General features: G+C 64.7%; 43 protein-coding genes, 1 other RNA gene, 3 pseudogenes and 1 riboswitch (2 of these 48 cut by a window edge). Of the genes and pseudogenes, 25 read left to right on the top strand and 22 right to left on the bottom strand.

Annotation, left to right across the window (positions count from 1 at the left end):
- Positions 1-479 carry the start of an OprO/OprP family phosphate-selective porin gene (locus tag XBLMG947_RS02915; protein WP_065466301.1) on the bottom strand. It extends 715 nt beyond the left edge of the window, so only the first 479 of its 1,194 coding nucleotides appear in the window; it begins with the start codon at positions 477-479; its stop codon lies beyond the left edge, outside the window.
- 260 nt (positions 480-739) lie between these two features.
- Between XBLMG947_RS02915 and XBLMG947_RS02920 the strand changes: the two genes are divergently transcribed.
- From XBLMG947_RS02920 to XBLMG947_RS02935, 4 genes are read left to right on the top strand one after another with little or no spacing between them, the layout of a single operon-like run.
- Positions 740-1,441, top strand: a complete 702-nt coding sequence (locus XBLMG947_RS02920; RefSeq protein WP_065466302.1) for a response regulator transcription factor — start codon at positions 740-742, stop codon at positions 1,439-1,441.
- On the top strand, positions 1,434-2,819 hold the full coding sequence (locus tag XBLMG947_RS02925) for a sensor histidine kinase (RefSeq protein ID WP_065466303.1): 1,386 nt from the start codon (positions 1,434-1,436) through the stop codon (positions 2,817-2,819). The genes XBLMG947_RS02920 and XBLMG947_RS02925 overlap by 8 nt, the downstream gene beginning before the upstream one ends.
- Positions 2,819-3,868 (top strand): ABC transporter substrate-binding protein, encoded by a 1,050-nt coding sequence (locus tag XBLMG947_RS02930; protein WP_065466304.1) that lies wholly within the window; start codon positions 2,819-2,821, stop codon positions 3,866-3,868. Before XBLMG947_RS02925 ends, XBLMG947_RS02930 begins: the two co-directional genes overlap by 1 nt.
- Positions 3,869-3,907: 39 nt before the next feature.
- The gene (locus tag XBLMG947_RS02935) at positions 3,908-4,546 is read left to right on the top strand and encodes a response regulator (RefSeq protein ID WP_003483405.1); all 639 of its coding nucleotides are present in this window, start codon (positions 3,908-3,910) and stop codon (positions 4,544-4,546) included.
- Between the two features lie 127 nt (positions 4,547-4,673).
- On the opposite strand, the gene XBLMG947_RS02940 is transcribed toward XBLMG947_RS02935, so the two are convergent.
- The 3 genes and pseudogenes from XBLMG947_RS02940 to XBLMG947_RS02950 all read right to left on the bottom strand — a co-directional run bounded on the left by XBLMG947_RS02940 (position 4,674) and on the right by XBLMG947_RS02950 (position 6,688).
- On the bottom strand, positions 4,674-5,042 hold the full coding sequence (locus XBLMG947_RS02940; RefSeq protein ID WP_065466305.1) for an Atu4866 domain-containing protein: 369 nt from the start codon (positions 5,040-5,042) through the stop codon (positions 4,674-4,676).
- Between the two features lie 37 nt (positions 5,043-5,079).
- Positions 5,080-5,601 (bottom strand): annotated as a pseudogene (locus XBLMG947_RS02945) (nuclear transport factor 2 family protein); the annotation flags it as partial.
- A 16-nt stretch (positions 5,602-5,617) separates the two neighbouring features.
- Positions 5,618-6,688, bottom strand: coding sequence for an aldo/keto reductase (locus XBLMG947_RS02950; protein ID WP_065466306.1), 1,071 nt, complete (start codon positions 6,686-6,688; stop codon positions 5,618-5,620).
- 294 nt (positions 6,689-6,982) lie between these two features.
- Here XBLMG947_RS02950 and XBLMG947_RS02955 point away from each other — a divergent pair, with 294 nt between their 5' ends.
- On the top strand, positions 6,983-7,885 hold the full coding sequence (locus XBLMG947_RS02955; RefSeq protein ID WP_065466307.1) for a LysR family transcriptional regulator: 903 nt from the start codon (positions 6,983-6,985) through the stop codon (positions 7,883-7,885).
- Here the strand turns inward: XBLMG947_RS02955 and XBLMG947_RS02960 are convergent.
- From XBLMG947_RS02960 to XBLMG947_RS02970, 3 genes are all read right to left on the bottom strand, one after another.
- On the bottom strand, positions 7,877-8,644 hold the full coding sequence (locus tag XBLMG947_RS02960; protein WP_181093063.1) for a substrate-binding domain-containing protein: 768 nt from the start codon (positions 8,642-8,644) through the stop codon (positions 7,877-7,879). The two genes, XBLMG947_RS02955 and XBLMG947_RS02960, sit on opposite strands and share 9 nt — an antisense overlap.
- A gap of 8 nt (positions 8,645-8,652) precedes the next feature.
- Positions 8,653-10,002 (bottom strand): MFS transporter, encoded by a 1,350-nt coding sequence (gene tcuC / locus XBLMG947_RS02965; RefSeq protein WP_065466309.1) that lies wholly within the window; start codon positions 10,000-10,002, stop codon positions 8,653-8,655.
- 280 nt (positions 10,003-10,282) lie between these two features.
- On the bottom strand, positions 10,283-12,928 hold the full coding sequence (locus tag XBLMG947_RS02970) for a hybrid sensor histidine kinase/response regulator (protein ID WP_065466310.1): 2,646 nt from the start codon (positions 12,926-12,928) through the stop codon (positions 10,283-10,285).
- Between the two features lie 107 nt (positions 12,929-13,035).
- Here XBLMG947_RS02970 and XBLMG947_RS02975 point away from each other — a divergent pair.
- Positions 13,036-13,110, top strand: a non-coding RNA gene (locus XBLMG947_RS02975) — sX9 sRNA.
- 184 nt (positions 13,111-13,294) lie between these two features.
- Here XBLMG947_RS02975 and XBLMG947_RS02980 read toward each other — a convergent pair.
- Entirely contained in the window at positions 13,295-14,467 is a 1,173-nt protein-coding gene (locus XBLMG947_RS02980; protein ID WP_065466311.1) for an OprO/OprP family phosphate-selective porin, read from the bottom strand.
- Between the two features lie 284 nt (positions 14,468-14,751).
- On the opposite strand from XBLMG947_RS02980, the gene XBLMG947_RS02985 reads away from it, so the two are divergent.
- Complete coding sequence (locus XBLMG947_RS02985) at positions 14,752-16,125, top strand: dicarboxylate/amino acid:cation symporter (protein WP_065466312.1); 1,374 nt, start codon at positions 14,752-14,754, stop codon at positions 16,123-16,125.
- 199 nt (positions 16,126-16,324) lie between these two features.
- On the top strand, positions 16,325-18,634 hold the full coding sequence (locus tag XBLMG947_RS02990) for an NADP-dependent malic enzyme (RefSeq protein WP_065466313.1): 2,310 nt from the start codon (positions 16,325-16,327) through the stop codon (positions 18,632-18,634).
- A gap of 456 nt (positions 18,635-19,090) precedes the next feature.
- Here XBLMG947_RS02990 and XBLMG947_RS02995 read toward each other — a convergent pair whose 3' ends face one another.
- Both XBLMG947_RS02995 and XBLMG947_RS03000 read right to left on the bottom strand, forming a co-directional pair.
- Positions 19,091-19,375 (bottom strand): hypothetical protein, encoded by a 285-nt coding sequence (locus XBLMG947_RS02995; protein ID WP_065466314.1) that lies wholly within the window; start codon positions 19,373-19,375, stop codon positions 19,091-19,093.
- Between the two features lie 4 nt (positions 19,376-19,379).
- Positions 19,380-19,839 (bottom strand): annotated as a pseudogene (locus XBLMG947_RS03000) (glycoside hydrolase family 92 protein); the annotation flags it as partial.
- A gap of 314 nt (positions 19,840-20,153) precedes the next feature.
- On the opposite strand from XBLMG947_RS03000, the gene XBLMG947_RS03005 reads away from it, so the two are divergent.
- The 6 genes from XBLMG947_RS03005 to XBLMG947_RS03025 all read left to right on the top strand — a co-directional run bounded on the left by XBLMG947_RS03005 (position 20,154) and on the right by XBLMG947_RS03025 (position 27,844).
- A complete protein-coding gene (locus tag XBLMG947_RS03005) occupies positions 20,154-20,351 on the top strand; it encodes a zinc-finger domain-containing protein (RefSeq protein ID WP_011038440.1) in 198 nt (65 codons plus the stop codon).
- 10 nt (positions 20,352-20,361) lie between these two features.
- The gene (locus XBLMG947_RS03010) at positions 20,362-21,474 is read left to right on the top strand and encodes a glycosyltransferase (protein ID WP_065466316.1); all 1,113 of its coding nucleotides are present in this window, start codon (positions 20,362-20,364) and stop codon (positions 21,472-21,474) included.
- Positions 21,455-22,819 carry an O-antigen ligase family protein gene (locus XBLMG947_RS03015; RefSeq protein WP_065466317.1) on the top strand — a complete coding sequence of 455 codons (1,365 nt, stop codon included), beginning with the start codon at positions 21,455-21,457 and terminating at the stop codon, positions 22,817-22,819. Before XBLMG947_RS03010 ends, XBLMG947_RS03015 begins: the two co-directional genes overlap by 20 nt.
- A 513-nt stretch (positions 22,820-23,332) precedes the next feature.
- Positions 23,333-23,977 carry a hypothetical protein gene (locus tag XBLMG947_RS21030; protein ID WP_083992813.1) on the top strand — a complete coding sequence of 215 codons (645 nt, stop codon included), beginning with the start codon at positions 23,333-23,335 and terminating at the stop codon, positions 23,975-23,977.
- Positions 23,974-27,171 (top strand): zeta toxin family protein, encoded by a 3,198-nt coding sequence (locus XBLMG947_RS03020; RefSeq protein WP_167351996.1) that lies wholly within the window; start codon positions 23,974-23,976, stop codon positions 27,169-27,171. Before XBLMG947_RS21030 ends, XBLMG947_RS03020 begins: the two co-directional genes overlap by 4 nt.
- A gap of 436 nt (positions 27,172-27,607) precedes the next feature.
- On the top strand, positions 27,608-27,844 hold the full coding sequence (locus XBLMG947_RS03025; protein WP_065466318.1) for a GIY-YIG nuclease family protein: 237 nt from the start codon (positions 27,608-27,610) through the stop codon (positions 27,842-27,844).
- Positions 27,845-27,956: 112 nt separating this feature from the next.
- Here XBLMG947_RS03025 and XBLMG947_RS03030 read toward each other — a convergent pair whose 3' ends face one another.
- Positions 27,957-28,877: an LpxL/LpxP family Kdo(2)-lipid IV(A) lauroyl/palmitoleoyl acyltransferase gene (locus XBLMG947_RS03030; protein ID WP_065466319.1), complete on the bottom strand. Its 921-nt coding sequence runs from the start codon at positions 28,875-28,877 to the stop codon at positions 27,957-27,959.
- Positions 28,878-28,953: 76 nt separating this feature from the next.
- On the opposite strand from XBLMG947_RS03030, the gene waaA reads away from it, so the two are divergent.
- Entirely contained in the window at positions 28,954-30,270 is a 1,317-nt protein-coding gene (waaA, locus tag XBLMG947_RS03035) for a lipid IV(A) 3-deoxy-D-manno-octulosonic acid transferase (protein WP_065466320.1), read from the top strand.
- A 151-nt stretch (positions 30,271-30,421) separates the two neighbouring features.
- Here the strand turns inward: waaA and XBLMG947_RS03040 are convergent, their stop codons facing one another.
- From XBLMG947_RS03040 to XBLMG947_RS03050, 3 genes are all read right to left on the bottom strand, one after another.
- Positions 30,422-31,804 carry a TolC family outer membrane protein gene (locus XBLMG947_RS03040; RefSeq protein ID WP_065466321.1) on the bottom strand — a complete coding sequence of 461 codons (1,383 nt, stop codon included), beginning with the start codon at positions 31,802-31,804 and terminating at the stop codon, positions 30,422-30,424.
- Positions 31,805-31,824: 20 nt separating this feature from the next.
- Positions 31,825-32,481 carry a protein-L-isoaspartate O-methyltransferase family protein gene (locus XBLMG947_RS03045; RefSeq protein WP_065466322.1) on the bottom strand — a complete coding sequence of 219 codons (657 nt, stop codon included), beginning with the start codon at positions 32,479-32,481 and terminating at the stop codon, positions 31,825-31,827.
- Positions 32,482-32,609: 128 nt separating this feature from the next.
- Positions 32,610-33,263, bottom strand: a complete 654-nt coding sequence (locus XBLMG947_RS03050) for a TetR/AcrR family transcriptional regulator (protein WP_065466323.1) — start codon at positions 33,261-33,263, stop codon at positions 32,610-32,612.
- A gap of 74 nt (positions 33,264-33,337) precedes the next feature.
- Between XBLMG947_RS03050 and XBLMG947_RS03055 the strand changes: the two are divergent.
- Positions 33,338-33,977: pseudogene (locus XBLMG947_RS03055) on the top strand (GGDEF domain-containing protein); the annotation flags it as partial.
- 72 nt (positions 33,978-34,049) lie between these two features.
- Here the strand turns inward: XBLMG947_RS03055 and XBLMG947_RS03065 are convergent.
- A complete protein-coding gene (locus tag XBLMG947_RS03065; RefSeq protein WP_065466326.1) occupies positions 34,050-34,934 on the bottom strand; it encodes a LysR family transcriptional regulator in 885 nt (294 codons plus the stop codon).
- A gap of 120 nt (positions 34,935-35,054) precedes the next feature.
- Between XBLMG947_RS03065 and leuC the strand changes: the two genes are divergently transcribed.
- The 3 genes from leuC (at position 35,055) to leuB (ending at position 38,351) form a co-directional block, all read left to right on the top strand.
- Positions 35,055-36,494, top strand: coding sequence for a 3-isopropylmalate dehydratase large subunit (gene leuC / locus XBLMG947_RS03070; RefSeq protein ID WP_065466327.1), 1,440 nt, complete (start codon positions 35,055-35,057; stop codon positions 36,492-36,494).
- A gap of 70 nt (positions 36,495-36,564) precedes the next feature.
- Complete coding sequence (leuD, locus tag XBLMG947_RS03075; RefSeq protein ID WP_065466328.1) at positions 36,565-37,212, top strand: 3-isopropylmalate dehydratase small subunit; 648 nt, start codon at positions 36,565-36,567, stop codon at positions 37,210-37,212.
- 65 nt (positions 37,213-37,277) lie between these two features.
- Positions 37,278-38,351: a 3-isopropylmalate dehydrogenase gene (gene leuB / locus XBLMG947_RS03080; protein ID WP_065466329.1), complete on the top strand. Its 1,074-nt coding sequence runs from the start codon at positions 37,278-37,280 to the stop codon at positions 38,349-38,351.
- Positions 38,352-38,513: 162 nt separating this feature from the next.
- Here leuB and XBLMG947_RS23100 read toward each other — a convergent pair whose 3' ends face one another.
- The 6 genes from XBLMG947_RS23100 to ilvC form a co-directional block, all read right to left on the bottom strand.
- Complete coding sequence (locus tag XBLMG947_RS23100; RefSeq protein WP_167351997.1) at positions 38,514-38,720, bottom strand: hypothetical protein; 207 nt, start codon at positions 38,718-38,720, stop codon at positions 38,514-38,516.
- Positions 38,721-38,746: 26 nt separating this feature from the next.
- A complete protein-coding gene (locus XBLMG947_RS03085) occupies positions 38,747-40,309 on the bottom strand; it encodes a 2-isopropylmalate synthase (protein WP_065466420.1) in 1,563 nt (520 codons plus the stop codon).
- Positions 40,306-41,424 carry a threonine dehydratase gene (locus XBLMG947_RS03090; RefSeq protein ID WP_065466330.1) on the bottom strand — a complete coding sequence of 373 codons (1,119 nt, stop codon included), beginning with the start codon at positions 41,422-41,424 and terminating at the stop codon, positions 40,306-40,308. Before XBLMG947_RS03090 ends, XBLMG947_RS03085 begins: the two co-directional genes overlap by 4 nt.
- 75 nt (positions 41,425-41,499) lie before the next feature.
- Complete coding sequence (locus XBLMG947_RS03095; RefSeq protein ID WP_065466331.1) at positions 41,500-41,757, bottom strand: ACT domain-containing protein; 258 nt, start codon at positions 41,755-41,757, stop codon at positions 41,500-41,502.
- A complete protein-coding gene (gene ilvG / locus XBLMG947_RS03100) occupies positions 41,741-43,462 on the bottom strand; it encodes an acetolactate synthase 2 catalytic subunit (RefSeq protein ID WP_065466332.1) in 1,722 nt (573 codons plus the stop codon). Before ilvG ends, XBLMG947_RS03095 begins: the two co-directional genes overlap by 17 nt.
- Positions 43,463-43,505: 43 nt before the next feature.
- Positions 43,506-44,507, bottom strand: a complete 1,002-nt coding sequence (ilvC, locus tag XBLMG947_RS03105) for a ketol-acid reductoisomerase (RefSeq protein WP_065466333.1) — start codon at positions 44,505-44,507, stop codon at positions 43,506-43,508.
- A gap of 658 nt (positions 44,508-45,165) precedes the next feature.
- On the opposite strand from ilvC, the gene ggt reads away from it, so the two are divergent.
- Both ggt and XBLMG947_RS03115 read left to right on the top strand, forming a co-directional pair.
- Complete coding sequence (ggt, locus tag XBLMG947_RS03110) at positions 45,166-46,875, top strand: gamma-glutamyltransferase (RefSeq protein ID WP_065466334.1); 1,710 nt, start codon at positions 45,166-45,168, stop codon at positions 46,873-46,875.
- Positions 46,876-46,952: 77 nt separating this feature from the next.
- Positions 46,953-48,782 carry a methyl-accepting chemotaxis protein gene (locus XBLMG947_RS03115; protein WP_065466335.1) on the top strand — a complete coding sequence of 610 codons (1,830 nt, stop codon included), beginning with the start codon at positions 46,953-46,955 and terminating at the stop codon, positions 48,780-48,782.
- Positions 48,783-48,794: 12 nt separating this feature from the next.
- Here XBLMG947_RS03115 and XBLMG947_RS03120 read toward each other — a convergent pair whose 3' ends face one another.
- Complete coding sequence (locus tag XBLMG947_RS03120) at positions 48,795-49,283, bottom strand: hypothetical protein (protein WP_065466336.1); 489 nt, start codon at positions 49,281-49,283, stop codon at positions 48,795-48,797.
- A 212-nt stretch (positions 49,284-49,495) separates the two neighbouring features.
- A riboswitch (TPP riboswitch) is annotated at positions 49,496-49,593 on the top strand.
- A gap of 114 nt (positions 49,594-49,707) precedes the next feature.
- Here XBLMG947_RS03120 and thiC point away from each other — a divergent pair.
- The 4 genes from thiC to XBLMG947_RS03140 form a co-directional block, all read left to right on the top strand.
- Positions 49,708-51,585: a phosphomethylpyrimidine synthase ThiC gene (gene thiC, locus XBLMG947_RS03125; RefSeq protein ID WP_065466337.1), complete on the top strand. Its 1,878-nt coding sequence runs from the start codon at positions 49,708-49,710 to the stop codon at positions 51,583-51,585.
- Positions 51,586-52,003: 418 nt separating this feature from the next.
- A complete protein-coding gene (locus tag XBLMG947_RS03130; protein ID WP_083992814.1) occupies positions 52,004-54,319 on the top strand; it encodes a winged helix-turn-helix transcriptional regulator in 2,316 nt (771 codons plus the stop codon).
- Positions 54,320-54,429: 110 nt separating this feature from the next.
- Positions 54,430-55,323, top strand: a complete 894-nt coding sequence (locus XBLMG947_RS03135; protein WP_065466421.1) for a helix-turn-helix domain-containing protein — start codon at positions 54,430-54,432, stop codon at positions 55,321-55,323.
- A 48-nt stretch (positions 55,324-55,371) separates the two neighbouring features.
- On the top strand, positions 55,372-57,671 hold the 5' portion of the coding sequence (locus XBLMG947_RS03140) for a TonB-dependent receptor plug domain-containing protein (RefSeq protein WP_065466339.1). The gene runs 670 nt beyond the window's last position; only the first 2,300 of its 2,970 coding nucleotides appear in the window; its start codon is at positions 55,372-55,374; its stop codon lies beyond the right edge, outside the window.

Below are 57,671 nucleotides of genomic sequence, written 5' to 3' on the forward strand. Positions count from 1 at the left end.
TCCGGGCGATTGGCCTGCCACGAAATGGCCTTGCGGTAGATCGGCGCCAGCGTGGTCGAGGCGTAGCCGCGTTCCAGAAACGGGCCGTAGTTCGAACCGGTACGATCGTCGAGCGAGAAGTACTGCTTGAACTGGCCAACGGTCAAGGTGCCGGCGGAAAATTTCTTGGCGATGTAGACATCGCGCGCCAGGATGCCGCGGCTGCCGGCTTCGTACTGCAGGCCGGCAAACTCGGCCTCGGCCTTGTAGTTGAACCCGTAGAACTTGCCGGCAACATCCAGCCAGATGCGGCGGAACTGGGTGTCGTTGCGCTCGGGCGCACCACGGTCGTCGTTGTTGAATACGGTGAAGTCCCAATGCACACGCCCGCCCAATTCGGCAGTGACCGGACCGGCTTCGTCGGCTGCATGCGCGGCCGGTGCCAGGCAAATCGCCGCACAGGCGCTCAATGCACGCAGACGCAAAGTGTTGTTGCTCACAGACCCTCCCAGGTACATGCGTGAATCACGTTCAGCGATGCACCGCAAAAACCGCCGCGGCGCGTTGGCAGCAGCCTAGTCCCGGGAAGCTGTCATGGACCTGTCGTTGGGGCGGGAATGGGGAATCGGGAATCGGGAATCGCAAGAGCGGGATTGCGGCAGCGGAATTGTCGAGGCGTAGAAGCTTTTGTTCGCCTGGCCTGTTACCTTCCGGCCGCGGCCCATCGCCGTTCCGATTCCCCATTCTCGATTCCCCATTCATGCGCCTGCTCCTAGTCGAAGACAACGCCGATCTCGCCGATGCCATCGTGCGGCGCATGCGCCGTAGCGGGCATGCGGTGGATTGGCAGGCCGATGGATTGGCGGCGGCCAGCGTGTTGCGGTATCAGAGTTTCGATCTGGTGGTGCTGGATATCGGGCTGCCCAAGCTCGACGGATTGCGGGTGTTGGCCGGGATGCGCGAACGTGGCGATACCACGCCGGTGTTGATGCTGACCGCACGCGATGGCATCGAAGACCGTGTGCAGGCGCTGGATGTCGGTGCGGACGATTATCTGGGCAAGCCATTCGACTTTCGCGAGTTCGAGGCGCGTTGTCGCGTACTGCTGCGGCGGAATCGCGGCCAAGCGTGCGAGGTGGTACAGATCGGTGGCTTCGTGTTCGACAACGCCGCGCATACGCTGGTGCTGGACGGCGTGCCGATCGAGTTACCCAATCGCGAATATCGCCTGTTCGAAATCCTGATCGGCCGGCTCGGGCAGGTGGTCGGCAAGGACGAGATCGGCAACGGCTTGTTCGGGTTCGACGATGACGCCGGCCCCAATGCGATCGAGCTGTACGTCGGGCGGCTGCGGCGCAAACTGGCCGCAGCGCCATTGCGCATCGTGACCGTGCGCGGCGCCGGCTACAAACTGGAGGAAGCCGACCCGCATGCGCCGGTGGAGCCGGGCGTCGATGGCTGAACCGTTGACGGTAGCGCCGTCGATCCGGCGCACCTTGCTGCTGTATCTGGGCAGCCTGTCGCTGTTGGGCGCCGTGGTGCTGTTCTTTGCCGCGCGCGATTATGGCGCGCGCGCGGCCAATCGGTCTTACGATCATCTGCTGGTGTCATCGGCCTTGTCGATCATCGACAGCGTGGCGCTGGTCGGTGGCGATTGGCAGGTGGATCTGCCGTATGCCTCGCTGGATCTGCTCGGCATGGCACCGGAAGACCGCGTGTTCTATCGCGTCTTCGATGCACAGGGGCGCACCATTACCGGTGAAGACACGCTGCCGCTGCCGCCGCGCTCGCCCCGCGACGAGCAGCCACTGTTGTTCGATGCGCAGTACAGCGGCGAGCCGGTACGCTTTGTGGTGGTGATGCACCGGGTGGCCTCGGCCTCCGAACAGGGCGAGGTGCGCGTGCAGGTCGGCCAGACCCGGCGCGCGCGCGATGCGGTGGCGCGCGACGTGATACTCAACGCGTTGGTCGCGATCGGGGTGCTGTCGCTGCTGGCGCTGGGCTTGGTGTGGCTGGGTGTGTACCGCGCGTTGCGGCCATTGCAGCGGATCGAACGCGATCTGTCGCGGCGCGAGCCATCCGACCTCAAGCCCTTGAGTGTGCCAGCGCCGCAGGAAATGCAGCTGATGGTGGCTGCGCTCAACCGCTTCATGGCGCGGCTGTCGTCCAGCAATGAAACCCTGCGCGCGTTCATGGCCGAAGCCGCGCACCAGATGCGCACGCCGCTGGCCGCGTTGCGTGCGCAGGCGCAGCTGTCCATGGACGACGACGACCCGCGCGAGATGCAACGCAGCCTGGTGGCGATCGAGCGCAACGCCAGCCATATGAGCCGGCTGCTCAACCAGTTGCTCAGCGATGCCAGCGTGATCCATCGCTCGAACCTGCAGCGGTTTGCCACGGTGAATCTGGCCGAGCTACTGCACCAGGCGCTGCACGAAGCCTTGCCGCGCAGCGAGGGCGCACCGCGCGTGCAACTGGCTATCGACCCGCAACCTGCACTGCTGCAAGGCGATGCCTTGCTGCTGCGCGAAGCGCTCAAGAACCTGATCGACAATGCCTGCAAATACGGCGGTGGCGCGCCGCTACAGGTGGCCCTGACCAGCGACGGCCACCATCACGTGGTGACCATTGCCGATCACGGCCCCGGCATTCCGGCTGCCGAAGCCGAGCGCGTGTTCGAGCGTTTCGTGCGCGGGCCGGACGCGCCGGCCGGCGGCGCCGGGCTGGGGTTGGCCATCGTCAAGCGTGTGGTGGAAGCGCACGGCGGGAGTGTCGACCTGACCAATCGCATCGGCGGCGGCTTGATTGCCTCGCTGCATTTTCCCGGAGGAACCGCGTGATGCGGCGGATGTGGATGCTGGTGTTCCTGCTGGCTTATGGCCTCGCCTGTGCCGCCCCCGGCGATGTGCGCCGATTTCCTGCGCAGGGCCCGGTACGTGTGCAGTTGCGCGTGCAGGGCTCCACCGATCTGGAAGTGTTCGGCGCAGTCATCCAGGATTACCAACGCCTGCATCCGGGCACCGAGGTGATCTATGAGGACGTCATTGCCTGGGACATCTACGACCGGTATCTGCACCCAGGCCATGGCGCATCCGCTGCAGACATGCTGATCAGCGCCAGTATGGATCTGCAGACCAAGCTGGTGAACGATGGTCACGCGCTGGCGCATCGCTCCGCACAAACCGAAGCATTGCCTGCGTGGGCGCAATGGCGTCATGAAGTCTTCGGCATCAGTTACGAGCCGGTGGCCATCGTCTACAACACGCGCAAGCTGGATGCCGCGCGCGTACCGCGCACACGTCGGCAACTGCTGGCCCTGTTGCGCGAGCCGGATGCGCCATTGCGCGGCAAGGTAGGAACCTACGATGTCGAACGCAGCGGTGTGGGCTATTTGTTCGCCACCCAGGACGGCCAGGTGGGCAGCATCGCCGGTGCGCTGCTGGCGGCGCTGGGGGCCAACCGGGTGGCGCTGGAAGAGCGCACCGGTACCTTGCTCGACCGCGTCAGCCGTGGCGAGTTGTTGCTGGCCTACAACGTACTCGGCTCCTATGCGCAGGCCCGCATCGACGCGGGCGCGCCGCTGGGCATCGTGCAGCCCCAGGACTACACGCTGGTGGCGTTGCGCACTGCGGTGATTCCCAAAACGGCGCCGCACGCAGCGGAGGCGCGCAGATTTCTCGACTATCTGCTCTCGCCGCGCGGCCAGCAGGTCCTCTCGCGCGAAGCGCGGCTGATGCCCATCCTGCCGGCCGCCGGCGGCCGCGGCGGTCCGGCGCAGCCGCCGTTCCGCCCGATCCCACTCGGCCCCGGCCTGCTGGTGTATCTGGACAAGCTCAAACGCCGCCAGTTTCTGGACGCCTGGCGTGCGAGCACGCAGCCGCCGCGCTAGGGCAGGCCATCGGCGGCGGCCCTGTGCCAGACTTGGCGGATGGCCGATCTCACCATTCTCGTCGCCGACGACCACCCGCTCTTCCGCGCCGCCGTGATCCACGTGCTGCAGCAGACCCTGCCGCAGGCCAACGTGGTGGAAGCCTCCAGCGCCGCCACCTTGAGCGCGATGCTGCGTTCGCACCCGCAGGCCGAGCTGGTGCTGCTGGATCTGGCCATGCCCGGCGCACGGGGTTTTTCGGCGCTGTTGCATGTGCGTGGCGAGCATCCGGACATCCCGGTGGTGGTGATCTCCTCCAACGATCATCCGCGGGTGATCCGGCGTGCGCAACAGTTCGGCGCGGCCGGTTTCATTCCCAAATCCACGCCGGCCGAATCGATCGGCACCGCGGTGGCGAGTGTTCTGGAGGGCGGTACCTGGTTCCCGCCGATGACCGCCGAGCGCTCGGAGGCCGATGCGCAACTGGCCTCCAAACTGGCCCAACTCACGCCGCAACAGTTTCGCGTATTGCTGAGCCTGGCCGACGGTCTGCTCAACAAGCAGATCGCGCACGAACTGGGCCTGGCCGAGAACACCGTCAAGGTGCACGTCACCGCGATCCTGAAAAAGCTCGACTGTTACAGCCGCACCCAGGCCGCGGTATTGGTCAAGGCGCTGGAGCCGGAAGGCGAGGGTTGATCCAGCGTTGAGCGATTGGCTGCTGCGCATTGGGGGCTGCAGCCCGCGCAATTCACAACGGATGCAAGGAGTGCGGCAGCGCCTGAAGCGCGGCGATCAACCCTGGCGAGCAGTCCTCTTCGTCGCTCTAAGCCGGCGGCTGTCGATAGAACGCCATGCCACCATGATGCAGCTCGTCGTCGGTGACGAAGCGACCATCGGCGGTAAATGCGGTGTCGTCCCAGTAATCGATGTGATTGCCGGTGATCTCGTAACGGCCCTGGTAGGCGCTTTGGCGTGCACCGCGGGCTTCGTCGTAGCGGCCGTTCGGCAGTAATTCCTGCCGGAGGCGTCCGTCGTCGGTGACCCACATGCCGAGATAGGAGTGTGCGTGCATGGGATGTCCTGGTTGCTGTGCCGACACTGTGGTGGCGGTCCTGGGTGACTGCGCGTTAGCGACCAACGGACAGGCGAGCGCCGAGCCGGCGCCCAGCGCCACCGCGATGGCGGCTTTCATCTGCCTGTCGCTCATTGGCTGGCCCTGCGTTGTCGCTCTGGCTGCGACCGCGCTGCAGCACGGCGTCGTAGGCGGGCAGGTCCAGAAACGCGTTGACCTCGACTGCCTTGCCATCGCGCATCCGCATGATCCATGCATAGCGATTGCGATAGCTGCTGCCATCCCGCAGCGTGGCCGCGTCCTCCCACTGCACGATGACGTGCTCGCCATCGGCCCAAATGCGTTGTTGTACCGGTCGCAATGGTGAGGCCAGGCGCTCGGTCAGCGGCCGTACCGCGGCGTCGACCAACACGTCGCGACCACGCAAGGTGCCTGCGCTCGGGCCGGAACCTCCGATGGTCCATACCACTTCGGGCGACAGCAGCGTCTCGAAGATGCCGCTGCCGCCGGCCTGCCACTGCGCAAAGGCCGCTTCGACGATACGCTTGTTGCAGACCTGCACCGGTTGTCCTGCACAGGTGTCTGCGGATGCAGCGTCATTCGATGCGGCGTCGGCGTTGCTAGCGCACGATGCGGCGACAAGCAGCGCTGCTGCCGCGATGGTCGATGGTCCTGTCATGTGTGCTTCGTGATGGTCAGGTGCGCAGCTGCACCTGATGGCTGCCGTAGATCAGCTGCTGCGCCATCGGCCTGCCGATGAAGCGTTCGGGGAAAATTGGCGGCACTGCGCTGACGGCATCCAGGCGTGCGATCTGGTCGTCGCTGAGCACGATGTCCAGCGCACCGAAATTGTCTTCGGCCTGCTGCAACGTGCGTGCGCCCATCACCGGCGACACCACGGCCGGGTTGCGCAAGGTCCAGGCCAGCGCCACTTGCGCGCGCGACGCGCCCAGTTCGTCGGCGACCGCACCGACCACCTCGGCGATCTCCAGCGCGCGCGCGTTGAGATGCCCGGTCGACGCGATCACGCCCTTGCGGCTGCTCGACACGTGTGCCGCATTGTCGTCGGAGAGATCGGCATGGCTGTAGTTGCCGGTCAGAATGCCGCCGCCCAGCGGCGACCACGGCAACACGCCCAGGCCGAGTTCGTGCGCCATCGGCAGCAGCTCATGTTCGACGCTGCGTTCGACCAGGCTGTACTCGATCTGCAGCGCCACCAACGGCGACCAGCCGCGCAGATCGGCCAGGGTCTGCAATTGCGCCACGCGCCAGGCCGGCGTATTGCAGATGCCCAGGTAGAGCGCCTTGCCCGATTGCACCAGGTGCTCCAGGCCGCGCATCACCTCGTCCGGAGCGGTGGTGAAATCCCAGGCGTGCAGGTACAGCAGATCGATCCGGTCGGTGGCCAGTTGCCGCAGGCTGGCTTCGACGGAGCGGACCAGGTTCAGGCGATGATTCCCGCCGGAATTGATGTTGCCCGCATCGCGCGCCATGGTGAATTTGGTGGCCAGCACGACGCATTCGCGACGGTGCTTGAGCAACTCGCCGAGGATGCGTTCGGAGCCGCCGTTGGTGTAGTTCACCGCTGTGTCGATGCAGTTGCCGCCGCGATCGGCATAGGCATCGAAGATGCGTTTGGCTTCGCCTGCGTCTGCGCCCCCGCCCCATGCGTCGCCCAAGGTCATGGTGCCCAGCGCCAGCGGCGAGACGCGCAGGCCGGAGCGGCCGAGCAGGCGATAGTGGTCCAGTGAGCGTGACTGATGCATGCGTGATGTCTCCCGGTGGTGGCGCGTTGCGCGTTGCCATGCACTGTGCCGCGGCGCGGGGAGCGAGCGTGAGCCTGGTGATCCGGCATCCTTGCCTGATCGTCCGAATGCACCAGGCGGCGCCAGTGCGCAAGGCAGTGCCTTGCATGTCGTGGTGCAGCGTCCGGCTGGAGCTGAGTGACGGCTCTTGCCAACGTGCACTGTGCGAGGCACTGGAATGCAGCGACTCACTCAGCGCAGCAGGCAAGCGTCTATGCTATGGCGACCGCCATCGCACACTGAAGCCGCGGCATCGTGACCATCAAATTCGACCTCAACGATCTGCAGGCATTCCGTGCCGTTGCCGAGAACGGTAGTTTTCGCCGGGCTGCCGAACGTATCCGCATCACGCAGCCGGCGCTCAGTCGCAGGATCGACAAGCTCGAGTCTGCGTTGAACGTCAAGCTTTTCGAGCGCACCACGCGCAAGGTCGCGCTTACCACCGTTGGCCAGGCGTTCATGCCGCAGGTCGAGCGCATGCTCGACGATCTGGATATGGCGCTGATGAGCATCGGCGATGCGGGATCCAGCAGGATGGGCACGGTGACCGTGGCGTGCGTGCCATCGGCGGCGTACTACTTCATGCCGCAGGCGATCCACGGGCTGCACCAGCTGTTTCCGAAGATCCGCATCAGGTTGTTCGACGGCAGCGCCAGCCACGTCAGTGCGGCGGTGGCCTCCGGCGAAGCGGATTTCGGTGTCAGCTTCAGTGGCAACCTGGCCCCGGAGGTCGAGTTCGAACCGTTGCTGCAGGAACGCTATGTGATTGCCTGTCGCCAGGACCATCCCCTGGCCGGGCGCACACAGGTCAGCTGGCAGGAAGCTTACGGGTACGACTACATCACGCTCGACAAGACATCGGGCAATCGGCTGGTGCTGGATCGGGCGCTGTCTGCATTCACGCCGGACAAGCCGAGCATCTGCGAGACCCGGCATGTGACCACGTTGCTGGGCTTGGTGGAGGCTGGTGTCGGCATTGCCGCCGTTCCGTCGATCGCGATGCCGTCCGGCCCGCATCCGGTGCTGGCGGCGGTATCGCTGGTCGACCCGGAGGTGGCGCGCAACGTGGGAATCCTCAAGCGTCGCGGACGCACGCTGGCACCGACCGCACTCGAACTGGCGGAATTGGTGCGACGGATGCCCGCACGCTCACGGTGAGACCGGATCCAGGCCGGTCTGGCGCGCAACCGCCTGCGCATCACCCGATTGCAGGTACGCAAGCAGACGCTTGGCCGCCTCGGGATGCTCTGCGTTGACCGGCACACCCGCCGCATAGCGCGTGATCGACTGCAGCGTTTCGGGAATCTTGCCGACAAACTCCACGCCTGCCACCGGCAGCAGTTCGGCCACCTGCTGAAAGCCGAGCTGATAGCTGCCGTCGGCCACCACCGAGCCCACCGGGATGCGTGGGATCTTCTTGCTCTTGGCCATCATCGGGCCTTCGATGTGCAACTGCTTGAACAGCGTGGTCTCGATGTAGACGCCGCTGGCGCTGTCCGAATAGGCAACCGAATCGGCGTGCAACAGCGCCTGCTTGAAGTGGTCGACGCTGTCGATCTTCGGTTTGGGTGCCCCGCTGCGCACCACCATGCCAATCCTGGAATCGGCCAGCTCCACCCGCGATGCCGGGTCTACCAGGCCTGCGTCGATCAGCTTCTGCAGCGCGCTACCCACCATGATCACCACATCGGCATGCTCGCCGCGTGCGAGCCGGTTGGGAATGGCTTGAGGCGTTTCGCCCATCGAAGGGCCGCGCAGCGTGGTGACCTTCACCCCGGCCTGCTTGCTGTATTGCGGCGCGAGACGCTCGAAGGCGGCAGTGAAACCGCCGGAGGTCATCACGGTCAACTCCTGCGCGCTTGCCGCTGTCGACAGCAGCGCGGTTGCGACAATCGCACCCAGCAATGTGTTCCACAGGGTCCGCATCATTTCGTGGCTCCCGCAGCCGCATCCAGGCTGTTCGCCGTCGCTACGTTGCCCTGGCGGCGATACAGAAACAGCGTCGCCACCAGCGCGCACACCGACGCGAACACCAGCCAATATCCCGGAGCCGCCTTGTCGCCGGTGACATGGATCAGCCAGGTGGAAATCACCGGCGTGAAACCGCCGAATACGGCGGTCGCCAGGCTGTAGGCGAGCGAGAATCCCGCTACCCGCACATGCGCCGGCATGCGTTCGGTCAGCGCGGGAATCATGGCGCCGTTGTAGATGCCGTAGATGAAGGACAGCCACAGCAGCGCCTGCAACATATGCGCAAAGCTCGGTGCGGCGGCCAGAAACGCGAGCACCGGATAGGCGGTCAGGATGCACACCACCGACATGGCCACCAGCAGCGGCTTGCGGCCGAACCGGTCGCTGAGCGCGCCGCCGATCGGGAGCCAAATGAAATTGGACACGCCTACCAGCAACGTCACAATCAATGCATCACCGGTACTGAGTTTGAGCACGCTCTTGCCGAAGGTCGGTGCGTAGACGGTGATCAGATAGAACGCGGTCGTCGTCAGCGCGACCATCAAGCCGCCGGCAATCACGATGCTGGCATTGTCCGCCAGCCCGCGCATCACCTGCTTCATCGTGACCCGCTGCCTGCGCTGCGCGAACTCCGCGGTCTCTTCCAGGCTTCGCCGCAGCAAGAAGATGAAAGGGATGATGACGCAACCGATGGCGAAGGGGATCCGCCAGCCCCATTGCGCCAGATCCTGCGGCGTCATGAGTTGGTTGAGCGCATACCCGATGGCGGCCGCAGCGACGATGGCGATCTGCTGGCTGGCCGATTGCCAACTGGCATAGAGGCCGCGCCGGCCCGGCGTCGCCATCTCGGCCAGATACACCGACACCCCGCCCATTTCGGCACCCGCCGAGAAGCCCTGCAGCAACCGCCCGAGCAGCACCAGCGCCGGCGCCCACAAACCGATGCTGGCATAGCCCGGCACCAGCACGATCAGCACCGTGCCGCTGGCCATGATCGCCAAGGTGACGATCAAGCCTTTGCGACGTCCGACATCGTCGATGTAGGCGCCCAGGATCACCGCACCCAGCGGCCGCATCAAAAAGCCTGCGCCAAACACGGCGAACGTCATCATCAGCGAAGCGAATTCGTTGCTCGCCGGGAAGAACGCCGCAGCGATCTGCGTTGCGTAGAAACCGAACAGGAAAAAGTCGAACTGCTCAAGGAAGTTGCCCGAGGTCACCCTCAGCACCATCCCGAGTTTCGACTGCCGCTTTGCCTCACTGCTGGAAGCCTGCATAGATCGCCCTCCACGATAGGTATGCATATACGTATACATCTGAGGCACCCGATTCTGGTGGAGATGGTCGATGTTGATAATTGCTGCTTTCTCATCGACTGATGCGTGTTGGGCATTAGTCGCGCTGCGATAGAGCTTGACGCTCAGTCGCTTTGCGACGACAGGCACGACGCAGACGCCGGCTGCGGCCGGCTGGCATGGGGGCGGTCTACGCGATGGCGGCAAGCGCCCGTGCTTGCTTGCGCTGGTCAACCGCTGCCGGTCTCGATCACCTGCGATACGTCACGCAACGCTGACAGCCGAGGGCCTATCCGCGCCGCATCAACATCTGCGTCACCAGCGCACGCAGGGCAGGCGGGCGGAGCGGTTTGGACAGCAATCCCCAGCCCAGTTCCAGCGCCTGCTCGCGCAGGGCGGGGTCGGGTTCTGCGGTGACCAGGATCACGCGCGGTTCGCGTTGCCAACGTTCCACCAGCTGCGGCAACAGCATGGGGCCGTAGTGCGCGCCCATGCGTACATCCAGCAGCAGCAATTCCGGGACCTCGTCGGCATTGGCAGCGCTCAATGCCTCATCCGGGCCGCCGGCAAAATCCACACGGCATTCCCAGCGTTCCAGCAGCGTGCGGGTGGCCTCGCACACCAGGGGTTCATCGTCCACGCACCACACCCGGCAGCCGTACAGGATGGGGTCGTTGCCGGTTTCGGCGGTACGGGCAGGCGCTGGCAGTTGCCGAGCGATGGCGGCACGTTCGCCCAGCGGCACAGTCACCGAAAAAACGCTGCCAGCGCCCAGGGTGGAATGCAGCCCGATGCGATGGCCGAGCAGGCGGCCGATGCGCTCGACGATGGCTAGGCCCAGCCCCGCACCGCGATCGTTGGCCACGCCGTCGTCCAGGCGGCGGAATTCTTCGAAGATTTCGTGCTGCAAGGCCTCGGGAATGCCTGGGCCCTGGTCGTGCACTTCGATACGCAGCCAGCCGCCGCGGCGACGGCAGCCGATCAGCACGCGCCCCCGCGGCGTGTAGCGGATGGCGTTGGAGAGAAAGTTCTGCAGGATGCGGCGCAGCAGGTTTTCATCGCTCAACACCACCGCCGAGGTGGGCACCGATTCCAGCACCAGCCCACGGTCTTCGGCCAGGATGCCGAATTCGCGCGCCAGGGTGTCCAGCAAGGGCGCCAGCGCAAAGTCGCGCACCTGGGTCTTCAGGCTGCCGGCTTCCAGGCGCGAGATGTCGAGCAAACTGTTGAGGATGGCGTCCTGCGCAGCCAGCGCACCGTCGATGTTGTCGACCACGCGCGCGCTGCCGGACTCGCGCACCTGTCCGCGCAGGACCGAGACGAACATGCGCGCGGCATTCAGCGGTTGCAGCAGGTCGTGCACCGCCGAGGCGACGAAGCGGGTCTTGTAGCGGTTGGCGCTTTCGGCCTCGCGCTTGGCCGCCGCCAGATCGCGGGTGCGCTCGGCCACGCGGTGTTCCAGCGCGTCGGCCAGCGAGCGCAGTTCGCGCGCGGCGTTCTTGTAGCTGGTGATGTCGGCGTAACTGGTGACGAAGCCGCCATCGGGCAGCGGGTTGCCGCGAATTTCCAGCACGGTGCCATCTTCTTTTTCGCTCTCGCGCATATGCGGTTTGCCGCTGCGCAAGTGATTCAGGCGCCGCTCGATCGCCGCTTCGATCGGCCCCGGCCCCAGCAGACCGCGGCGGGCGTTGAAGCGGAACAGGTCTTTGATCGGACGGCCGATCTTGAGCAGCTCCGGCGGGAAGCGGAACAGTTCCACGTAGCGCGAATTCCAGGCCACCAGGTTGAGCGCCTCGTCGATCACCACCACGCCTTGCGACAGATGTTCCAGGCTGCGGCTCAGGCCGGCATTGGCCTGCTGCGCGGCGGTGACCACGCCGTCCTGCGCGGTGCGCAGTTCTTCGGCGTGTTGCTGCAGCAGGGTTTCCAGTTCGTGTCGGCTGCGTTGGCGCAGCGCCGACAGCCGTCGCCGTTGCTGCACGAACAACCACAGCAAGGCCAACGCCAGCCATGCGCCGGCGGCGGCAATGGCCGCGGCGCGGCCGGCAGCGGCGCTGGCGCGGGTGTCGTGCAGCAAGTGCAGGCGCCAGCCGCTTTCGGGTATTTCCAGGGTCTGCCACAGCACCTGCGCGCCGAGCGGCGGGTCGCGGATGTCGGTCAGCAGACCGCCGTAGCCGGTCTGCTCGATCAGCCGGCGCCGCAGCGGCAGCAACTCCTGATCGGCGTACTGGCGGGTGCGCTGCAGTTCGCGGCGATCGCGGTCGCTGAGCGGGGCCAGTACGCGATAGCGCCATTCCGGTCGGCTGGCCAGAAACACCACATCGTGCGCGTCCGACGCCAGCACGATATCCGGGGTCTGCAGCCACTCGCGTTCCAGCGCGGCCAGCGCGATCTTGATCACCACCACGCCCTGCACCTTGCCGGCGCCGTCGACAATGGCCTGCGACAGGAAATAGCCTGGCTCGCTGGTGGTCATGCCGATGCCGTAGAAGCTGCCGCTGCCGGTGGCCAGCGCCTGCTGGTAATACGGGCGAAAGGCGTAATCCACGCCGACGTTGCTGCGCGGCGCCTGCCAGTTGCTGGACGCCAGTGCCACGCCATCGCGGTTGATCAAGGTCAGCGTGGACGACTGGGTGACATTGTTGGCGCGTTCGAGTTTGCGATTGAGCGCATCCACCTGTGTCGGTGACAGCGGGCCGGACACGGCCGCGCGCAGCTCCGGGTCCAACGCCAGGATCTGCGGCAACGTGCGATAGCGGTCGATACGCTGCTGCAGCGCCTGCGCGTACAGACGCAGCTGTCGGCGCACGGTGGCGCTTTCATCGTGCAGCGCGTTTTGTTCGACGAAGTGCCCGGCCGCGACCATGGCCACCACCATGCCACCCAGCACCATGGACAGGGTGAGCAGCAGGCGGCGGCGTTGCGATGCGTACATGCCGCAAGTATGGCGGTCTGCTGCCGGATCGCGCAGCCATCGCTTTCAGGCAGCGCACAAACCGGCTGCGCTGCCGCCAGGCGGGCGTGGCCGGTGCTCGGTGCAGCATGTGCCACGCGCATACTGCGGTTACTCGCGCCGCCCGTACCCACCTTGCGACTGCTCGCTACGCAGCGTTGGCCGCTCTTCCCGCGCGATGGGCAAGCGCCTAAAACGACAACGGCCGCATCCGTGATGGATGCGGCCGTGTTCAATGCCTGTTGCAGGACGCGGTGCCGGCGGCGCATCGGCGACCGGTACGCGGCCGGCATCGCTGCAGTTGGCGCCTGATCGCTGTGCCGGCGCGCTGCAGAGCCTCAAGGCTGCTTAGAACTGCACCTGCGCACGCAATTCCATCACGTGCGGGGTTACATGCACGCCGTTGCGCGAGGAATCGACCCAGCTGTAGTTGGCCTGGAACTTGAAGTGGCTGGTGAGGTACCAGTTGGCGCCGATGGTGGTGTCGTGCTGACGGCCGCCGTGGACGTTGTTGTCTTCCAGGTTCAGGCGGCTGTAGCGGGCGGTCAGCTCGACCGCACCGTAGTCGTGCGCCGGCTTGATGTTGCCCGGGACGCCACCGGTATAGCTGCGCGACTCGCCGGTCAGCGACCAGGTGCCGTACACGTACTGGCCCTGGGCGATGAAGTGCGGCTGGCCGGCATTACGCGCCACTTCGGCACGCAGCGCTTCGCTCTGCAGCGAGAACGGGCCGTGGATCCACAGCGCTTCCACGCCGGTGCGGATCACGTGGTCCACATCGAGAATGGTGCCGGTGTCGATCAGGCGCACGTCGGTCAGGCCGGCTTCCGGGCGGGCACGCAGACGCACGCGCGGGCTGAAGGACACCCCGCGGCCGTCGCTGAAACCACGCGGGTTCTCCACCGAACCGGCAATGCCCAGATGCAGCACGTCGCCTTCGGCCTTGAACGGGGTCCATGCGGCATGCACGGCCTGGGTGGTGCCCGGGTTGTCGCCCTGCAGATCCTGGCCGCCGTACGCGCCGGCCTGCAGCAGGTACTGCTGACGTTCCAGGGTCCATTCCACGCCGGTCCGACGGCCCTGGAACACCGCCTGCACCGGCAGGCCCAGTTCCATGAAGCTGCCCGCACGCGAGCTCTGCACCGCTTCCAGACCCACCGGCACCTTCATGTAGCCCAGCCGCACGCGGCCGTAGTCCTGGCCCAGCAGCGCCTTGGTCTCGAAGCGGTAGAACACGTCCAGCCACAGCTTGGCTTCGAAGTCGAAATACACCATGGCGTCGTAGACGCCCTTCTTCTTGATGGTGGCGCCGAATTCCTTGCGGCGGAAATCGTTGCGGTCTTCCAGGCGATCGTCGCCGGAGAAGTTGTTGTCGTCGTAGGCGTAGTTGCCGGTCAGGCCCAACTCGGTGCCATCACCGAAGGTGTACTTGGTCGGCCAGTTTTCGATCGAGGTGGCTGCATTGGCAGCGGTGGGGACGATGGCAGCGGCCACCGCCAGGACAAGTAGATTCAGGCGCATAGGTATGGTCTTCGGCAATGAGAAGGGGCCGGGCGTCCTGCCCTGGCGGTCGCAATGACTGTCTTCAGCAAGCGCGCAGGGTCCGGACGACGGCAGCACAGAAACGGTGTCTGCGTTAAACGCAATTAACGGCCGGCAGCGGCGCCGCTGAAGTGTAAGCCGACGTTCAGCCGTTGGACATGGAGTAGTACCAATGGGCTATCGGCCACGGCTGTGACGTACGGCCAGAATGCGTGCAACGGGTACCTGCTCAGGCACCCCCTCTCGTCCCCCGGAGTGGTGTCATGCACATCAGTAAGCCTGCCGGCCCCCTGCCGGCGTCCGTTCCCTTCTACCGCCAGTTGTATTTCCAGGTGGTGGTGGCGATCGTTCTGGGTGCCCTGCTGGGCCATTTCGAACCCGCCTTCGCCGAAAGCCTCAAGCCGCTGGGCGATGCCTTCATCAAACTGGTGAAGATGATCATCGCCCCGGTGATCTTCCTGACCATCGTCACCGGCATCGCCGGCATGACCCACCTCAAGACGGTGGGTCGGGTGTTCGGCAAGGCGATGGCCTACTTCCTGTTCTTCTCCACCCTGGCCCTGGTGGTCGGTCTGGTGGTGGCGCACGTGGTGCAGCCCGGCGCCGGCATGAACATCAATCCGGCCGATCTGGATCAGAGCGCGGTCAAGAGCTATGTCGAGAAGTCGCACGACCTGACCCTGGTCGGCTTCCTGATGGACATCATTCCCAACTCGCTGATCGGCGCTTTCACCGGCGACCAGGTGGTCAACGGCAAGCTGACCGGGCCGAACATCCTGCAGGTGCTGTTCGTGGCGGTGTTGTTCGGTGTGTCGCTGGCGCTGGTGGGCGAACGCGGCAAGCCGGTGCTGAACCTGCTGGAAGCGCTGATCGCGCCAGTGTTCAAGCTGGTGCACATCTTGATGCGTGCCGCACCGATCGGTGCCTTCGGTGCGATCGCCTTCACCATCGGCAAATACGGCGTCGAGTCGCTGGTCAACCTTGCCTGGCTGGTGGGCTCGTTTTACCTGACCTCGTTGCTGTTCGTGCTGGTGATCCTGGGCGTGGTGTGTCGGCTGTGCGGGTTTTCGGTGCTCAAGCTCATTCGCTATTTGAAGGCCGAATTGCTGCTGGTGCTGGGCACGTCTTCGTCGGAGTCGGCGCTGCCGTCGCTGATGGAGAAGATGGAGAAGGCCGGCTGCGAGAAGTCGGTGGTGGGCCTGGTGGTCCCGACCGGTTATTCGTTCAACCTGGACGGCACCAACATCTACATGACCCTGGCCGCGCTGTTCATCGCCCAGGCGACCAATACCGAGCTGACCCTGGGCCACCAGATCGCACTGCTGGCGGTGGCCATGCTCAGCTCCAAGGGCGCTGCGGGCGTGACCGGTGCCGGCTTCATCACCCTGGCCGCGACGCTGGCCGTGGTGCCGGAAGTGCCGGTGGCCGGCATGGCGCTGATCCTGGGCGTGGACCGTTTCATGAGCGAATGCCGCTCGCTGACCAACTTCATCGGCAATGCGGTCGCCACCGTCGTGGTCTCGCGCTGGGAAAATGCGTTGGACCGCGACCGCCTCAAGCTGGTCCTGGACGGTGGCGAACCGCCGCTGCTGGCCCCGGTCGGCCAACCCGGCGTGGCACCTGCCAGCCTGCGTTGATGCTTCCTGCGGCCCTGTCTTCCGTCGGTGTTGCCGGCGGGATGCAGGGCCGTTCTGCATTGCGCTGCACGCCGGCTGCGCCGCCCGTCGCGCTGCAGCATGCGATCTTCCCTGCCGCGCTGACAGCTGCGCGACAGGCCCTTGTTCAGGCAGGAGGGTAGAATTCAGCCCTTCTGCGCCCTTGAGACCCACACAGCCGATGTCCACCGACGACTTCAAACAGGCCGCCCTCGACTATCACCGTCAGCAGCCGGCCGGCAAGATCAGGGTCACCGCGACCAAGCCGATGCTGACCCAGCGCGATCTGTCGCTGGCGTATTCGCCGGGCGTGGCCTTCGCCTGCGAGGCGATCGTCGAAGAACCCACCCAGGCCAGCGAGCTCACCGCGCGCGGTAATCTGGTGGCGGTCATCACCAACGGCACCGCGGTGCTGGGCCTGGGCAACATCGGTCCGCTGGCCTCCAAGCCGGTGATGGAAGGCAAGGGCGTGCTGTTCCAGAAGTTCGCCGGCATCGACGTGTTCGATATCGAAATCAACGAGAACGACCCGGACAAGCTGGTGGACATCATCGCCAGCCTGGAGCCGACCTTCGGCGGCATCAATCTGGAAGACATCAAGGCGCCTGAGTGCTTCATCGTCGAGCGCAAGCTGCGCGAGCGCATGAACATCCCGGTGTTCCATGACGACCAGCACGGCACCGCGATCATCGTCGGCGCGGCAGTGCTCAATGCGCTGGTGGTCACCGGCAAGAAGATCGAAGAGGTCAAGCTGGCCACCACCGGCATGGGCGCGGCGGGCATTTCCTGCGTCAACATGCTGGTCTCGCTTGGCCTGAAGCCGGAGAACATCCTGGCCCTGGACCGCGACGGGGTGATCCACACCGGCCGTACCGATCTGGACCCGGACAAGCAGCGCTACGCGCGCGACACAGACAAGCGCACCCTGGCCGAAATCGTCGAAGGCGCCGACATCTTCCTGGGCCTGTCGGCCGCCGGCATCCTCAAGCCGGAAATGGTCGCCACGATGGCGCGCCAGCCGGTGATCTTCGCGCTGGCCAATCCCAACCCGGAAATCACCCCGGAAACGGCCAAGGCGGTGCGTCCGGATTGCATCATCGGCACCGGCCGGTCGGACTATCCGAACCAGATCAACAACGTGCTGTGCTTTCCGTACTTGTTCCGCGGCGCGCTGGACGTGGGCGCCACCGGCATCAACGAGGAAATGAAGATCGCCTGCGTCAAGGCGATCGCGGCGATGGCGCGGCGCGAGGCCTCCGACCTGGGCGCGGCCTATGGAGGCGAAACCCCGAGTTTCGGCCCGGACTACCTGATTCCGCGTCCGCTGGACCCGCGTCTGCTGGTAGAGCTTTCTTCGGCCGTTGCGCAGGCGGCGATGGATTCGGGCGTGGCCACGCGCCCCATCACCGACATGGAGGCCTACCGCGACAAGCTCGGCCAGTTCGTCTACCGCACCAGCCTGATGATGAAGCCGGTCTACGACCGCGCCCGCGCCGACAAGCAGCGCGTGGTGTATGCCGAAGGCGAAGAAGAAGTGGTGCTGCGCGCGGTGCAGAGCGTGGTCGACGAAGGCCTGGCGTTCCCGATCCTGATCGGCCGCCCGGACGTCATCGAAACGCGTATCGAACGCATGGGCCTGCGCCTGACCGCCGGTGTGGATTTCGAGATCACCAACATTCTCGACGACCCCCGCTTCAACGATTACTGGCAGTACTACCATGCGCTCACCGAGCGCCGCGGCGTAACCGTGACCGCGGCCAAGGAGCTGATGCGCTCGCGTCCGACCCTGATCGCGGCGGTGATGGTGGCGCGCGGCGAAGCCGATGCGATGCTGTCCGGCGTGGTGGGGCGCTTCCACAAGAAGCTGGGCTACGCCCGCAGCGTGATTCCGCTGGAACCGCGCGTGAGTTCCACCTCGGCAATGACGGGCGTGATCAACCAGCTGGGCGTGTTCTTCTTCCTGGATACCCACGTGCAGGAAGACCCCACCGTCGAACAGGTGGTCGAAGCCACGTTGCAGGCCGCCTATCGCCTCAAGCTGTTCGGCATCGAGCCCAATATCGCGCTGTTGTCGCACTCCAACTTCGGCAGCCACGACTCGCGCGACGCGCTGAAGATGCGCCAGGTGCGCGAGGCGCTGCTCAAGCGCAAGCCCGAGCTCAACATCGACGGCGAAATGCAGGGCGACACCGCCTGGGACGAAGCGCTGCGCAAGCAGATCATGCCCAACAGCACGCTCAAGGGCCGCGCCAACCTGTTCGTGCTGCCGAACCTGGAAGCGGCCAACATCGCCTACAACTTGGTACGCGTGTTCACCGACGGCGTGGCGATCGGCCCGATCCTGATGGGCATCTCCAAGCCGGTGCACATCCTCACCACCAGCGCCACCTCGCGCCGGGTGATGAACATGACCGCCATCGCTGCGGTGGATGCGCAGATCCGCAGGCAGCGCGATGCGGAGAAAGCGGCAGCTGAAAAGGGTAACGAGTGAGTTGATGCGGTAACGATTGGATTGTGCTGGCGAGCATTCGATCAACAGCGTGGTGGTTGATCGAAGTGCCGGCAGTCGGCCGACAACGCGCCGGTTGCTCGACGTGTTGGTAGTCGGTTGACACGGGGCAGTTGATGCGAAGTAGCACGCACTCGATCGACAAGGAGCAGTTTGATCCGGAGTAGCACCCACTCGATCAACAGGGCACTGCGGGCGCTTCGAGAACCGTGCTGCAACGTAAGAACCGCGTTGCCACCAGCCATCGAGCAGCGCAGCCCCCAGTGCGTAGTCACGGCCTGAAAGCCCCTCTCCCCCGGGAGAGGGGTGAGGGGTGAGGGTACGGTGCACACTCAGCAGCGAATCAGCGTAGCGACCCCGAAGCGACGATCAACAACGCAAGCGACAACGCTCGCGCTCCGTCATCAATCAACGCGATCGCACCAACAAGCGTCCCGCTCACCGTGCATCCGGCGCAGCCACTAACAGCTCGATTTCCGCCAATTGCATGCGCGCAGGCAGCGTCAGCCGCAGCCGATACTCCGCATACGCGCCAGGCGTCGCAATCCGAAACGGGCGCGTCTGCAACGGCCACTGAAAACGTTCGTCGCTGCGCCGATCGACAACACGCCACGCGCCGCCTGTGCTGCGTGCTTCCAGCGTCCAGCCAGTGGCAGCAATCGCCGCACTGCCATTGGTCAACGTATACAGCGTCGCCGTGCCAGGTTCCAGTTCACTCAGCATCAATGTCGCCCCGGCTGACACCGTGCAATGCAACGCCATGCCGGTCGCGCGCCGCGCTGGCATAAACGCGTGTGCCGTCGTCCAGCAGCAGGTCCAGCGAGACATACGTGGATGCCACAGCGTCGTTGCCGACACTTTCCGGCAAGACCATCCACGACAGCGTTGTCTGCATATCGATCAGAAGATCGGGAGTAAACAACGTGCACCGCCCAGCCGCACCGCTGCTCGCGTAACGCAATGCATGCGCTCCGCTGTAGCCGGCGTTTGGCTTGGCCGCATACGGCGCTGCGGGGCCGGCGCCGATGGCAACCCGCACGGCAGTGTTCGTCACCCGCATCGGCACCGGCTCGCCGCCCTCGAAACCGCTCGCGAAGTGCGTGGCTGCCATGGCCAGCAACGCGCAGAGCAACGGCGATGGCGCGCGCCAGACCACGCGGGTACAGCAGGACAACAGGCAAGGTCACCGGGTGGCGTCTCCTTGGGCACACGTCGCGGCACGTGTGTTGGGCCGATGTTGCGCCCGGTGCGGTTCACTTCGCCGCCGATTGGCAAACGCTGACTCCCGATCATAGGCGGCATGCGCGGTACGGTGTCGTTGCGCCGCAGCGCCGCCGATGGGCGTGCGCTGCATATCGCTGCATCCACAGCGGCCTCGGCGATTGGATTGGCAACCGTTGCAACTATCGCCCACACGGCCCGGCGCTGTCCGGTCAATGGGCTGATCACCACGCAGGCTGTTAGAATCCGCGCTCTGCCTTTGCCTTCCGATCGCACCGCCATGAGCCAGACCGCCACCGCGCCCGCCAATGCCGAAAAGCGTTACACCGTGCACCGCGGCGACCTGCCGCTGAGCTGCCCGACGCCCGCGATGGCGCTGTGGAACTCGCATCCGCGCGTGTACCTGCCGATCGAGGACGAGCCCAACTGCGAAGCCAAGTGCCCGTATTGCGGCGCGCTATTCGTCCTCGCCGACTGATCCTGGCCGGATGCACCGCCTGACCGTGGTGCAACTGCTGCCGGCGCTGCAGTCCGGCGGCGTCGAGCGCTCCACGCTGGAAATCGCCGCCGCGCTGGTGCGCGCCGGTCATCGCGCTGTGGTCGTGTCGGCTGGTGGGCGCTTGGTCCAGCCGCTGCTGGATGCCGGCGGTGAACATCTGACCTTGGATATCGGCCGCAAATCGCTGCTGACGTTGCGGCATGTGGTCGGCCTGCGCCGCTTGTTTGCCGAACGCGGGGCCGACATCGTGCATGCGCGTTCGCGGCTGCCGGCCTGGCTGGGCTGGTACGCGCTGCGCGCGATGCCAGAGGCGACGCGGCCGCGCTTCGTCACCACCGTGCACGGGCTTAATTCGCCCAGTCGCTACAGCGCGGTGATGACCTATGGCGAGCGGGTGGTTTGCGTGTCGCAGACGGTCCGCGATTACGTGTGCACGCACTACCCGCAGACCGATCCGACCCGCCTGCGCACCATTCCGCGCGGGGTGGACATCGCGCAGTTTCCGCGCCGGCTGCAGCCCGACCGCCGCGCACGGGCGTGGGTGCAGACACTGCTGCCTGGTCTCCTCGACGACGCGCCGCTGCTGCTGCTGCCGGGCCGTGGCACGCGCCTGAAGGGGCACGTGGACGGTCTGCAACTGCTCGCCGAGGTCCGTGCGGCCGGTGTCCCGGCGTTCTTGTGGTTGCCCGGTGCGCGCGAGCCAGGGCGCGAGGCTTATGTGCGCGAGCTGGAAGCCGACGCCGCGAGGCTGGGCGTGGCCGACGCAGTCGCCTTCACCGAGCCCACTGCCCGCATTGCCGAGGCGTATGCCGCCAGCAACCTGGTGCTGCAGCTCTCGCGCAAGCCGGAGGCATTCGGACGCACGGTGGTCGAAGCCCTGGCCATTGGGCGGCCGGTGCTGGGCTGGGCGCACGGCGGCGTCGGCGAATTGCTGGCCGAGTTGCAGCCTGGCGGCGCGGTGGCACCCTTCGATGCCCAGGCGCTGCGCACGCAGGCGCTGGCCTTGCTGCAGCAGGCGCCGACACCGCTCGCGGTACTCCCCTATACGTTGCAGGCCATGCAAACGGCCACCTTGAAGGTTTATGACGAACTCCGCCGCTGAGGTCCTTCCGAAGGCACCCGTGTTGACGCCCGATGCCGGCCGCTGGGCGCCGCTGTGGGTGATTCTGTTCGTGGCGCTATGGCCCACGCCCGGCCTGGCCGAAACCGTGCTCTCGCTGGGCGCTTTGTTCGCGGCCTACAGCTTGCTGCACGCGCGCTTTCGCGGCGGTACGCGGCTGCTCAGCGGCGCCGCGTGGGCGCTGACGAGCGTATTGTTCCTGGCCTACTGGTTGCCGCAGATGCTGTCGGCCTTCGACGCGGTGGATGCCGGTCGCGCACTACGCAAATCGGCCACCGATCTGCGCTATCTGCCTTTCATGTGGTTATGCGCCATCGCCGTGGCCAATGCGCAGCGTCGTCGTCGCACCTTCACGGGGCTGGCGGTGATCGCCGGGGTCTGGGCGCTGGACGCGCTGTTGCAGGCCGCGTTCGGCACCAGTCCGTTGTTCTTCGGCATCGATCAGATCAAACAGTTGATCAGCGGCCATGGCCTGTGCACGGCCCAAGAACTGGCGCTGGTGGACCGACTGAGCGGCGTGCTGGGCCCCTGCAATCTGAAATTCGGGCAGACCCTGGCCAGCCTGTCGCCGTTCCTGTTGCTGGCGCTGGGGCGGCGCACTGCCTGGGCCTGGGCCGGCGCTGCGGCGGCGGTCGGCATCGTGCTGGTCTTGGCAGGTTCGCGCGCATCGTGGATCACTTACGCGCTGATCGTGTTGCTGTCCGGTTGGCAACGGCTGGGCGGGCGTCGCGTGCTGGCCGTGGCAGCGGTTGGCGCCTTGTTGGCCGCGGCGGTGGTGGCGGTGGCGCCACAGGCGCGCGAGCGCATCCAGCGCACGACGCTTGCATTCGGCAATGGCGAACAAGGCGTGGATCAGGCCTTGTCCGGGCGTGCCCAGATCTGGGGCGCGGCGCTGTGCATGATCCGAGAGCATCCGCTCAACGGCGTGGGCGCGCGCGGGTTCCGGCAGGCCTATCCGGCCTGCAATCCGGCACCCGATCAGGCGCCGGCGTGGGGCGACGGGCCGGCCTTCCATGCGCATCAGATCGTGCTCGAAATCCTGGCCGAAACCGGCGTGATCGGCTTGCTGCTGTGGCTGGCCGGCGCGGCGCAGGCATGGCGCGCGTGGCGCTACTCAAGCGAGGCGGCGCGCGAGCAGGCGCGTCCGGCAATGATTGCGCTGGTGGCCACGGTATTCCCCATCAACACGCATCTGGCGTTTTATTCCAGCTTCTGGGGCGGCCTGAGCCTGATGCTGGCGGGGCTGTATGCCGGCGCCTTGCTCAACGACGATGTCGGGCCGCTACTGCCAAAGCCATCGCAGACAAGACCCAGCAAGGCAGCGTAAGCAGAGAACCGAACAGGCAAAACAACAGCAGTTCGTAGGTGGATATCGCTGCGGCGTTAAAAGCGGATATTCAGTTCGCTCGGGCACCGGCGGCAGCTACCTGCGCAGCGGCTGGGTGTAATGCCGATGGCGTGTTGCGGGTCGCCGCAACCACCAGCACCTAGAAGATCCGCAGTGCGGTAGAGCAGACCCAGGCACGTTCCCTGAAGCAGGCTAACGCGCACGAAGGCGCCACTGGAACATGCCGCACCCGCGCGGGCCTCATCACCAGATACGACACTACGCTCCGGCGACCGCGGTGCCGAGGTACTGGCGCTGCAGGCCAGCCTGATCCAGTTGGGCATCAATGCGCGGATCAAGACGCCGCTCCCGATCAATGGCCTCTACGATCGATCTTCTCAACGTCATTGGTCGCCAATGAAACCACCACGACGTGTCAGCATCCCGGTCGAATCGATGCGCTAAAATCCATAGCGGCCGCTACCCGCGCGACATCTGCACAAGCAAACGCATATGAGCGATTCCCCCAAATCCCGTTACGCCGCCTTTGCGCGTCGTGTTGTCGAGGCGCACGCAGCGCAGTTGCTACGCGATCTACAGATCATCAATGAGCGCACGGTGCGCGAGCTTGGCCCGCTGCCGCATGGCGGGCTGCCCGTGCAGCCCAAGCGCAAGCCCAAGCCGGCACCGTGGGTGCAGCCGGTGCAGGAACTGGCTGCACGTGATGCCGATGCGCCTTTGGCGCCGCAATTACCTCACACAGAGACAGGTGGTTCCGAGATGGTTAAGTTAGGCGATTCAGTTAACGAACAACCATTGCCTCCAGTACCAGTCCCGCAGAAATTGCGGGAAATACTCAATGAATATCCTGAATATATTCAAAGACTTCAGTGTGCATTGGATCGCTACGCTAGAAATCCAGATTCTCTTATGCCATTTGATGCGGCGATCTGGATACTTGAGGCGCATTTGGATTCGTTTTTATCCGAAGCCCGTGAGGAACTCGAGCGGGCGCAGGCTAGCGGTGATGCTAACGCCGTAAAAATGGCTGAAGAAAAAGAACGTTCGACCCGCCATGCAAGATCGAGAAATCGCGGAATGTCGGATCTAGATCAGCTGTGGAATTACATCGAAACGCACAAGGAGTCTTTGACATGAACGAAAAGGAATCCCGTCTCGATGATGCCGAACATCGCAGATTATTTGAGCAGAAGATTCTTGATGATGCTGCACTGGAGACAAAATCATCCTTCGAACACCCCAAGGCGATCATCCTCGCTGGGCAACCCGGCTCCGGAAAAGGAAGTCTTGCAAGAGCTGCAGACGTCGAGTTGGGCAGAGATGTCGTCCTGATCGATCCTGATGAATTGCGTAACGCTCATCCCGAAGTCTCCGTCCTGCGTAACGCTCACCCCTACACCTGGTCCGGCTACACCCACCCCGATGCCAGCCAGTGGGCCGACGAACTGCTGCAAGCCACCATCGAAGGCAGGAAGAACCTGATCTTCGACACCACGCTCAGCAATGGCCAGTGGAGCGCGGAACTGATCAAGGATCTGCAATCGCGTGGCTACGATATCGAGGTGCGTACCATGGCGGCGCACAAGCTGGAAAGCGAGCTTGGGGTAGATAACAGATTTTCTCGTCAGTTAGACGAGGTCGGCCACGGCCGCTACGTCCCCGAAGGTGCGCGCGAGGCCATCTACACCAAGCTACCGATTAGCCTTGACACCGTGCACGCGCAGACCACGGCACCCATCCGTATCTTCAACCGCCAGGGTACTGAGGTTTACGATAGCCGCACTGATGCACGTCCACCCGGGCAGGCACTGGAAGAGGCGCGCAACGCGTGGTTCAAAGATCCTACCGTGACACAGGAGCTCCGCGAGAGGTGGCAACAACAGGTCGATTGGCACCGCGATCTGCCGGCGCATGTGCAGGATCTCCCCAACGCCACCCCCGCCGTTCAGGAGCAAGTGCTCGCTGAGCACGCCGAGCTGCACGTCAGTGATGGCGTGAACAGCCGGCTGGAAGGCATCGCCACCATCGACGAACTTGTGCGGCCAGGTGCGCCGCCTGCACGCGTGCCCGTGCCGGAGCCTGAAATCCCAGGCTTGCGTCGCGCCGGGATGACGGCAGGGCTTGCGGGTTTGGGCGTCGCCGCGACCGCCTACGATGCATCACAAGCCGGGGAGCGTGTTGGCACGCTGTTGGCACAAGACAACCTCACCGCTGCGCGCTCGGAGGCGCTGCACTTTGCTGCCCGAGGCGCGGGCGGCTGGGCGGGAGGCGCCGCCACCGCTGCCGTTGTTGGCACAACCGGCGCCGGTCCCGTCGCGCTGGTGGTGGCCGATGGTTATCTGTTCAGTGCCGCTGCCGACAAGGCCGCCACGCTCTGGGACAACCGCCAGATCTATGCACAGACCGACAAGCAGGGCGTGCGCTGGGAGTTCAACGGCAGCCAGTGGCTGCGCCAAGCAAAAGCCGACCTGCCAAACGATGGCGTGGATACGCCACAGAAGCAGGGCATGTTCGCACTGCCAGAAAAAGCGCGCGAGCTGAACTATCACGCAAGCAGCGAAGCGATCGAGCAGGCGCTGGGCAAGGTGCAACCCAGCAATCCCTATGTGCAGCCATCCAGTGAGGCAGATGCTGCGCATCTCTACGCACGGGACTGGCGGCATGATCCGGCAAGTGGCCAATGGTCACGGATGATCGCCGACCAAGTCGATCGGAACGATCGGCCCATCTGGACGGTGGATGCAGCAAGCCCCGAGCGCACTGCGGCATTGGACCAGCAAGCAGCACAGGTGGTGGACGCCAACATTGCCCGTGGCCCAGCTGCGATTGCAGCGACCTATGAAGCTGCCTATCAGCGCAATGGCTGGGAGGACGTCGGCCCCGTGCAAGCGGCCTTGAACCCGGACGCGTTGCAGGCCTCGGACGGCAGGCAGTATCAGCGCGATGCGCAAGGTCAGTGGCGGCACGATGGCGTTGCTGCCGAAGGCAATGTTCCGCTGGAACTCAATGCGACACGCGAGCGCCTGCAACCGGCCTTGACGCAGCATGCGCAGGCGATGGCACAGATGCCCGCGCGGCAAACGCCAACGCTGCAACAGCAGGATCAGGCCAATACCGAAGCGACCTACGCGGCCTATGGCGTTGCGCCCAATGCGCAGACCGCAGGCGCGATCCAGCGTGCGGTGCAACGCACACGTGAGGAAAACGGGATCGATGCGGCCACCAGTGCTTTGGCATTGGAGCGTGATGCGAGCGGCCACTATTCGGTGGACAGCCCCATCCAGCATCTGAGCCGCACTGCCGATGGTGTGGTCCGCGTTGCGGCAATCACCAGCACCGACGACATCCGTCAGGCACGTGGCCAGTTGCAGGCGCACCATCAGGAACACCCCCCATTGCGCGTAACGCCAACCGAGCCGACAGCGTCTGCGCAGACGCAAGCCACCGCCCTGCAACCCGGCGACCGCGGCACCGAGGTACTGGCGCTGCAGGCCAGCCTGATCCAGTTGGGCATCAATGCGCGGGTCAAGACGCCGGTGGAGATCACCGGCATCTACGACCAGCCCACCCAACGCGGGGTGCAGGCGTTTCAGCTGATGCACGGCATGAACGAGGTCAACGGCATTGCAGACCGCAGCACCCTGGCGGCGGTGCAGCAGCAGGCAGGCAGTGCCATCGCCCAGCGCGCGGTGGCGTCGCAACAGGCCGGCACCACGCTGCAGGATGTACCGAAAGGCATGATGGCCGCGCCTGCTGCGCCCACAGCCGCCTCCCCTGACCGCAGCCAACCCGACCTGCACACGCAGCAACAGCACCAAGCGCTGGACCAGCAACGTCAATGGCAGCTCCAGCAGGAGCAAACGCTGCAGCAAGAGCGCGGGCGGCTGAAAGAGCAGAAGAAAGCCGAAGAGCAACGCGACCAGGCACCGGTGGCAAGCGCCATCGACAACCCTGAGCGCGGCCAGCCTTCATCCACACTGCGCCCCATGAGCGATCCCGCGCACCCCGGCCATGCCCTGTATGCAGAGGTGAAAGATCGCCTGGAGGCCAAGGGCACGCCGCTGCCGGAAGATCGCCTGCACCAGGTCACCAGCGAGATGTACATCATCGGCTTCAAGCCCGACTGGCGCGGGCGCGTGGATGTGGTCAACGACACTTTCTATGCGCAACACGCCGCCGATCCCACCAGGCGCATGAGCCAATCCCTCGCCGAGCCCACCCCGTCGATCCAGGAATCGATGCAACAGGTAAAGACCACAGCACGGCAGCAAGAAGCGGCAGCACAAGCCAAACGGGACCAGCCGACGCCGTCAGGGCCGGTGCTTGGATAGGCGGGTGATGTTGACTCCAACAAGTGCATTGCTGCCGAGCATGGATGCTGGTTGCGCGATCGATGTGGCACAGCAAGCGCGCGGTACGCGCCTCATCGGCATACAGATGCGACCGAGCATGCGCGTTGAACGATGGGTATGGAGCAATCGGCTAGTCGCGGATTGCAATGCTGGCAAGAAAAGAGGCTGCAGCAATGGCTGACAGCACATCTTGGATGCGACCGGAATTATCGGAACTGGGTCCTGAATTTTCCGCTCTGGAATGAATCGATTGGCACAGCCTCCAAAAAGGGCCGGTGCTGGTCTATCTATTGGCTCATGCACGAAGCGAAACGTTCAACATCGATGTGGCAGACAGCATGGATGCGATCGGCGCGATCACCAAGCGTTTTGCGCGGGAACAGGATCGGGTTGTGCCGCAGGACAGCTTGAGACGGTGCTGGTGGTGTGGTCACAAGCGTGTGCCGACATGGCAACGGCACAGGCGCAGGCCAAGCAAATCCGCAGCTGGCCACACGCCTGGCAGCGACGACTCGTCGCAATGCTGAATCCTGGTTGGATCGAGCTCTATGCGGACGCCTGCGGATTTCCGATCTATATTTTGCCGGTGCTCGGCGAACACCGCGCCTCTCTGCACTACATGCACGTCTCCATGCCTACGTATCCGTTTTGAACGCCGCATCGATACGCGCCCATCTCTGGAGTTTTTCAGCGGCCCAAGTCGCATGGCCACTTGAAGCTGCGCCCTGCGGATGGGTTACTAGCATGCTTCCGACCAACCGACATCACCGATAGAAGTCGCTACGTCCGCTCGGCTGGCGCTTGAAGCGCCGGTGGATCCACAGATATTGGTCCGGCGCCTCGCGCACCATGTCTTCGATCGCGGCGTTGACCTGCGTGGTATCGGCGATCACATCATCGGATGGAATGCCGGCCAGTGGCGGTGCGATCTTGAGGATGTAGCGGCCACCTTCGCGGCGATGGAAGTACGGCACCACCGCGCAGCCGGTCAGCCGCGCCAGCTGATGGGTGGCGGTGATGGTGGAGGCCGGGTGCCCGAAAAACGGCACGAACACGGTGTCCTTGCCGCGCATGTCCTGATCCGGCGCGTACCACAGAAAGCCGCCGCGCTTGAGATGCTTGATGGTGGCGCGCAGGTCTTCGTTGGCGAACATGTGCGTGGCGTAGCGCAGCCGTCCACGCTTGACGGCCCACTCGAACACCGGGTTGCGATGCTTGCGGTACATGCCCGCCAGCGGCACGTGGTCGCACAACAGCCGGCCGCACATTTCCAGCGTCATGAAGTGGCCGGACACCAGCAATACGCCGCGCTTTTGCTCCTGCAGCTGCTGCAGATGTTCCAGACCTTCGATCTGCACGTCCGGGCGAATGGCATCGATGCTGCCCCACCATGCGCGCGCGAATTCGAACAGGCCCACGCCCAGCGCGTCGAAACTGTCGCGCAACAGCCGTGCTCTCCACGCATCGTCCTGCTCGGGGAAGCACAGTTTGAGGTTGACCTCGGCGGCGCGCCGACGCGTGCCCGCCAGGCGCATCGCAATCCAGCCCACTCCGCGGCCCACCGCACGCTGCAGCGTCCAGGGCAGGCGCCCGGCCACCACCATCACCGCAAGGCCCAGATACATCGGCCAATGCTTGGGGTTGCGCAGGGAAGGGCGGACGGCGACGTTGGCGGACTCGGACATGCGCCAATTCTAAGGGATTGCGCCCATCGGGCAGCGTACACATGCGCACGCGCGAACGCTCCCGTATCCTGCACCGATGCGGAAAGACCCGATCGAATGGCTGTTGCGCGGGCTGTACTCGGCGCTGCTCTACCTGTTGTTGCCGGTGACGGTGTACCACTTGGTGTGGCGCGGTTTCCGTGTGCGCGAATACTTCAATCGCTGGAACGAGCGCTACGCGTCCTACACGCATGCGTGCGGGCGCCCGCGCGTGTGGGTGCATGCGGTGTCGGTGGGCGAGGTCAACGCGGCCGCGCCACTGGTCAACGCCCTGCGTGCGCAGCGCCCGGATATCCGCTGGGTCATCACCACCATCACCCCGACCGGCTCGGAGCGGGTACGCGCGGTGTGGGGCGATGCGGTGGACCATGTGTATCTGCCGTACGACGTGCCGGGCAGCGTGGGGCGGTTTCTCGAACACTTCCGCCCGCGCCTGGCCTTGATTCTGGAAACCGAGCTGTGGCCGAACATGTTGTTCGGCTGTCGCAATCGCCAGATTCCGGTCTACATCCTCAATGCGCGGTTGTCGGCGCGTTCGCTGCGTGGCTATCGGCTGCTGGCGCCGTTGATCAGTCGTGCGCTGCAAACTGTCACCTGCGTGGCGGCGCAGTCGCGGGACGATGCCGAGCGGTTCATCGCGCTGGGCGCGCGCCCGGATCAGGTGGTCGCGCTGGGCAATCTCAAATTCGATATCGCCGCGCCAGCGCAGTTGCAGGCGCTGGTCGCACAGTTTCGGACGCACGTGCCGGCCACGCGTCCGGTGTGGATCGCCGCCAGTACGCACGAAGGCGAAGAGGCCGCCGTTGCCGATACCCACGCACGGTTACTGTTGCAATTCCCTGATTTGCTGCTGTTGTGGGCACCGCGTCATCCCGAGCGCTTTTCCAAGGTCGAGGCATTGGCACGCGAGCGCGGTTGGCGGGTTGCCACGCGCAAGGCGCAGCAATGGCCGCAGGCAAGCGACAAGGTGTTTGTCATCGATACCCTGGGCGAGTTGATGAGCTTTTATGCGTGCGCGCAGGTGGCCTTCGTCGGCGGCAGCCTGCAGCCGATCGGAGGACATAATCTGCTCGAGCCGGCCGCTGTCGGAACACCCGCGGTCACCGGCCCGCATCTGCATAATTTCTCGGAGATTTCGCGGCGCATGCGCGAAGCCGATGCCGTCGCCATCTGCGAGGATGCCGATGGCGTGTATCAGGCGTTGGCAAGCCTGCTCGCCGACCCTGCCCAACGCGAGGCAATGGCCACGGCAGGCCTGGCACTGGTCGCCAATGGCAAGGGTGCGGTGGCCCGCACGTTGGTACAGATCGCATCGGATCTGCCGCCACTGGCGAGCGATGGCATTGCCACGTAAGGCTTGTTGCTTGTTGCTTGCTGCGTGCATGGACACACCGCGATCTCGCTAACGGACTTGCAGTGGTCGCCACCAAAGACGCGCATGCGACTGCATTGCACACAAAAAAAGCGGGCCTAGGCCCGCTTTTTTTGTGTGCATCCAGCTGGTCTTACTGCAACGAACCGCTGCCCTGCAGCTTGGACTCGGCATCCTGCGATAGCAGGCGATTGACGTCCTGCAGATCGGTGATGTCGAGCTTGCCGATGGCCTGGCCGAGCAGCAGACGGTTCTGCAGGAAGTTGTAACGCGACTGCGCGTAGTTCAGCTGCGCCTGGAACAGCGTGCGCTGGTTCTGCACCACGTCCAGCACGGTGCGCGTGCCGACTTCCAGACCCACCTGCGAGGCGTCGTAGGCGGCCTGCGCGGAGACCACGGCCAAGCGGCGTGCTTCCACTTCGCTGATGCCGGCAACGACGGTCTGGTAGGCATTGCGCGTGTTGCGGTCCAGCGCGCGCTTCTGCTGCTCGTAGGTGTCCTGCTGGATATCGCGCTGCGACAGTGCCTGACGCACGGCCGACTGGGTCGCACCCCCGGCGAAGATCGGGATCGACAGTGTGATGCCGATCGAGTCGGTATCGATATTGCGATTGTTGGTTGTGAAGTTACCGGCAGCTGTATCGACATCGCTGCCGCCGCCCCAGCTGTTGGTGCGCCCCACGCTGCCGGAAAGATTGAGCGTCGGAAGATGGCCGGCACGCGCAGCACTGATCTGCGCCTCGGCCGCACTCACCTGCAACTGTTGCGCCTTCAGCGACGGATTATCGGCAATGGCGGCGGCGACTAACTGATCCACATTGCTGTAAGCGGCCGGTACTTCCGGGCGGAATTCTTCCGGCAGTGCGCGCAAGCCAACCACGGGCTGGCCGGTCAGCTCGGTCAGTGCCTGGTAGTAATCCTTGAGCGTGTTGCGGGCGTTGATGGTGTCGGCACGCGCCTGGTCGTACTGAGCGCGGGCTTCGTGCACGTCGGTGATCGGTGCCAGGCCTACTTCCAGACGCTTGTCGGCATAATCGAACTGTTTCTTGGCAGCCGCTTCGTTGGTCTCGGCTGCCGCCAGCGACTCGATACCCACCAGCACCTGGAAATATGCCGCCGAGGTGCGGGTGATCAGGTCGTTGTTAGCCGATGCCAGGGTGAAATCCGCAGCCTTTGCCACTTCGCGCTGCGCACGCAGATTGGAGAACTGGGCCCAGTTGAAGATGGTCTGGCTACCCTGGATCCCGTACTGACGCTGCTTGGTGGTGGAGCGACCGGGCAGACCCTCGAGTTCACGATGCGATTGGGTGAAACCGGCGCTACCGTCCAGCTGCGGCAACAACGCCGCACGCGCCTGTACCTGACCTTCCCGATTCACCAGCCGGGTGGACTCGGCCACGGCCAGCTGCGGATCGCCGTTGCGGGCCATTTCGTAGACCTGCAGCAGGTCAGTGGCGTGCGCAGCCATCGGAGACAGGGCGGCGGCCAGGGCCAGGACGAGGGATCGGCGGATCATCGGGGAAGCTTCCTTGGGAATCAGAATTGGAATCGGGGCGTCGGTGCGGCGCCCTGGAGATAGGCGAGGTCGGTTTCGAACAACGACTCGATGCGCGGGGCGTTGACGTCGCCACGCACCAGGACCGCTTCCATCACCGGTTCGTGACCGCGCACGACGAACAGCCGGCCGTTCGGGCGCAACCACTGCAGCCACTGGGTCGGCAGCGTGTCGACCGCGCCAGTCACGCAGACGGCATCGAAGCGACGCTCGCTCTGCCAGCCGAACACGTCGGCGGTTTCGAGACGGACATTGCTGCCCAGGCCGGTGCGATCCAGATTGGCGCGCGCGGCGGCGGCCAGCGCCGGGTCGATCTCCAGGCTGACGACTTCGCGCGCGAGCGCGGCCAGGCAGGCGGTGGCGAACCCGCTACCGGTGCCCACTTCCAGCACCTCTTCGCCCGGCTGCAGATCCAGCGCCTGCAGCATGCGGCCTTCGACGACCGGCTTCATCATCTTGTGACCGGCCGACAGTGGAATTTCCACGTCGACATAGGCCAGCGTCTTGTAAGCGTCCGGCACGAAGGCTTCGCGCGGCAGGCGCGCCAGCACGTCGAGCACGCGCAGGTCCAGCACGTCCCACGGCCGGATCTGCTGCTCGACCATCTTTTCGCGGGCCTGGGTGAAATCGATCGTCATGGTGCGGGTATCCAACGCGGTGGGGCATATATTTTACCGGTGCGAGAGGCACCTGGCGCATCTAGCATCGCTGCGCACTGCGATCGGGCGCAGTGCCGGAAGTCATCGCCACCACAGGCCGGGGGCGCTCAGCGCGGCGCATATGCCCTCAAGAAGAAGTCCACGCTGGTGTCGATGTGCGCATTCACCTGTGCCCGGGTCGGTTGCCCGTGCAGGCCGCACATCATCAACGCGTAGAGCTCGCCCTTGAGCAGGCAGAAGAATTGCGATGCGGCGCGCGCGACGTCCGCAATGTCCAGCTGGCCGTCAGCTACCCGCGCGGACAGGAAATCCGCCAGCGCCTGCTGGGTACGCTTGGGGCCTGCATCCCAGAACATCTCGCGGATATGCGCGTCGCCGGTACCGGGCGCCATCATCATGCGGTGGGTGGAGATGGCCGACTCGGTACTGACCATGGCGAAGAACGCATGGGCGATCTCGGTGAGCTGGTCGCGCAAGGCGCCCTTGGGGGCGTGGTCGAACAAGTCGTCCGGCATCATGCGCTGACATTGTGCGCGGATCGCCTCGGAAAACAGGCTCTCCTTGTCGCCGAAGTGGCTATACACGGTCAATTTGGAGACGCCGGCCTGCGCGGCGATCCCATCCATGCTGACCCCTGCATAGCCCTGCTCCATGAACATGGTGCGGGCGGCATCCAGGATGGCGGCACGCTTCCCAAGGTCCTTGGGACGGCCAGGGCCGTTGCTCTTGGCCTTGGAATGGAGGGGGGGCGAGCTGGACATGCCGCCAATACTAGACCATCGGGTTCTATATTTATACTCGACGCCCACTGGCGACGTTAACGATTCCGTCTGTCCTGTCGTCGGGCGTGCTGGTGGTGCACAGCGGCCCGAACCACCCCGACGAGCAGATCGCCATTTCTGGCGTCGCCAACCCTGCGCTGCTGGAAGACGCCGAAGGTCTGATCTGGGTTGGCGGCACGCACGGGCTGTTCCGGGTTGCCGAGGGCGCCGCACACGGCGTCACCCACGCCGAAAGCCTGAGTTCGGACTATGTGCGCTGCGTGCTCCAGACCGGCGACGGCCCAATCCGGGTGGGCAACGCCGCCGGCCGGGATCGCTGCCGCATGTCGCTGTCGCCCAGCGAAGCAGGGCAGGTGCTCGATCCATCGGTATTGGCGCTGGCCGATGCCATGAATCGCCGGCGTCAGCGCCAGCTCAAGACCGTCATCGACCGGCGTACGCGCGAGCTGAGGGACAAATCTGACGCTGCAGCAGGCCAGCCAGGAACGCGAAGCCTTGATGCGCCAGCTGGACTACCGCGCCGGCCACGACGTGCTGCCGGCCCTGCCGAACCGACGCGAAGCCGAGCGTGTGCTGCAGCACTGGTTCGATGACGCATATGCGGGTGGCGCTGCACTGGCGTCGGCGTTGCTGGATATCGACCACTTCAAGCGTCTCAACGACGAATACGGCCACGCAGTCGGCGATGCGGTGCGGCCGAGATCGAATGACTGGCGTCATCCTGCGCCACCACGTGCAACACGCTGCACATAGAGCGCCCACGGCTTACTGCTGCGCTCGATCCGCCTGCGCGTGCAACAACGCGACAAACGCCTTTGCCGCACGCGACAAGGTGCGCCCGCCATGCGTGACGTAACCCAGTTCGCGCGATAACGCCACATCGGCCAGTGGCAGCGCCACGATCTGATGGTCGATCATGCGCTCCGGCAACACGCTCCACGCCAGGCCCACCGACACCAGCATCTTGATCGTTTCCAGGTAATTGGTGGTCATGCGCAGGCTGGGCACCAGTCCGCGATCTGCGAACAGATTGGCGACGATGCGATGGGTGAAGGTGCCCGGATCCGGCAACACCGCCGGGTGCGCCACCACATCGTCCAGCGACACCGCGCGCAGCCCTGCCAACGGGTGATCTGGCGCAACCACGAACTGCAGACGGTCGTGCCAGATCGGCTGCGCGCGCAGCGGGGGGCGCGTGTCGGGCGCCAGGGTGGTCACCGCCAATTCCACCTCGCCGCGCAGCACCGCCGCGTACGCCAGTTCCGAATCCAGAAATTGGATGTCCAGCGCCGCCTGCGGATGTTGCGTCGCGAAACCGCGCAACAAGGCTGGCAGGCGATGCAGGCCCACATGATGGCTGGTGGCCAGACTCAAACGACCGCCAACCGCTGCACCCAGATGCTCCAGCACGCGGCGGGTGTCCTGCAGCTCGGCCAGAATGCGTTGTGCGCGCGGTAGCAGTGCATGGCCGGCTTCGGTCAGCACCACTTGCCGGCCAAGGCGGTCGAACAACCGTGCCGACAGTTGCGCTTCCAGCAGGGCGATGCGTTTGCTCACTGCCGGCTGGGTCAGGTGCAAGGCCTCGCCGGCCGCCGAGAAGCTACCGCTTTCGGCGATCGCCACAAACGCATTGAGACTCGCCAGGTCCATTGCTATTCCTAAAATTCATTTCTTGAATAAACAATATGAATTTGCGTTATCCAAGGCAAGCTTCTAGCATCGATCTCAGCCAGGTGGGCGCACCCACCATCCGCCACTCGGATTGCCGCGATGACTGCCAAGACCCTGTACGACAAGCTGTGGGACCTGCATGAAGTCACACGCCGTGACGATGGTTCGTCGCTGATCTATATCGACCGCCACATCCTGCACGAAGTGACTTCGCCGCAGGCCTTCGAAGGTCTGCGCCTGGCCGGGCGCAAGCCGTGGCGCATCGACGCCAATATCGCCACCCCCGATCACAACGTGCCGACCACGCGTGCCGAGCGTCAGGGTGGACTGGAATCGATCTCCGATGAAGTCTCCCGCCTGCAGGTGCAGACGCTGGACGAGAATTGCGACGACTTCGGCATCCTCGAGTTCAAGATGAACGATGCGCGCCAGGGCATCGTGCATGTGGTCGGCCCAGAGCAGGGCGCCACCTTGCCGGGCATGACCGTGGTCTGCGGCGATTCGCACACCTCCACGCATGGCGCATTCGGCGCGTTGGCGCATGGCATCGGCACCTCCGAGGTCGAGCATGTGCTGGCCACGCAGTGCCTGATCACCAAGAAGATGAAGAACATGCAGGTGCGCGTAGAAGGCACGCTGCCGTTCGGGGTGACCGCCAAGGACATCGTGCTGGCAGTGATCGGCAAGATCGGCACTGCCGGCGGCAATGGGCATGCGCTGGAATTTGCCGGCAGCGCCATCCGCGCGCTGTCGATGGAAGGCCGCATGACCATCTGCAACATGTCCATCGAAGCCGGTGCGCGCGTGGGTATGGTGGCGGTGGACGAGAAGACGATTGCCTACGTCAAAGGTCGCCCGTTCGCACCCAAGGGTGCCGACTGGGATGCGGCAGTGGCGCTGTGGAACACGCTGGTGTCCGATCCGGACGCGCACTTCGATACCGTGGTGGAGCTGCGCGCCGAAGACATCAAGCCGCAGGTCAGCTGGGGCACCTCGCCGGAGATGGTGCTGGCGATCGATCAGCAGGTGCCGGACCCGGCCGCCGAGCAGGACCCGACCAAGCGCGATTCGATCGAGCGCGCGCTGAAATACATGGGTTTGAAGGCCAACCAGCCGATCACCGAGATCCGCCTGGATCGCGTGTTCATCGGCTCGTGCACCAATTCGCGCATCGAAGACCTGCGTGCCGCCGCAGCGGTGGCCAAGGGGCGCAAGGTCGCTTCCACCATCAAACAGGCGCTGGTGGTGCCGGGTTCTGGCCTGGTCAAGGCGCAGGCCGAAGCCGAAGGCCTGGACAAGGTGTTTCTGGACGCCGGTTTCGAATGGCGCGAGCCCGGCTGTTCGATGTGCCTGGCCATGAACCCGGACAAGCTCGGCAGCGGCGAGCATTGCGCGTCCACCTCCAACCGCAATTTCGAGGGCCGCCAGGGCGCCGGCGGACGCACCCATCTGGTCAGCCCGGCGATGGCTGCCGCGGCGGCGGTGAGCGGGCATTTTGTCGATGTGCGTGACCTCCAGGGAATCGAGAATCGGGAATAGGGAATCGCAAAGTCCTGCTTCCCGCTCTGTCCATTCCCGACTCCCCATTCCCCATTCCCGGCCTCTCTCAATGACTCCTTTTACCCAACACACCGGACTGGTGGCGCCGCTGGATCGCGCCAATGTCGATACCGACCAGATCATTCCCAAGCAATTCCTCAAGTCGATCAAGCGCACCGGCTTCGGGCCGAACCTGTTCGACGAATGGCGCTACCTGGATATCGGCGAGCCGGGGCGCGACAACAGCACCCGCCCGCTCAATCCAGAGTTCGTGCTCAATTTCCCGCGTTACCAGGGCGCCAGCGTGCTGCTGGCACGCGAGAACTTTGGCTGCGGCTCCTCGCGTGAACATGCGCCGTGGGCGCTGGAGGAGTACGGGTTCCGCGCCGTGATCGCGCCGAGTTTTGCCGACATCTTCTACAACAACAGCTTCAAGAACGGCCTGCTGCCGATCGTGCTGGCAGAAGCGGAAGTGGATGCGCTGTTCGAGCAGTGCCTGGCCACCGACGGCTATCAGCTCACCGTGGATCTGGACGCGCAGCGCGTGCGCCGGCCCGATGGCGTGGAGTATGCCTTCGAGGTCGACGCGTTCCGTAAACACTGCCTGCTCAACGGCCTGGACGACATCGGCCTGACCTTGCAGGACGCCGACGCGATCGGCCGGTTCGAACATACCCATCGCGCACGCCAACCCTGGCTGTTCAACGCGATGCAGTAAACGCCTGCGACAAGCACGACTGCCATCGACACCCTGGCGCTGCAGCGTCAACCCACGAGGATTGCATGAGCAAGCAGATTCTGATTCTTCCCGGTGACGGCATCGGCCCGGAAATCATGGCCGAAGCAGTCAAGGTGCTGACGCGGATCGACGCGCAGCACGGTCTCGGCTACAGCCTGTCATACGACGAACTGGGTGGTGCGGCCTACGACAAGTACGGCAGCCCGCTAGCCGATGAAACGTTGGAGCGCGCGCGCGCGGCCGATGCAGTGCTGCTGGGCGCAGTCGGTGGACCGCAGTGGGACACCATCGACCCGGCACTGCGCCCGGAGCGCGGCCTGCTCAAGATCCGCTCGCAGCTGGGCCTGTTCGCCAACCTGCGCCCGGCCTTGCTGTATCCGCAATTGGCCGAGGCATCCACGCTCAAGCCGGAGGTGGTGTCGGGGTTGGATCTGCTGATCCTGCGCGAGCTCACTGGCGGCATCTACTTCGGCCAGCCGCGTGGCAACCGCACGCTGGACAACGGCGAGCGCCAGGCTTACGACACCTTGCCGTACAGCGAGAGCGAGATCCGCCGCATCGCCAAGGCGGGCTTCGAAATGGCACGCTTGCGCAGCAAGAAGTTATGTTCGGTCGACAAGGCCAACGTGCTGGCATCGAGCCAGTTGTGGCGCGCGGTGGTGGAAGAGGTGGCCAAGGACTACCCGGACATCGCGCTATCGCATATGTACGTCGACAACGCCGCGATGCAGTTGGTGCGCGCGCCCAAGCAGTTCGACGTGATCGTGACCGACAATATGTTCGGTGACATTTTGTCCGACCAAGCGTCCATGCTCACGGGCTCGATCGGCATGCTGCCCTCCGCTTCGCTGGATGCCAACAGCAAGGGCATGTACGAGCCATGTCATGGTTCAGCGCCGGACATCGCTGGCAAGGGCATCGCCAATCCCCTGGCGACGATCCTGTCGGTGGCGATGATGCTACGCTACACCTTCGCGCAGGCCGATGCAGCGGATGCCATCGAGCGCGCAGTCGGCAAGGTGCTCGACAAGGGTCTGCGGACTGCCGACATCTGGTCCGAAGGCACCACCAAGGTCGGCACCGTGGCGATGGGCGATGCGGTGGTGGCTGCGCTGTAGGTCCCACGTTGTGGTTGTGATTGTCGCGTGCCGGAGGCGTGCTCGCACGCTTCCGGGTGTCGGCTCGTATGCGGTATGCATGCCGCATGCGTGTCCCCTACATAGATGTACTTGTGCGTGTCCCACACCAGTACGCGTGGAAGCGCCCGCGGTAGACTGAAGTCATCTTGAAGATGCCACGCATTCAAGCGCCTGCAGCGCGGGAGCATTCGGGCAAAGCGCGCAGATGCCCACTGCATGGTCGGCCAGTGGCACGGCGTCTGCCTTGACACGCGCGCGTAAGCGCTGGCGGTGAACCGACGCACTCGTAAAGGGATCAACCACCAAAATCAAAACGGCCAGCAGATCACCCTGCTGGCCGTCAGGCATCCATCAATTTAACGAGTGACCAGTGCTTATGCCACTGCAGCCGTCCTGCCGGCAATCACGCCACGCTCGCGATGGCGCAGCAACCGGTTCGCAACATCCAGCCATGCAAGCGCGCTGGCTTCGATGATGTCCCTGCTGGTGCCGGTGCCTTCGTATTCCACGCCGTCGTGGCGCACGCTCAGGCTGGCTTCGCCGCGTGCGTCTGCGCCGATGCCTACGCTGTGCACCTGATAGCTGTCCAGTTCCAGCTTTACACCGGTGGCCGAGGCCAACGCGCCGAAGAGCGCGTCCACCGGCCCGTTGCCCTGCGCGGTTTCAGCCACACGGTTGCCTTCCGGATCGGACAACTCCACCAACGCGTTCGCGCGGCTGCCCACATCGCTGATGGTCATCGATGCCAGGCGATAGCCTTCCTGCACGGTGGCGTCTTGCATCAACGCCTGCAGATCCGCGTCGGTCACAACGCGCTGCTTCTCGCACAGCGCCTTGAACTGTTCGAAGACCAGCTTGATCTCTTCTTCTTCCAGTAGATAACCCAACGCGCGCAGGCGCTGCTCGACCGCGGCGCGGCCGCTGTGGCGGCCCAGCACCATCTGCGAAGACTCCCAACCCACGTCTTCCGGGCGCATGATTTCGTAGGTGCCGCGATGGCGCAACATGCCGTGCTGATGGATGCCGGACTCGTGCGCGAACGCGTTGCCGCCAACGACTGCCTTGTTACGCTGCACCGGCATGCCGACCAGACGTTGCAACAATTGCGAGGTGGACACGATACGCGGCGTATTGATCCCCGAATCGATGTTGTAGAAGGCACCGCGCACTTTCAGCGCCATGGTGATTTCTTCCAGCGCGCAATTGCCGGCGCGCTCGCCGATGCCGTTGATGGTGCATTCCACTTGGCGCGCACCGCCTTCGATGGCGGCCAGCGTGTTGGCCACCGCCAGGCCCAGATCGTTGTGGCAGTGCGCACTGAAGATCACCTTGTCGGCCCCTTCCACGCTAGCGATCAGGCGCGAGAACATGCCGCGGATCTCTTCCGGCGTGGTGAAGCCCACCGTGTCGGGCAGATTGATCGTGGTGGCGCCGGCGGCGATCGCCACGCGGGTGACCTCGGCCAGGAAATCCTCTTCGGTCCGGGTTGCATCTTCGGCGGAAAATTCCACATCGTCGATGTAGCCGCGCGCCAGCGAGACATGCCTGTGCACCGATTCCAGCACCTGCTCGCGGGTCATGCGCAGCTTGTGCTCGCGGTGAAGCGGGCTGGTGGACAAAAACACATGCAAGCGCGGGTTCGCCGCCGCTTCCAGTGCACGTGCGGAGGTTTCGATATCGGCCTGCAGGCACCGCGACAGCACCGCCAGGGTGGGACGGCGCAGTTCGCGGCCCATCATCGCCACCGCTTCGCGGTCGGAATGCGAGCTGGCGGGAAACCCGGTTTCGATGATGTCCACGCCGAGCTCATCCAGCGCGCGCGCCATCACCAGTTTCTGCTGGGGCGTCATGCTGCAGCCGGGGGATTGCTCGCCGTCGCGCAGGGTGGTGTCGAAAATTCGGATGTACGGGGTCTGGTTGGATACGGTCGTGTTCACCATGAAGACTCCTCTACGGCGATGGCGGTGACAGGCGTTGAAGCGACTGCGGATGGGCGGGAAAGAATGGGTGTATCGGATGGTGGCTTGCCGCTGCGTTCGTTGCGAAGTCGCTCGGTATTGCGACGGCGCGGCTTGCGTGGCGGGCGCGGCCGCACCTCGGACAAGAGTGTGGCCAGAACGGTTGCGTCGATATTACCGCCAGAGACCACTGCACATTTGCGTTTACCGGACACGCGGCGACCGGCGGCCAGGGCCAGCGCGCCGGCGCCTTCGGCGATGACGTGTTCTTCCAGTGCCAGGCGCACCAATGTCTCGCGTAATTCGGCCTCGCGCACGATGACCACATCGTCGAGCAGGCTCGAGCACAGGCGGCGGGTCAGGAAGCCGGGAATCTTGACTTTCACGCCGTCGGCCAGGGTGGGGACCGGGGCGATTTCACGCAGATCGCCGCGCACGGCGCGGGCCATCGAATCCACCCCTTCCACCTGCGCGCCGACGATGCGCACGCCTTGCGATTTCAGTGCCAGCGCCACCCCAGAGGCCAGCCCGCCGCCGCCGATCGGCACAATCACCACGTCCGGCGCATGCGCAGCCAGTTCGATGCCGACAGTGCCCTGCCCGGCGATCACATCCGGGTCGTCGAAGGCGGACAGAAAACGGTAGCCGTTCTGGTCGGCCAACTCGCGCGCGAATGCAAACGCCTCGTCGTAACTGTGGCCGTGCTGGCGGACGGTGGCGCCCCAATGTGCAACACCGGCGATCTTGGTCTGCGGTGCGCCGTAGGGCATCACCGTGATGGCCTGCACGCCCAGCCGGTACGCCGACCACGCCACACCTTGCGCATGGTTGCCGGCAGATGCGCAGATCACCGGTCGCTCGTCGCCGCGTTCCAGTCCCGCCAGTAATGCGTTCAATGCACCGCGCACCTTGTAGGAGCCGGTGCGCTGCAGGTTTTCCAACTTCAACCACACACCGAAGCGTTCGGCGTAATGCAGCGGCGTGGGGGACAGGTACTTGCGCAGACGTGCCTGTGCGGCCAGCACGTCGGCCACGCTGACGGCCACGTCGCTTACCTCTGGCTCCTTTGCGGAAGGGTGGCCGGAATCAGGCATTGCGGCACACGCGTGGCCGATCTGGAGGAAGATACCTCCGAACGGCGCTCTGATGGTCGCGCGAGGTGCGCATGCTCATGCCGCCGCCTCGACCGATGCCAGTGCAGTGATCGCCACCGATTCGCAGTCGTAGACCTTTTCCAGCTGCAGGCGCAGCGTTTCCGGCGGGCGGTTGCTGTCTACATCCAGCTGCAGATGCCAGCGCCCGGCATCGTCCGGTGCTGCCGCGCCCTGGATCGCGCACGGGCGGAAGCCGCGGCGCTCGGTCATGCCGATCACCCGCACCAGCGCACCTTCGGCCGGCTTCAGCACCAGATCAAGCCGGTAACGCATGCGTCGTCTCCTTGACCGCGTGTGCGGGATTGCTGTCCAGCATGGTGCTGTTGGCGTTGTTGGGCGGCACCAGCGGCCACACATTGGCGCGCGCATCGATCGCGACATGCAGCAGGCCGGGGCCGGGCTGGGCCAGCAGCTCGGCCAGTGCTGTGTCCACGTCGCCGCGCGCGATGATGCGTTTGGCCGGGATCCCGAACACCTGCGCCAACGCTGCGAAATCCGGGTTGTCGGACAGATCGATTTCGCTGTAGCGCTCGGCAAAGAACAACTCCTGCCACTGCCGGACCATGCCCAGCGAGCTGTTGTCCAGCAGCACGATCTTCACCGGCAGCTTGCAGCGCGCGATCGTCACCAGCTCCTGCACATTCATCATGAAGCTGCCATCGCCGGAGACCAGCACCACGGTGCGATCAGGGCAGGCGAACTGCGCGCCCATCGCGGCCGGCAGGCCGAAACCCATGGTGCCGAGCGCGCCGCTGGTGAGGTGATTGCGCGGATCGTTGAAGCGGCAGTGCTGGGCCACCCACATCTGATGCTGGCCCACATCGCAGGCGATGATGGTGTCGGCCGGGGCCACTTCGCTCAGGCGCTTCAACAGCGCCGGTGCGTAGATATCGGTACCGGGCGCGTCGTAACGCGCGCCGAATTTTTCACGGTTTGCAAAGCAGCGTGTGCGCCAGCCCTGGCAGTTGGCCCGCGCTGCGCTCAGTGCCTTGAGGCTGGTGGCCACATCGCCGGGCACCGCGATATCGGCGGTGCGCAGCTTGGAGATTTCATAGGCATCGGCGTCCAGATGGATGACGCGCGCGAATGGTGCGAACTCGCTCAGTTTGCCGGTGGCACGGTCGTCGAAACGCGCACCGACGACCACCAGCAGGTCGCATTCCTGAATGGCCATGTTGGCGGCACGTGTGCCGTGCATGCCCAGCATGCCCAGGTAATCCGGATGCGCATGCGGCAACGCACCCAGGCCGCGCAAGGTCAGCGCGGTCGGGATGCCGGTGGCTTCGACGAAGCGCCGAAAGGCCTCCACCGCATCGGCCAACGCGATCCCGCCACCGCCGTACACCACCGGGCGTTCGGCACTGGCGATCGCCGCCAGTGCGTCGGCCAGCTTCGCATCGGCCGGTGCCCGCGGGGGCATGACAGCCGCCGGCACGTGGTCTGGCAGATGCGCCGCGTTGGCGATCTGCACGTCCTTGGGCAGGTCGATCAGCACCGGCCCGGGACGTCCTTCGCGCGCAATCCGAAACGCCTCGCGCACCATCTCCGGAAGATCCTCCACACGCCGCACCAGGAAGCTGTGCTTGACGATCGGCATGGTCATGCCGAATACGTCCAGTTCCTGGAATGCGTCGGTGCCAAGCAACGGTGTGGCGACCTGGCCGGTCAGGCACACCATCGGCACCGAGTCGAGCATCGCGTCGGCGATGCCGGTGACCAGGTTGGATGCGCCCGGGCCGGAGGTGGCCACACACACGCCGACCCGGCCGCTGGCACGGGCGTAGCCGTTGGCGGCCAGGGCGGCGCCCTGTTCGTGACGAACAAGGATGTGCTTGAGCCTGGAATCCACCAGGGCGTCGTAGAACGGCATGATGGTGCCGCCCGGATAGCCGAACAGCGTTTCCACGCCCTCGGCTTCCAGGGCCTGCGTCAGCCAGCGCGCGCCGTTGCGGGGCGTGCTGTGTGCGGAGGTGTTCATGCGTTGCGGACCTTCGGTTTAAGCGGTGGGGGAGACGGCGGCCTTATGCCGCCTGTTGATTCGCAGGCGTGGCGGCGGCTTGCTGTTCGCCGTTGAGCCACACCATCTTGGCGCGCAGCTTCTTGCCCACTTCCTCGATCGGGTGCTCCAGATCGGCCTGCTTGAACTTGGTGTAGTTCGGCAGGCCGGCGTCGTATTCGGCCACCCAGTTTTTGGTGAAGGTACCGTTCTGGATGTCGGTCAGCACGTCCTTCATGCGCGCCTTGGTGCTGGCGTCGATCACGCGCGGGCCGCTCACATAGTCGCCGTATTGCGCGGTTTCGGAAACGAATTCCAGCATGCGGGTGATGCCGCCTTCGTAGAACAGGTCCACGATCAGCTTCAATTCGTGCAGCACTTCGTAGTATGCGATCTCAGGCTGATAGCCCGCTTCCACCAATACTTCGAAACCGGCCTGTACCAGCGAAGAAGCGCCGCCGCACAGCACCGCCTGCTCGCCGAATAGATCGGTCTCGGTCTCTTCCTTGAAGGTGGTTTTGATGATGTTGGCGCGCGCGCCGCCCAGGCCGCCGGCATAGGTCAGCGCGAACTGCTCGGCCTTGCCGCTGGTGTCCTGGTACACCGCGTAGATGCACGGCACGCCGCGGCCGATTTCGTACTCGCGACGTACCAGTGCGCCCGGGCCCTTGGGCGCGACCAGCACCACGTCCAGATCGGCGCGCGGCTTGATCATGTCGAAATGCACGTTCAAGCCGTGCGCGAACAGCAGGCAGGCGCCCTGCTTCATGTTCGGGGCGATGACGTCTTCATAGAGCTTCTTCTGCACCATGTCCGGGGTCAGGATGGCGACTAGGTCAGCCGTCTTCACTGCGTCGGACGGCGCCACGACGGTGAAGCCATCTGCTTGCGCCTTGGATTCGGTCGGGCCGCCGGGCCGCAGGCCGACAGTGACGTCGAAGCCGGAATCGCGCAGGTTCAGCGCATGTGCGCGGCCCTGGCTGCCGTAGCCGATGATCGCGATTTTCGGTTGGGTGTCGTTGCTCATGGAATGTCCTTAGCGGGGTTGGCAGTGAAGATGGGAGGTGAATAAACGGCTCAGCCGGCAGTGCGGACACTGGCAGACTGAGCAAAGCGGAGAAGAGCGATGGCACTGCGCAGTCAACCAGCGGCACCCACGCGTGGCTGGGCCTTGCTGGGGTGTTTGGCGGACGTGGCAGTGATGTCGTTCATGTCATTCGAAACTTTTGGTGATCCCTGAAACGCGAAACCCCGCGCCGTTGCCGGTGCGGGGTCTGATCGAAGCCTGCTGTGTTTGTTGCCTACACAAAGCCTCGTCCCGCACCGGTTGGCGAGGTAATAAGTACGAGCACGAGAAGCGACGTTGCCGGCGCGCCGACCGGCGCGGACATCAGGACGTTCGAGGTGGTGTGTTGGTGCGGCATGGATTGGAGATAACCATCGCGGCAACCAGGGTGTCAACCCTTGCGCATGAAATCGCCGCGTCGATGTCCAGACGCGCGTGCGAAGCCGCGTGGCAGCAGCATGGTTACCGCTGAAACCGGATTGGTTCGGCCCAATCATGGCGGGCGTCGGTCACCATCTGCGCGGCATCAGGGCAGGCTTCCATGCGTCGGCCGAACGGCATGGCTCGGCCCGCTGGTATGGTTGGCACTTCATTCTTCGTGTCATGGAGACCACCTCTCATGCGTTGCGTACCTGTGTTGTTGGTGTCTGCTCTGGCGCTGCTTGCGCCGCCCCTCGGCGCCGCCGACCGCGTCACCGGGCAGCCGTTTGCCACCCGCTCGGAAGTCATCGCGCCGCATGCCATGGCCGCCACCTCGCAGCCGCTGGCCACGCAGATCGCGTTGGATGTGATGAAGGACGGCGGCTCGGCGGTGGACGCGGCGATCGCCGCCAATGCGGCGCTGGGCTTGATGGAGCCAACCGGCAACGGCGTGGGTGGAGACCTGTTCGCCATCGTCTGGGATCCCAAGACCCACAAGCTCTACGGCTACAACGGCTCGGGCCGTTCGCCCAAATCGCTGACCCTGGCCGAGTTCCAGCGCCGCGGGCTGAAGGACATTCCGCCGACCGGCCCGCTGCCGGTGTCGGTGCCGGGCGCGGTGGACGGCTGGTTTGCCCTGCACGAGCGCTTCGGCCGCAAGCCGATGGCGCAGAACCTGGCGCCGGCCATCCGCTACGCCCGCGAAGGCCATCCGGTGGCCGAAACCATTGCCTATTATTGGGACCGCTCGGTGCCGCGGCTGTCGCAGTACCCCGGCTTCAAGGAACAGTTCACCATCGACGGGCACGCCCCGCGCAAGGGCGAGCTGTGGAAGAACCCGAACCTGGCCAACACGCTGCAGCAGATCGCCGACGGCGGCCGCGATGCGTTCTACAAGGGGCAGATCGCACGCACCATTGGCGCCTATTTCAAGGCCAACGGCGGCTACCTGAGCTATGGAGACATGGCCAGCCACCAGGGCGAATGGGTGGAGCCGGTCAGCACCAATTACCGCGGCGTTGATGTGTGGGAGTTGCCGCCCAACAGCCAGGGCATCGCGGCGCTGCAGATGCTCAACATCCTGGAAGGCTACGATTTCTCCAAGATTCCGTTTGGCTCGCCCGAGCACGTGCACCTGTTCACCGAGGCCAAGAAGCTGGCGTTTGCCGACCGTGCGCGTTTCTATGCCGACCCGGCTTTCCAGCCCGCGCCGTTGACCAAACTGGTGTCCAAGGAGTATGCGGCCCAGCGCCGGTCGCTGATCTCGATGGACAAGGCCTTGAAGGAAGTGCAGCCCGGCACGCCCAAGCAACTGGAAGAGGGCGACACCATCTACATGACCGTGGCCGACGCCGACGGCATGATGGTCTCGCTGATCCAGTCCAATTACCGCGGCATGGGGAGCGGCATGGCGCCGCCGGGGCTGGGCTTCATCCTGCAGGACCGCGGCGAGATGTTCGTGCTGAAGAAGGACCACCCCAACGGCTATGCGCCGGGCAAGCGGCCGTTCCAGACCATCATCCCCGCATTCGTCACCAAGGAAGGCAAGCCGTGGCTGAGCTTCGGCGTGATGGGCGGGGCGATGCAACCGCAGGGCCACGTGCAGATCGTGATGAACCTGGTGGATTTCCACATGAACCTGCAGGAAGCCGGCGACGCGCCGCGCATCCAGCACGAGGGCTCCACCGAGCCCACCGGCCAGGCCACCGCGATGAGCGATGGCGGCGAGCTCAATCTGGAAACCGGCTTTTCCTACGACACCATCCGCGCGCTGATGCGCAAAGGCCACCGGGTGATCTTTGCCGACGGCCCGTATGGTGGTTACCAGGCCATTGCGCGCGACCCGGTCAACGGGGTGTATTACGGTGCGTCGGAAAGCCGCAAGGACGGGCAGGCTGCCGGTTATTGAGCCAGCCGCCACGGATGAGTCCGCCTCAACTCTGCCTGCCGCGCGCCGCTAACCAAAGTGATGGATTAGGAATCCCCATGAGCTCGATGCAATCGCCTGACATGCCGTCGCAAGCGCGCGCGACCCTGCTGCCCGACGCACCGGTCGCCTTGCTGCAGTTATCGGCCGAGGCGTGTGTGGTGGCGTGCAACCGCGCCGGCCTGGATGTGCTGGGCAAGACGGCGGCCGAACTGCAGGGGGCGCCGGCCTCGGTGGTGTGGGGATTGAGTGCCACCGACCTGGTTGGCGACGAAGGGGTATGGGCGGCACCGGGCGACGACCCGGCCCGGCGCGTGCGTTACATGCGCGACCGCGAGCACGGCGGCTGGATGCTGTCGCTGCCGCATGTGGAGACCGCAATCTTGTTGCGTGAAGCCACGCGTCTGGCCGACGGTAGCCGCCCGGTGCCGATCTCGCCGCTGCTGCAACCGCTGGTCGCGCGCCTGCAGGCCGAGCACGAAGACCGTACGGTGCTGGAGCGCACCGCGCAGGCGCTGGCCGGCTGCGAGCTGGATCTGCTGCTCCCGCCGGGCCTGGCGGATTCCGACATGGGCCGCCGGTTGCAGGCCGGCTTCGGCAATCTGGCCGAAGCGATCCGCCAGGCGGTCGCGCTGTCGGTGCAGATCGCCGCCGAAGTGCCGCCGTTGGTGGCCGAAAACGACGAGATGGTGCGCCAGTCGCAAGCGCAGACCGCGGCACTGGACGGTGCACGCACTGCAGTAGTGCGGCTGTCGTCGAGCCTGCAGGACGTCAACACCGAGCTGGCGCAAGTGATCGCGCTGGCCGCCAGCGCCGATGACAGCGCGCGGCAAGGCGTCGCTGCGGCGCATGCGCTGGGTCAAGCCATGCACGAGGTGGAACGCCGCGCGGCACGCGCGGGCGAAGTCATCGATTCGGTGGCGTTCCAGACCAATATCCTGTCGATCAACGCCAGCATCGAAGCCGCGCACGCCGGCGATGCCGGGCGAGGCTTTGCGGTGGTCGCCACCGAGATCCGCCGCCTGGCCGAACGTGCCGCTGCGGCGGCGCGCGATGTGCGCGCGATCCTGGCCGAAACCAGCGCCGCGGTGGGCGAGGGCGCGGCTTCCGCGCGCGGTACCGAGGCGGTGCTCGATGGCATCACCCGTGTGCTCGGGCAGGCCAGTGGCGCAATGACCACGGTGGCCGGGCGCATCCAGGCCCAGGACGGCGAAATTCGCGGCATTGAGCGTGCGGTGGATGGCGTAGTGGCGCTGGGGCGCAGCAATCTGCAGCACGCCGCGCACGTGGCCGAACGCAGCGAAGCGCTGGAACGCGGGACCGAAACCCTGCGCGATTGCGTGGGCCTGTTCCGCCTGCCGCCCGATCCGCTGCAGGTGCCCAGACATGCGCGCGTCAAGGAACTCGCCGTCGCCACGGCGGGCAAGATCGGCACTGCACTGGCGCAAGCCATTGCGCGCGGGCAGATCGAGGAAGCGGCGCTATTCGCGCGGACCTACATGCCGATCGTGGGCGTGGAGCCACCCAAGTTCAGCACCGACTTCGATGCGCTCTGCGACCAGCTACTGCCCGCATTGCAAGAGCCGCTGCTGGACGCGCACCCGTGGATCGTCTTCGCGATCTGCGCCAATCCCGATGGCTACGTGCCCACCCACAATCTGCGTTTCACCCAGCCGCTGACCGGCGATGCCAAACGCGATCTGGTCGGCAACCGCACCAAGCACAAATTCACCGACCGCGTCGGCCGCAGCGTCGGCGCGCACACCGACCCGTACCGCCTGCAGGTCTACCGCCGCGATACCGGCCAGATCATGTTCGATCTGTCTGCACCGATCTTCGTCGGCCGCAAGCATTGGGGCGGTCTGCGGGTGGGCTATACGCTGGAGTGAGGTCGACCGGCGTTACTGCGGCGTGGCCGGCGGGGTGCTGCCCGCCGATGCGGTTGTCGGGCTGCTTGGCTGCTTGGCCAGGATGCGGTCGAGGGTGCGATAGAAGGCGATCTGGTTGGCGTCTTTGTAAAACCCGTGACCTTGGCGCCAGTCCCATTGCAGATCATCCACGTCGTAACGGGTCTGACGCCAACACGCTGTGCTGCTGGCCGTGCGGGTCGCTGGACACCAATACCGCCGGGCCGCAGGAGACGCGGTACCAGCCATAGACACGTGCGGGCTGGTCGGCAAGGCAAGCGGGTGCCAATTGGCCTGCACCTGCGTCAGCGCTGTCCAGCCGTTGCCGTTGCGGCGCAACGGCAGCGAATTGTCGTCGTCATCGGTGCCGTACGCGTACTTCGCCACACCATCATTGTCGAGCACGAACCTCAGGCGCGGGACGTCGATGTCGGCCATCAGCCGGTGGGTGGCGGTGCTGGCATCCACGTCGTACCGCTGCAAGGGGGCGATAAAAATTGCCGCCGGACTGCGGCGGCACGGAAAGAGAGCAGGTGTTTGGTTGTTGCGTGGCCACGCTGGCCAGCCGATGTGACGCGAACATGTCTGGGCATGCCAGCTGCACCGCTGCGTTCATCCAACAGCTTCCGCTTGGCCGGGCAGTGCGCCACACGCCATGCGCGCATGCGCCCGCTAGCGGCGATGTGGTTTAATCGCCGCCGAAGTGGGGGTACCGCAGCGTGCTGCGGTTGAGATAGTCCCTTCGAACCTGATCCGGCTGATACCGGCGTAGGGAAGCTTCGTCGGATGCGATGACCCGTGCTTGCACGGGAACACCGTATCCAGCGCCGCCGCTTCGTCCGCACTGCGACTCCTTCGCAGAGCCAGCGCCAATGGTGCTGGTTTTCCAGCACACAGGACGAACGTCATGAATGCCGCGCCCACCGTTTTGCAGCAACAAGCCCAATCGTTGTCCGAGGCTGTCACTCAGCCGATTCCCGGTTCGCGCAAGATCTTCGTGCAAGGCTCGCGCGCGGATCTGCAGGTGCCGATGCGCGAAATCGCATTGACCCGCACGCCCACGTTGTTCGGTGGCGAAGAGAATCCGCCGCTCAGCGTCTACGACACCTCCGGGCCCTACACCGATCCGCAGGCGGCCATCGATCTGGCCGCCGGTCTGGCGCCGCTGCGTGCGCAATGGATTGCCGAGCGTGGCGACACCATGGCGCTGGACGGGTTGAGCTCAAGCTTCGGACGTGGCCGCGAGCACGATGCGCGCCTGGATGCAGTGCGCTTTCCGGCGCGGCGCTTGCCGCGGGTCGCGCGCGAGGGCGCCAACGTCACCCAGATGCACTATGCGCGCCGCGGCATCGTCACGCCGGAAATGGAGTATGTGGCGATCCGCGAAAATCAGCGCCTGGAGGCGGTGACCGATGCGAGCTTGCGCAAGCAGCATCCGGGTGAGGCGTTCGGCGCCGCGATCCAGCAGCGCATCACACCGGAGTTCGTGCGCGAGGAGATCGCACGCGGGCGCGCGATCCTGCCCAACAACATCAATCACCCGGAGAGCGAGCCGATGATCATCGGCCGCAATTTCCTGACCAAGATCAACGCCAACATCGGCAACAGCGCGGTGTCGTCGGGCATCGCCGAAGAAGTGGAAAAACTGGTGTGGTCGATCCGCTGGGGCGGCGATACGGTGATGGATCTGTCCACCGGCAAGCACATCCACGAAACGCGCGAATGGATCATCCGCAACTCGCCGGTGCCGATCGGCACGGTGCCGATCTATCAAGCGCTGGAAAAAGTCGATGGGCGTGCGGAAGCGCTGACCTGGGAGATCTTTCGCGACACGCTGATCGAGCAGGCTGAGCAGGGCGTGGATTACTTCACCATCCATGCCGGCGTGCTGCTGCGTTATGTGCCGCTCACTGCCAAGCGGGTTACCGGCATTGTGTCGCGCGGTGGCTCGATTATGGCCAAGTGGTGTCTGGCGCACCACAAGGAAAATTTTCTCTACACGCACTTCGAAGACATCTGCCAGATCATGAAGGCCTACGATGTGGCGTTCTCGTTGGGCGATGGGTTGCGCCCGGGCTGCATCGCCGACGCCAACGACGCGGCGCAATTCGGCGAACTGGAAACGCTGGGCGAGCTAACGAAACTCGCCTGGAAGCACGATGTGCAAACCATGATCGAGGGACCCGGCCATGTGCCGATGCAGCTGATCAAGGAGAACATGGACAAGCAGCTGCGCGAATGTGGCGAGGCGCCGTTCTACACCTTGGGACCGCTGACCACCGACATCGCGCCAGGCTATGACCACATCACCAGCGCGATTGGTGCGGCGATGATCGGCTGGTTCGGCACCGCAATGCTCTGCTACGTCACCCCGAAAGAGCACCTGGGCCTGCCCAATCGGCAAGACGTGCGCGACGGCATCATGGCCTACAAGATCGCTGCGCATGCGGCCGACCTCGCCAAGGGGCATCCGGGCGCGCAGGTGCGCGACAACGCCCTGAGCAAGGCACGCTTCGAGTTCCGTTGGGACGATCAGTTTCATCTTGGCCTGGATCCGGAAAAGGCCAAGGAGTTTCACGACGAAACCCTGCCCAAGGACGCGCACAAGCTGGCGCACTTCTGTTCGATGTGCGGACCGCACTTCTGTTCGATGAAGATCACCCAGGACGTCCGTGATTACGCGGCCGCGCACGGCGTGGGGGACGAGCATGCGTTGGCAGCGGGAATGCAGGAAAAATCGGCGCAGTTTCTGGCGCAGGGCGCGCAGGTCTATCGCGCCACGTGACGTTACATCGAGCCGTTTCAGATACCCCGCGCGACACCCGCTTAGGAAAAATTCAGCTTGGCGGTGCCTAGACCGTATCGCGGTGCGCAAGTGCCGCGCTGCGATGAGCTGCAAGCGATGACAGCGGATAAGGGTTTCGGCCGATTTAGCTGAATCGCGGTTAAAAAAATCGCGCCAGAAGGCGCGAAGGCTACGTCATAATTATTTGAATTCGTCGGCGAGAGAGAGAGCCTGAGGCTGCCGCCTGTCATAGGAAGCAACGGGGGATAGCGTAAAATCTGCACCACGGGGATGCATGACACAGTCGGTCGTGCTCCTTTGCTGAATTTGGCGTTTCGCGGTAGGCGTTGCGTTCTTTTGTAGTCCTTTTGCATGGCGATGCGTTTTTTTGCCGATGAGTGTTCCTCGCGTTACTGCAATGCCATCGGGCCGGCTACGTGTCGGTCAGTGCGTGGTCGACGTCGCCTCGCGCGAGGTGCACGCACCGGCTGCAAAGCGGCCGCTGCGTCTGGCGCCGAAATCCCTGGCTGTATTGCTGACCCTGGCACGACAGCCGGGCCAGGTGGTCACGCGCGAGCAGCTGCTCGCCGAGGTCTGGCCCGATACCTTGCCGACCAACGATGTGGTGACCCAGGCGGTCACGCAGCTGCGCAAGGCGTTTGCCACTCACGGCGGGCAGCGCTCGGAGCACATCGAGACGATTGCCAAAACCGGCTATCGCTTGATGGCGGCGGTCGTGTGGGAAGCGCATGCACCTGGATCGACAACGCTGCCGCATGAGGCGCCTGGCGTGCACGCGCCCGAGCCGGCGCAACCGGACGAGGGCGCGGCGTCCGTCTCCGACCAGTTCGGCACTGCTGTGCAACGCATCCCTACCTCGCCCGCCCAGCCAGCAGCGCCACGGCAGTGGCGCTGGATGGCGCTGGCAGTTGCCAGCGTGGCCTTGCTGATCGTACTGGGTCTCGCAGTGCGGACCTTGTGGCGACGGGTCCCGGTAACTGAGGCTGTGCACGCGTCTGCCGTGTTGGGCAGTCCCAAACGGCCGTACCAGGTGATTACCGCAGGCGGCGGATTCGATCTCACACCGAGCCTGTCGCCGGATGGCGCGATTGTGGCGTACGCGTCACTGATCAGCGGCCGCGTCGGCACCTCGATCCTGGTCAAGACCACCGACAACGCCTATCCGCGGGTGTTGGAGACGCCCGCGCCAGGCGTTTCGGATCGTTTGCCGGCATGGTCGCCGGATGGCGGCGAGATCGCCTTTTCCAGGCAGGCGCCCGATGGCAGCTGCCGGATCATGATTGCCGCCGCCACCGGGCCTGCGGCGTCACGCGAAGTAGTGCGGTGCGACGGTACGGACATGCTGAGTTTCAGCTGGTCGCCGGATGGGCGCGCACTGGTGTTCGGCAGCATGACCGGCACCTACGGCGCAGCACGCATGCGTCGCCTGGATCTGAAAACCAGGCAGTGGCAAACGCTGGACTATCCTGCGCAAGCGGGTGATTTCGATTACGCACCGCGTTACTCGCCCGATGGGCATTGGATCGTGTTTCTGCGTAATCCGCAGCTTGGGGATCTGTGGCGGATTCCGGCCGAAGGCGGCGCTGCCGAACGGCTCACTCACGACAACGCCGATATCCGTGGCTGGAGCTGGTTACCCGATGGCTGCGGTTTGATCTTCGGGCGTCGCGTGGACAGCGAAGCGCGGCTGTATCGCCTGGATCTGCTCGACCGCAGTCTGCACGACCTGGGCGTGGACGATGCGCAGGCGCCGGACGTGGCGCACGGCCACTTGGTGTTCGTGCAACGCAAACCGCAGTTCGGCGTGTATCAGGTCATTCGCGACACCATGAATGGTGGCTACATTCGCCGTCGCCTGTTTCCTTCCAGCGGGCGCGATGATCAGCCCATGATCGCGCCGGACGGGCGTCAGTTGATCTTTGCCTCCAATCGGTCCGGCGCATACGGGCTGTGGTGGGGCGATGTCGGCAAGCCCGGCTCGGTGCGCTTGATCGAAGGGCTACGCCCGGACTCGCGTCAGGCCGCGGACTGGTCAGCCGATTCGCAGCGCGTGCTGGTCAGCGGCAGCGATGCAGCCGGGCATGCTGCGCTATTCGAAGTGACTCCCGCTAGCGGCCAGGTGGTGCGCCTACCTGTGCCGCAGCCGCGCCCGTTGCAGGCGATCCACGTTCCCAATCCCGATCACTTGCTGGTAGTTGCTGCTGCAGAGGACGGGCATACGTTCGCAACGCTGTACGACCGGCGCAGCAGCCCCTGGCGCGCGCTGGCAACGCTGGCGGACGTCTCGCAGTTACGACTGGATCGCGTCAGCGGACAGGTGTTGCTGACTCGTCTCAGCGGCGGCGGCGTCTGGCAGATCGCCCCGTCGCTTGCCGCCGATACCTTGCAAGCGATCGATCTGAAACAGCCATCGCGCTGGCGTTATCGCAGTTGGGCGCCGGGCATGAAGGGCAGTTTGCATTACCTGTCTTCGAACAGCAGCTGTGCCACCTATGATGGCGAGCTACGCAGCGGTCGCGGGCAATGTCTGGACGTGGTTAAGTTCATCACGATCAACGGTTTCAGCCTGGACCAGCGTGACGGAACGCTTTACCTGGCACTGGCAGAAGAAGATGGCAGTTCGATCGCCTACATGGCGCTGCCGCAGCCTTCTGCGGCACCCGTTGGTGTAATCGCTAACTTGTTGTCAGTGTTGAGAAACATTGCCTCGTAAGTTCTTCGGAAAGGTTTCGTAGCGATTTCGGCACAGTTTCGTTAGAATCTCCTGACTGACGCCCGATTCAGCAAAACACTACGCACTCTCGTGTATTGGGGGCTGCCAACATGCAACAGGTCATCACCGCAGATAGGGGGCTTGCGCTCGCGCTGGATACCGCCAGTGAGTCGACATCGACCACCTGTCTGGCAGTCTCGCGGCTCGGCAGCATCCGCACCAGCGCAGCAACATTCACCTTGTGGTTACAGCTTCGCGGGCGCGCCTGGGTGGAATCCAAGGAAGGCCGTTTTCGTCTGCGCGCCGGAGACTGGATCGCTTTCGACAAGGATTCCCACCCCACCGTGCAGGCAGACCGCAGCGCGCTCTGCGTGGGGGTCGCGCTGGATAGCGACAGCCTGCAATCGCTTGCTGAACTGACCGACGCGACGCTGTATCCCGGCCGCGCTCGATTGTCGCGCGGCGATCTGCGGATCGCCTTGCGCTTGTGGCGCAATGCCGCCGCACAGAGCGGCAGCGCGTTGGCGCGGCCGTTGTTGTTGCACCTGGCCGGGATGCAGCGCGATTTCATCGAGCAGGAACAGCGGTGCCCGGGGCGTTCCCGCAGCCGCCGACGCCAGGTATTCGGTCGCATGCAGCGCGCCCGGCTGTATTTGGAAGGCAATAGCGACCGCGTGGTGCGGATCAGCGAACTGGCGCAACTGACCAACTTCTCCAGTTGGTATGTGTCCAAGACGTTTCAGAGCCTGTACGAAGAAAGCCCGCAGGCGTTGTCGGCACGCTTGCGACTGGAGCGGGCCTCGGACTTGCTGCGCGATACCTCGATGATGATCGGTGAGGTTGCAGCCGCCAGTGGGTTCGATAATTGCTGCAGCTTCGCACGCGCATTCCGTGCGCGTTTCGGCGTCTCCGCATCGCGTTATCGCGACCAGACGACCAATCCGCCAGATTCGGCAAAGCCACGGAACGTGACGCGCAAAGCGATGGCGTTCACGCAAACGTAATTTGCACGGGGGCGCTTAACGCGCCACTAACGAACCCTGGAGAGATTGATGAACCTTCGCACTTCCGCAGTGCGGCTGGGCCTGTTGCCCGCCGGTATTGCGATCGCGTTGACGCCGGCTTTCGCCGCCAATGCACAAGAGCAGTCCGCCCCGTCGACCACGACGCTGGACCGCATCGAAATCACCGGCTCGCGCATCCGCTCGGTCGACGTCGAAACCGCACAGCCGGTGTTCACCGTCACTCAGCAGGACATTCAGAAGTCGGGCCTGGTCAGCGTTGGCGACATCCTCCAGAACCTGTCGATTGCCGGTACCCAGACCTATAGCAAGGCTGCAGTGCTGACCTCGAATCCGGAACAGGGCGGACAGTACGTCAACCTCTACAACCTGGGCGAGAACCGTACCCTGGTGCTGGTGAACGGCAAGCGTTGGACCAGCAGTCTGGCTGGCCTGAGCGACATGTCCACCATCCCGAGCTCGCTGATCGAGCGCATCGAAGTGTTGAAGGATGGCGCCTCGGCGATCTACGGCTCCGACGCCGTGGCCGGTGTGGTCAACATCATCCTGCGCAAGAACTACGACGGTGCAGAGGCCTCGGCGTACTTCGGCCAGAACGGCCGTGGCGACGGCTCCAAGGAGCAGTACTCCTTCACCGCCGGCACCACCACCGACCGCGCCTCGCTGGTGTTTGGCGTCAACTACACCAACGAAGATCCGGTGTGGGCCAAGGCTCGCCCGCTGACCCGTTATTCGTCTGGTCCGAATCACATCAAAGACGGCCTGAGCCCAACCGGTCCGTGGGGCCGTTTCAACGATCCGCGCGCAGTGGGTACGCCGGGCGCGGGCAACTATCTCGACACTGACGGCAATATCGTCGGTTCCGGCCAGGGCACCTGGTCCCCCAATCAATGGGTGCTTAACCATACCGGTTCGTTTGACGGAAAGGGCGTCGGCGCCGATTCGCGCGACCTGTCCAACTATCACGTTGGTGTAGGTCTAGATGACTACTACAACTCGATCGATCAGATGATGTTGCAGCAGTCCAGCAAGAATAAGTCGGTCTTTACGACCGGCAGCTACAACCTGACCGACAGCCTGACCTTCAAGTCGACCGCGATGTACTCCGAGCGCGACTCGAACCGTCAGATCGCCGGCTATCCGCTGCAGGCCGCATCGCAGCCGCAGTTCCCGGTCGCCATCAGTGGCACCAGCTACTACAACCCGGTTGGCCAGGACATCAACAGCTGGTTCCGCCGTACGGTTGAACTGCCGCGCACCACCGAAAGCAACGTCAAGACCCTGCACTTCGATGCCGCGCTGGAAGGCGTGTTCGACGTCGGCAGCCACGGCTGGAACTGGGACGTCGGCTTCAACTACAACAAGTACGATGTGACGCAGGTTTCGCGCGGCAACATCAACCTGCTGGCGTTGCAGAAGGCATTGGGCCCGTCGTTCCTCAATGCACAGGGTCAGGTGCAGTGCGGTACCGCAGCGGCTCCGATCGCGCTGGGTACCAGCAATGCGCTGGGCCAGTGCACCCCGTTCAATATCCTGGGCGGCCCGTCCGCGTCCACGCCGAACGCGCTGCAGTACTTGAATGCATTGGGTCAGGCCACGCAGCAGAGCCTGAGCAAGCAGTGGACCGCCAACGTCACCGGCGGCCTGTTCGACCTGCCGGCCGGCGAGCTGGGCTTCGCTGCAGGCGTCGAGCACCGCGAAATCAGCGGCTACGATTATCCGGACCAGCTGTCCAGCGCCGGTTACACCACCGACCTGGCGGCACAGGCCACCGAAGGTCGCTACCAGACCAACGAAGCCTACCTGGAGCTGTTGATCCCGGTGCTGAAGGATCTGCCGGGCGCCAAGGAGCTGTCGTTCGACGTGGCTGCGCGCTACAGCAACTACAGCCGTTTCGGCGACACCACCAACAGCAAGTTCAGCTTCACCTGGAAGCCGATCGACGACCTGCTGGTGCGTGGCACCTACGGCACGGGTTTCCGTGCGCCTACCTTGGATGACACCTTCGGTGGCGGCTCGCAGAGCTTCGATGCCTTCACCGATCCGTGCGATGCGACCTTCGGTTCTCTGGGCAATGCCGGTGTGGCAGCGCGTTGTTCCGCCGAGGGTTTGGCGAGCAACTTCCGTCAGACCGACACTGCGAACAATCCGGTCGCCAAGCGCGACGTGCAGGGCAACTCCCCGTTCAATGCTGGCGTCGGTAACGCCGAACTTGAGCCCGAGCGCAGCATCACCCGTACCGTGGGCATGGTGTACAGCCCGCATTGGGTGCAGGGCCTGGACTTCTCGCTGGATTGGTACCGCATTTCGATCTCCAACATCATCACCGC

The sequence above is a fragment of the Xanthomonas bromi genome (assembly GCF_900092025.1).
Lineage (GTDB): Bacteria > Pseudomonadota > Gammaproteobacteria > Xanthomonadales > Xanthomonadaceae > Xanthomonas > Xanthomonas bromi.

Bases quoted from the DNA above. Each gene is read 5' to 3' on its own strand.
- XBLMG947_RS03115 (WP_065466335.1), top strand. From the start codon at position 46,953: ATGAGCTCGATGCAATCGCCTGACATGCCGTCGCAAGCGCGCGCGACC.
- waaA (WP_065466320.1), top strand. From the start codon at position 28,954: ATGCGGAAAGACCCGATCGAATGGCTGTTGCGCGGGCTGTACTCGGCG.
- XBLMG947_RS03130 (WP_083992814.1), top strand. From the start codon at position 52,004: ATGCCATCGGGCCGGCTACGTGTCGGTCAGTGCGTGGTCGACGTCGCC.
- XBLMG947_RS03030 (WP_065466319.1), bottom strand. From the start codon at position 28,877: ATGTCCGAGTCCGCCAACGTCGCCGTCCGCCCTTCCCTGCGCAACCCC.
- XBLMG947_RS23100 (WP_167351997.1), bottom strand. From the start codon at position 38,720: ATGCCTGACGGCCAGCAGGGTGATCTGCTGGCCGTTTTGATTTTGGTG.
- XBLMG947_RS02970 (WP_065466310.1), bottom strand. From the start codon at position 12,928: ATGTACGCATCGCAACGCCGCCGCCTGCTGCTCACCCTGTCCATGGTG.
- XBLMG947_RS03010 (WP_065466316.1), top strand. From the start codon at position 20,362: ATGCACCGCCTGACCGTGGTGCAACTGCTGCCGGCGCTGCAGTCCGGC.
- XBLMG947_RS02930 (WP_065466304.1), top strand. From the start codon at position 2,819: ATGCGGCGGATGTGGATGCTGGTGTTCCTGCTGGCTTATGGCCTCGCC.
- ggt (WP_065466334.1), top strand. From the start codon at position 45,166: ATGCGTTGCGTACCTGTGTTGTTGGTGTCTGCTCTGGCGCTGCTTGCG.
- XBLMG947_RS03065 (WP_065466326.1), bottom strand. From the start codon at position 34,934: ATGGACCTGGCGAGTCTCAATGCGTTTGTGGCGATCGCCGAAAGCGGT.
- XBLMG947_RS03020 (WP_167351996.1), top strand. From the start codon at position 23,974: ATGAACGAAAAGGAATCCCGTCTCGATGATGCCGAACATCGCAGATTA.
- XBLMG947_RS03095 (WP_065466331.1), bottom strand. From the start codon at position 41,757: ATGCGTTACCGGCTTGATCTGGTGCTGAAGCCGGCCGAAGGTGCGCTG.
- thiC (WP_065466337.1), top strand. From the start codon at position 49,708: ATGAATGCCGCGCCCACCGTTTTGCAGCAACAAGCCCAATCGTTGTCC.
- tcuC (WP_065466309.1), bottom strand. From the start codon at position 10,002: ATGCATACCTATCGTGGAGGGCGATCTATGCAGGCTTCCAGCAGTGAG.
- XBLMG947_RS03040 (WP_065466321.1), bottom strand. From the start codon at position 31,804: ATGATCCGCCGATCCCTCGTCCTGGCCCTGGCCGCCGCCCTGTCTCCG.
- XBLMG947_RS02985 (WP_065466312.1), top strand. From the start codon at position 14,752: ATGCACATCAGTAAGCCTGCCGGCCCCCTGCCGGCGTCCGTTCCCTTC.
- ilvC (WP_065466333.1), bottom strand. From the start codon at position 44,507: ATGAGCAACGACACCCAACCGAAAATCGCGATCATCGGCTACGGCAGC.
- ilvG (WP_065466332.1), bottom strand. From the start codon at position 43,462: ATGAACACCTCCGCACACAGCACGCCCCGCAACGGCGCGCGCTGGCTG.
- XBLMG947_RS03050 (WP_065466323.1), bottom strand. From the start codon at position 33,263: ATGTCCAGCTCGCCCCCCCTCCATTCCAAGGCCAAGAGCAACGGCCCT.
- XBLMG947_RS21030 (WP_083992813.1), top strand. From the start codon at position 23,333: ATGAGCGATTCCCCCAAATCCCGTTACGCCGCCTTTGCGCGTCGTGTT.
- XBLMG947_RS02980 (WP_065466311.1), bottom strand. From the start codon at position 14,467: ATGCGCCTGAATCTACTTGTCCTGGCGGTGGCCGCTGCCATCGTCCCC.
- XBLMG947_RS02925 (WP_065466303.1), top strand. From the start codon at position 1,434: ATGGCTGAACCGTTGACGGTAGCGCCGTCGATCCGGCGCACCTTGCTG.
- leuD (WP_065466328.1), top strand. From the start codon at position 36,565: ATGACTCCTTTTACCCAACACACCGGACTGGTGGCGCCGCTGGATCGC.
- XBLMG947_RS03005 (WP_011038440.1), top strand. From the start codon at position 20,154: ATGAGCCAGACCGCCACCGCGCCCGCCAATGCCGAAAAGCGTTACACC.
- XBLMG947_RS02995 (WP_065466314.1), bottom strand. From the start codon at position 19,375: ATGCTGAGTGAACTGGAACCTGGCACGGCGACGCTGTATACGTTGACC.
- XBLMG947_RS02935 (WP_003483405.1), top strand. From the start codon at position 3,908: ATGGCCGATCTCACCATTCTCGTCGCCGACGACCACCCGCTCTTCCGC.
- leuB (WP_065466329.1), top strand. From the start codon at position 37,278: ATGAGCAAGCAGATTCTGATTCTTCCCGGTGACGGCATCGGCCCGGAA.
- XBLMG947_RS03015 (WP_065466317.1), top strand. From the start codon at position 21,455: ATGACGAACTCCGCCGCTGAGGTCCTTCCGAAGGCACCCGTGTTGACG.
- leuC (WP_065466327.1), top strand. From the start codon at position 35,055: ATGACTGCCAAGACCCTGTACGACAAGCTGTGGGACCTGCATGAAGTC.
- XBLMG947_RS02950 (WP_065466306.1), bottom strand. From the start codon at position 6,688: ATGCATCAGTCACGCTCACTGGACCACTATCGCCTGCTCGGCCGCTCC.
- XBLMG947_RS02940 (WP_065466305.1), bottom strand. From the start codon at position 5,042: ATGAAAGCCGCCATCGCGGTGGCGCTGGGCGCCGGCTCGGCGCTCGCC.
- XBLMG947_RS03045 (WP_065466322.1), bottom strand. From the start codon at position 32,481: ATGACGATCGATTTCACCCAGGCCCGCGAAAAGATGGTCGAGCAGCAG.
- XBLMG947_RS02920 (WP_065466302.1), top strand. From the start codon at position 740: ATGCGCCTGCTCCTAGTCGAAGACAACGCCGATCTCGCCGATGCCATC.
- XBLMG947_RS02990 (WP_065466313.1), top strand. From the start codon at position 16,325: ATGTCCACCGACGACTTCAAACAGGCCGCCCTCGACTATCACCGTCAG.
- XBLMG947_RS03090 (WP_065466330.1), bottom strand. From the start codon at position 41,424: ATGCCTGATTCCGGCCACCCTTCCGCAAAGGAGCCAGAGGTAAGCGAC.
- XBLMG947_RS03135 (WP_065466421.1), top strand. From the start codon at position 54,430: ATGCAACAGGTCATCACCGCAGATAGGGGGCTTGCGCTCGCGCTGGAT.